At 53.2% G+C, this 56,902-nt stretch carries 53 protein-coding genes (1 of these 53 cut by a window edge); 29 read left to right on the forward strand and 24 right to left on the reverse strand.

Features of this window, described 5'->3' with window-relative positions; genetic code table 11:
• Positions 1-130: 130 nt before the first annotated feature.
• On the reverse strand, positions 131-706 hold the full coding sequence (gene mobA, locus BTJ39_RS20985; protein WP_078004676.1) for a molybdenum cofactor guanylyltransferase MobA: 576 nt from the start codon (positions 704-706) through the stop codon (positions 131-133).
• A 59-nt stretch (positions 707-765) separates the two neighbouring features.
• Here mobA and BTJ39_RS20990 point away from each other — a divergent pair, with 59 nt between their 5' ends.
• From BTJ39_RS20990 to spfP, 5 genes are all read left to right on the forward strand, one after another.
• A complete protein-coding gene (locus BTJ39_RS20990; protein ID WP_078004677.1) occupies positions 766-1,035 on the forward strand; it encodes a YihD family protein in 270 nt (89 codons plus the stop codon).
• A 70-nt stretch (positions 1,036-1,105) separates the two neighbouring features.
• On the forward strand, positions 1,106-2,092 hold the full coding sequence (locus BTJ39_RS20995) for a serine/threonine protein kinase (RefSeq protein ID WP_078004678.1): 987 nt from the start codon (positions 1,106-1,108) through the stop codon (positions 2,090-2,092).
• A gap of 50 nt (positions 2,093-2,142) precedes the next feature.
• Positions 2,143-2,772: a thiol:disulfide interchange protein DsbA gene (gene dsbA, locus BTJ39_RS21000; protein ID WP_078004679.1), complete on the forward strand. Its 630-nt coding sequence runs from the start codon at positions 2,143-2,145 to the stop codon at positions 2,770-2,772.
• A 457-nt stretch (positions 2,773-3,229) separates the two neighbouring features.
• Positions 3,230-6,022, forward strand: coding sequence for a DNA polymerase I (polA, locus tag BTJ39_RS21005; RefSeq protein ID WP_078004680.1), 2,793 nt, complete (start codon positions 3,230-3,232; stop codon positions 6,020-6,022).
• 237 nt (positions 6,023-6,259) lie between these two features.
• Positions 6,260-6,307 carry a small protein SpfP gene (gene spfP / locus BTJ39_RS25545; RefSeq protein ID WP_071892919.1) on the forward strand — a complete coding sequence of 16 codons (48 nt, stop codon included), beginning with the start codon at positions 6,260-6,262 and terminating at the stop codon, positions 6,305-6,307.
• Positions 6,308-6,402: 95 nt separating this feature from the next.
• On the opposite strand, the gene yihA is transcribed toward spfP, so the two are convergent.
• On the reverse strand, positions 6,403-7,029 hold the full coding sequence (yihA, locus tag BTJ39_RS21010) for a ribosome biogenesis GTP-binding protein YihA/YsxC (RefSeq protein ID WP_078004681.1): 627 nt from the start codon (positions 7,027-7,029) through the stop codon (positions 6,403-6,405).
• 540 nt (positions 7,030-7,569) lie between these two features.
• Between yihA and yihI the strand changes: the two genes are divergently transcribed.
• Both yihI and hemN read left to right on the forward strand, forming a co-directional pair.
• The gene (gene yihI / locus BTJ39_RS21015; RefSeq protein WP_078004682.1) at positions 7,570-8,091 is read left to right on the forward strand and encodes a Der GTPase-activating protein YihI; all 522 of its coding nucleotides are present in this window, start codon (positions 7,570-7,572) and stop codon (positions 8,089-8,091) included.
• 237 nt (positions 8,092-8,328) lie between these two features.
• A complete protein-coding gene (gene hemN, locus BTJ39_RS21025) occupies positions 8,329-9,702 on the forward strand; it encodes an oxygen-independent coproporphyrinogen III oxidase (protein ID WP_078004684.1) in 1,374 nt (457 codons plus the stop codon).
• A 60-nt stretch (positions 9,703-9,762) separates the two neighbouring features.
• On the opposite strand, the gene BTJ39_RS24385 is transcribed toward hemN, so the two are convergent.
• The 4 genes from BTJ39_RS24385 to glnA form a co-directional block, all read right to left on the reverse strand.
• Positions 9,763-9,873: a YshB family small membrane protein gene (locus BTJ39_RS24385; protein ID WP_096777768.1), complete on the reverse strand. Its 111-nt coding sequence runs from the start codon at positions 9,871-9,873 to the stop codon at positions 9,763-9,765.
• Positions 9,874-9,983: 110 nt separating this feature from the next.
• Positions 9,984-11,393 carry a nitrogen regulation protein NR(I) gene (gene glnG, locus BTJ39_RS21030; protein WP_078004685.1) on the reverse strand — a complete coding sequence of 470 codons (1,410 nt, stop codon included), beginning with the start codon at positions 11,391-11,393 and terminating at the stop codon, positions 9,984-9,986.
• Positions 11,394-11,401: 8 nt separating this feature from the next.
• A complete protein-coding gene (gene glnL, locus BTJ39_RS21035; protein ID WP_078004686.1) occupies positions 11,402-12,451 on the reverse strand; it encodes a nitrogen regulation protein NR(II) in 1,050 nt (349 codons plus the stop codon).
• Positions 12,452-12,689: 238 nt separating this feature from the next.
• On the reverse strand, positions 12,690-14,099 hold the full coding sequence (gene glnA / locus BTJ39_RS21040; RefSeq protein ID WP_078004687.1) for a glutamate--ammonia ligase: 1,410 nt from the start codon (positions 14,097-14,099) through the stop codon (positions 12,690-12,692).
• Positions 14,100-14,534: 435 nt separating this feature from the next.
• On the opposite strand from glnA, the gene typA reads away from it, so the two are divergent.
• The 4 genes from typA (at position 14,535) to fabY (ending at position 18,798) form a co-directional block, all read left to right on the forward strand.
• On the forward strand, positions 14,535-16,358 hold the full coding sequence (gene typA, locus BTJ39_RS21045; RefSeq protein WP_078004688.1) for a ribosome-dependent GTPase TypA: 1,824 nt from the start codon (positions 14,535-14,537) through the stop codon (positions 16,356-16,358).
• 135 nt (positions 16,359-16,493) lie between these two features.
• A complete protein-coding gene (gene yihX / locus BTJ39_RS21050; RefSeq protein ID WP_078004728.1) occupies positions 16,494-17,090 on the forward strand; it encodes a glucose-1-phosphatase in 597 nt (198 codons plus the stop codon).
• A gap of 278 nt (positions 17,091-17,368) precedes the next feature.
• Positions 17,369-17,806 (forward strand): D-aminoacyl-tRNA deacylase, encoded by a 438-nt coding sequence (gene dtd, locus BTJ39_RS21055; RefSeq protein ID WP_078004689.1) that lies wholly within the window; start codon positions 17,369-17,371, stop codon positions 17,804-17,806.
• A gap of 59 nt (positions 17,807-17,865) precedes the next feature.
• The gene (fabY, locus tag BTJ39_RS21060; protein WP_078004690.1) at positions 17,866-18,798 is read left to right on the forward strand and encodes a fatty acid biosynthesis protein FabY; all 933 of its coding nucleotides are present in this window, start codon (positions 17,866-17,868) and stop codon (positions 18,796-18,798) included.
• Between the two features lie 107 nt (positions 18,799-18,905).
• Here fabY and BTJ39_RS21065 read toward each other — a convergent pair whose 3' ends face one another.
• A complete protein-coding gene (locus tag BTJ39_RS21065; protein ID WP_078004691.1) occupies positions 18,906-20,585 on the reverse strand; it encodes an AsmA family protein in 1,680 nt (559 codons plus the stop codon).
• Positions 20,586-20,810: 225 nt separating this feature from the next.
• Here BTJ39_RS21065 and BTJ39_RS21070 point away from each other — a divergent pair, with 225 nt between their 5' ends.
• Positions 20,811-21,590, forward strand: coding sequence for a LuxR family transcriptional regulator (locus BTJ39_RS21070; RefSeq protein WP_078004692.1), 780 nt, complete (start codon positions 20,811-20,813; stop codon positions 21,588-21,590).
• 90 nt (positions 21,591-21,680) lie between these two features.
• Here BTJ39_RS21070 and BTJ39_RS21075 read toward each other — a convergent pair whose 3' ends face one another.
• From BTJ39_RS21075 to BTJ39_RS21085, 3 genes are all read right to left on the reverse strand, one after another.
• Complete coding sequence (locus BTJ39_RS21075) at positions 21,681-22,310, reverse strand: acyl-homoserine-lactone synthase (RefSeq protein WP_078004693.1); 630 nt, start codon at positions 22,308-22,310, stop codon at positions 21,681-21,683.
• 477 nt (positions 22,311-22,787) lie between these two features.
• The gene (locus BTJ39_RS21080) at positions 22,788-24,173 is read right to left on the reverse strand and encodes a nucleobase:cation symporter-2 family protein (RefSeq protein ID WP_078004694.1); all 1,386 of its coding nucleotides are present in this window, start codon (positions 24,171-24,173) and stop codon (positions 22,788-22,790) included.
• Positions 24,174-24,262: 89 nt separating this feature from the next.
• Positions 24,263-25,198 (reverse strand): quinone oxidoreductase family protein, encoded by a 936-nt coding sequence (locus BTJ39_RS21085; protein WP_078004695.1) that lies wholly within the window; start codon positions 25,196-25,198, stop codon positions 24,263-24,265.
• Positions 25,199-25,276: 78 nt separating this feature from the next.
• Between BTJ39_RS21085 and BTJ39_RS21090 the strand changes: the two genes are divergently transcribed.
• Positions 25,277-25,741, forward strand: a complete 465-nt coding sequence (locus BTJ39_RS21090; RefSeq protein ID WP_078004696.1) for a MarR family winged helix-turn-helix transcriptional regulator — start codon at positions 25,277-25,279, stop codon at positions 25,739-25,741.
• Here BTJ39_RS21090 and recG read toward each other — a convergent pair.
• From recG to gmk, 5 genes are read right to left on the reverse strand one after another with little or no spacing between them, the layout of a single operon-like run.
• Positions 25,738-27,819, reverse strand: coding sequence for an ATP-dependent DNA helicase RecG (gene recG / locus BTJ39_RS21095; RefSeq protein WP_078004697.1), 2,082 nt, complete (start codon positions 27,817-27,819; stop codon positions 25,738-25,740). The genes BTJ39_RS21090 and recG overlap by 4 nt on opposite strands.
• On the reverse strand, positions 27,816-28,511 hold the full coding sequence (gene trmH, locus BTJ39_RS21100; RefSeq protein ID WP_078004698.1) for a tRNA (guanosine(18)-2'-O)-methyltransferase TrmH: 696 nt from the start codon (positions 28,509-28,511) through the stop codon (positions 27,816-27,818). The genes recG and trmH overlap by 4 nt, the downstream gene beginning before the upstream one ends.
• A gap of 1 nt (position 28,512) precedes the next feature.
• Positions 28,513-30,624 (reverse strand): bifunctional GTP diphosphokinase/guanosine-3',5'-bis pyrophosphate 3'-pyrophosphohydrolase, encoded by a 2,112-nt coding sequence (gene spoT / locus BTJ39_RS21105; protein WP_078004699.1) that lies wholly within the window; start codon positions 30,622-30,624, stop codon positions 28,513-28,515.
• Between the two features lie 18 nt (positions 30,625-30,642).
• On the reverse strand, positions 30,643-30,918 hold the full coding sequence (gene rpoZ, locus BTJ39_RS21110) for a DNA-directed RNA polymerase subunit omega (protein ID WP_078004700.1): 276 nt from the start codon (positions 30,916-30,918) through the stop codon (positions 30,643-30,645).
• Between the two features lie 53 nt (positions 30,919-30,971).
• A complete protein-coding gene (gene gmk, locus BTJ39_RS21115; RefSeq protein ID WP_078004729.1) occupies positions 30,972-31,595 on the reverse strand; it encodes a guanylate kinase in 624 nt (207 codons plus the stop codon).
• A gap of 278 nt (positions 31,596-31,873) precedes the next feature.
• Between gmk and ligB the strand changes: the two genes are divergently transcribed.
• Positions 31,874-33,571, forward strand: coding sequence for an NAD-dependent DNA ligase LigB (gene ligB, locus BTJ39_RS21120; protein WP_338418166.1), 1,698 nt, complete (start codon positions 31,874-31,876; stop codon positions 33,569-33,571).
• Here ligB and BTJ39_RS21125 read toward each other — a convergent pair.
• Complete coding sequence (locus BTJ39_RS21125; protein WP_078004702.1) at positions 33,546-34,163, reverse strand: trimeric intracellular cation channel family protein; 618 nt, start codon at positions 34,161-34,163, stop codon at positions 33,546-33,548. The two genes, ligB and BTJ39_RS21125, sit on opposite strands and share 26 nt — an antisense overlap.
• A gap of 279 nt (positions 34,164-34,442) precedes the next feature.
• Between BTJ39_RS21125 and BTJ39_RS21135 the strand changes: the two genes are divergently transcribed.
• Complete coding sequence (locus tag BTJ39_RS21135) at positions 34,443-35,243, forward strand: substrate-binding domain-containing protein (RefSeq protein ID WP_078004704.1); 801 nt, start codon at positions 34,443-34,445, stop codon at positions 35,241-35,243.
• Between the two features lie 47 nt (positions 35,244-35,290).
• Positions 35,291-35,974 carry a DJ-1/PfpI family protein gene (locus BTJ39_RS21140; protein WP_078004705.1) on the forward strand — a complete coding sequence of 228 codons (684 nt, stop codon included), beginning with the start codon at positions 35,291-35,293 and terminating at the stop codon, positions 35,972-35,974.
• A gap of 29 nt (positions 35,975-36,003) precedes the next feature.
• Here BTJ39_RS21140 and BTJ39_RS21145 read toward each other — a convergent pair whose 3' ends face one another.
• Positions 36,004-37,614, reverse strand: a complete 1,611-nt coding sequence (locus tag BTJ39_RS21145; protein WP_078004706.1) for a cyclic peptide export ABC transporter — start codon at positions 37,612-37,614, stop codon at positions 36,004-36,006.
• Positions 37,615-37,920: 306 nt separating this feature from the next.
• Here BTJ39_RS21145 and BTJ39_RS21150 point away from each other — a divergent pair, with 306 nt between their 5' ends.
• Entirely contained in the window at positions 37,921-38,664 is a 744-nt protein-coding gene (locus BTJ39_RS21150) for an AraC family transcriptional regulator (protein WP_078004730.1), read from the forward strand.
• Here the strand turns inward: BTJ39_RS21150 and BTJ39_RS21155 are convergent.
• Positions 38,646-39,932 (reverse strand): HAAAP family serine/threonine permease, encoded by a 1,287-nt coding sequence (locus tag BTJ39_RS21155; RefSeq protein ID WP_078004707.1) that lies wholly within the window; start codon positions 39,930-39,932, stop codon positions 38,646-38,648. The genes BTJ39_RS21150 and BTJ39_RS21155 overlap by 19 nt on opposite strands.
• A 466-nt stretch (positions 39,933-40,398) precedes the next feature.
• Here BTJ39_RS21155 and BTJ39_RS21160 point away from each other — a divergent pair, with 466 nt between their 5' ends.
• The 7 genes from BTJ39_RS21160 to BTJ39_RS21190 all read left to right on the forward strand — a co-directional run bounded on the left by BTJ39_RS21160 (position 40,399) and on the right by BTJ39_RS21190 (position 46,103).
• Positions 40,399-41,148, forward strand: a complete 750-nt coding sequence (locus tag BTJ39_RS21160) for a GntR family transcriptional regulator (protein ID WP_078004731.1) — start codon at positions 40,399-40,401, stop codon at positions 41,146-41,148.
• 12 nt (positions 41,149-41,160) lie between these two features.
• On the forward strand, positions 41,161-41,634 hold the full coding sequence (locus BTJ39_RS21165) for a PTS sugar transporter subunit IIA (RefSeq protein WP_078004732.1): 474 nt from the start codon (positions 41,161-41,163) through the stop codon (positions 41,632-41,634).
• Positions 41,631-41,915 carry a PTS sugar transporter subunit IIB gene (locus BTJ39_RS21170; protein ID WP_078004708.1) on the forward strand — a complete coding sequence of 95 codons (285 nt, stop codon included), beginning with the start codon at positions 41,631-41,633 and terminating at the stop codon, positions 41,913-41,915. The genes BTJ39_RS21165 and BTJ39_RS21170 overlap by 4 nt, the downstream gene beginning before the upstream one ends.
• A 77-nt stretch (positions 41,916-41,992) precedes the next feature.
• The gene (locus BTJ39_RS21175; RefSeq protein ID WP_078004709.1) at positions 41,993-43,351 is read left to right on the forward strand and encodes a PTS galactitol transporter subunit IIC; all 1,359 of its coding nucleotides are present in this window, start codon (positions 41,993-41,995) and stop codon (positions 43,349-43,351) included.
• Positions 43,344-44,834 (forward strand): FGGY-family carbohydrate kinase, encoded by a 1,491-nt coding sequence (locus tag BTJ39_RS21180; protein ID WP_078004710.1) that lies wholly within the window; start codon positions 43,344-43,346, stop codon positions 44,832-44,834. The genes BTJ39_RS21175 and BTJ39_RS21180 overlap by 8 nt, the downstream gene beginning before the upstream one ends.
• Positions 44,835-44,937: 103 nt before the next feature.
• On the forward strand, positions 44,938-45,798 hold the full coding sequence (locus BTJ39_RS21185) for a class II aldolase (RefSeq protein WP_078004711.1): 861 nt from the start codon (positions 44,938-44,940) through the stop codon (positions 45,796-45,798).
• Between the two features lie 20 nt (positions 45,799-45,818).
• On the forward strand, positions 45,819-46,103 hold the full coding sequence (locus BTJ39_RS21190; protein WP_078004712.1) for an HPr family phosphocarrier protein: 285 nt from the start codon (positions 45,819-45,821) through the stop codon (positions 46,101-46,103).
• 58 nt (positions 46,104-46,161) lie between these two features.
• On the opposite strand, the gene BTJ39_RS21195 is transcribed toward BTJ39_RS21190, so the two are convergent.
• The 3 genes from BTJ39_RS21195 to BTJ39_RS21205 form a co-directional block, all read right to left on the reverse strand.
• Complete coding sequence (locus tag BTJ39_RS21195) at positions 46,162-46,854, reverse strand: GntR family transcriptional regulator (RefSeq protein ID WP_078004713.1); 693 nt, start codon at positions 46,852-46,854, stop codon at positions 46,162-46,164.
• A gap of 161 nt (positions 46,855-47,015) precedes the next feature.
• On the reverse strand, positions 47,016-48,215 hold the full coding sequence (locus tag BTJ39_RS21200) for an enolase C-terminal domain-like protein (RefSeq protein WP_078004714.1): 1,200 nt from the start codon (positions 48,213-48,215) through the stop codon (positions 47,016-47,018).
• Complete coding sequence (locus BTJ39_RS21205; RefSeq protein WP_078004715.1) at positions 48,212-49,540, reverse strand: MFS transporter; 1,329 nt, start codon at positions 49,538-49,540, stop codon at positions 48,212-48,214. Before BTJ39_RS21205 ends, BTJ39_RS21200 begins: the two co-directional genes overlap by 4 nt.
• A gap of 442 nt (positions 49,541-49,982) precedes the next feature.
• Between BTJ39_RS21205 and BTJ39_RS21210 the strand changes: the two genes are divergently transcribed.
• From BTJ39_RS21210 to BTJ39_RS21230, 5 genes are all read left to right on the forward strand, one after another.
• Positions 49,983-51,314 carry an MFS transporter gene (locus BTJ39_RS21210; RefSeq protein WP_078004733.1) on the forward strand — a complete coding sequence of 444 codons (1,332 nt, stop codon included), beginning with the start codon at positions 49,983-49,985 and terminating at the stop codon, positions 51,312-51,314.
• Between the two features lies 1 nt (position 51,315).
• Complete coding sequence (locus BTJ39_RS21215; protein WP_078004716.1) at positions 51,316-52,284, forward strand: aminoimidazole riboside kinase; 969 nt, start codon at positions 51,316-51,318, stop codon at positions 52,282-52,284.
• The gene (locus BTJ39_RS21220) at positions 52,285-53,322 is read left to right on the forward strand and encodes an ADP-ribosylglycohydrolase family protein (RefSeq protein WP_078004717.1); all 1,038 of its coding nucleotides are present in this window, start codon (positions 52,285-52,287) and stop codon (positions 53,320-53,322) included. It begins immediately after the preceding gene.
• Between the two features lie 56 nt (positions 53,323-53,378).
• Entirely contained in the window at positions 53,379-54,113 is a 735-nt protein-coding gene (locus BTJ39_RS21225; RefSeq protein ID WP_078004718.1) for a GntR family transcriptional regulator, read from the forward strand.
• A gap of 187 nt (positions 54,114-54,300) precedes the next feature.
• Positions 54,301-54,945, forward strand: coding sequence for a helix-turn-helix transcriptional regulator (locus BTJ39_RS21230; RefSeq protein WP_078004719.1), 645 nt, complete (start codon positions 54,301-54,303; stop codon positions 54,943-54,945).
• A gap of 129 nt (positions 54,946-55,074) precedes the next feature.
• On the opposite strand, the gene BTJ39_RS21235 is transcribed toward BTJ39_RS21230, so the two are convergent.
• The 3 genes in view from BTJ39_RS21235 to BTJ39_RS21245 are tightly spaced (each overlapping or abutting the next) and all read right to left on the reverse strand, a layout consistent with a single transcriptional unit that may run on beyond the window.
• Positions 55,075-55,458: a Rid family detoxifying hydrolase gene (locus BTJ39_RS21235; RefSeq protein WP_078004720.1), complete on the reverse strand. Its 384-nt coding sequence runs from the start codon at positions 55,456-55,458 to the stop codon at positions 55,075-55,077.
• A complete protein-coding gene (locus BTJ39_RS21240; protein WP_078004721.1) occupies positions 55,455-56,570 on the reverse strand; it encodes an aminotransferase class V-fold PLP-dependent enzyme in 1,116 nt (371 codons plus the stop codon). The genes BTJ39_RS21235 and BTJ39_RS21240 overlap by 4 nt, the downstream gene beginning before the upstream one ends.
• Positions 56,560-56,902, reverse strand: partial view of an amino acid ABC transporter ATP-binding protein gene (locus BTJ39_RS21245; protein WP_078004722.1) — the 3' portion only. The gene runs 461 nt beyond the window's last position; the window shows 343 of its 804 coding nt (coding positions 462-804); its start codon lies beyond the right edge, outside the window; it ends in the stop codon at positions 56,560-56,562. The genes BTJ39_RS21240 and BTJ39_RS21245 overlap by 11 nt, the downstream gene beginning before the upstream one ends.

A 56,902-nucleotide genomic window follows, 5' to 3' on the forward strand; every position in this document is an offset into this window, starting at 1 on the left:
CGTAGCGCCGATGGTAGTGTGGGGTCTCCCCATGCGAGAGTAGGGAACTGCCAGGCATCATATAAAGAAGAAGCCCCGTGCGAAAGCGCGGGGCTTTTTTGCGTCTGCGGCGGAGCCTCCCCGGCGCGTATTACCCTTCGGGCAAATCCGCCGGGGTATTTATGTTGGCAAAACAGCGCTCTTCATCTTCCAGTAATACCCCATGGCCGCCGGCCTCCGTCAGAAACTGCATTAAACGACGTTTGCCGCCGGCAAGATAGACTTGTAAATCCGGACATAAAGCCGTGCTTAATATCGCCAGCGCCGGATGGTCGCGCTCACGGCTCTTTACCCAGACGGCTGGCGCAGCGCCTTTTTGCCGCCAGAGCCTGCCAGCCCAATCTATTGGTAACCAGGGCGTGTCACAGGGGGCGAATGCTACCCAGGGGGTGGTCACTACGCTGAGCACTGCCAGCATGCCTGCCAGAGGACCAGGGAAGCCATGTAAGCTATCAGTAATAACCGGCAGCCCGCTTTCGGCATAGCGATCAATATTTCGATTTGCATTTATCACTACACTGTCGAACTGAGGCTGCAAATTGCGCAGAACATGCTGATAAAGAGGGATATCTTGTAATAACAGTAAGCCTTTATCTTTCCCTCCCATACGGCTGCCCTGGCCTCCAGCCAAAAGTGCGCCGGTAATGGGCAAAATGTCGCTACGCATATATCCTCTTACCGGGCTGACTGCCCGCATTGTCTAACATCATGTCCCAGGAAAGTATCATGAAAAATCATCGACTCAATGAACTGATTGAACTTCTTCAGCCAGCCTGGCAAAGCGAGCCGGATCTTAATCTGATGCAATTTTTACAGAAACTGGCGCAGGAAGCAGGCTTTAATGCACCATTAGCAGAGCTGAGTGATGACGTATTGATTTACCATTTGAAAATGCGTAACTCCAGCAAAGACAGCATGATCCCAGGCTTACAAAAAGATTATGAAGACGATTTTAAAACGGCCCTGTTACGAGCTCGCGGCATTATCAAAGAGTAGCGCGGCCACATTAACGCCGCTTTAATGCTATGCTGTGCATCGATAATTTTCTCAAAGCTGGACATGCAGGATGACTGAACCCGCTTTTAATTTCTCCACGTTGGAGCCTGACGCCATTCTCGATGCACTGTGGAACAGCGGTATTCGCGTTGAGTCGGGACTGACGGCGCTGAACAGCTATGAAAACCGCGTTTATCAGTTCAGCGATGAAGATAAGCAGCGCTTTGTCGTTAAATTCTATCGCCCGCAGCGTTGGAGCGCGGCACAAATTCTTGAGGAACATCGGTTTGCCTGCGATTTGCAAAACGATGAGGTGCCGGTTGCCGCTCCGATCACGTTAAACAACAGCACGTTATTAACTCAAAATGGCTTTATGTTTGCGGTTTTCCCCAGTATGGGGGGCCGGCAGTATGAAACCGATAATCTTGATCAGCTGGAATGGGTCGGGCGCTATTTAGGGCGACTGCACCAGAGCGCAGGAAAGGCTGCCTTTCAGGTTCGCCCGCAAATTGATCTGCAGGAGTATATTTATGAGCCCCAGCAGCATCTTACGCAGTGTGAACTGATTCCTAAGGGGCTGAGAATTTCTTTTTCTGCGGCTCTGGAGCGGCTGATCGTAACTTTACAAAAGTGCTGGCATACTCAGTGGCGGCCGTTACGCCTCCACGGTGATTGTCATCCGGGCAATATTCTTTGGCGGGATGGGCCGCTATTTGTCGATCTGGATGATGCCCGTACGGGGCCGGCGATTCAGGATCTCTGGATGCTAATCAACGGCGATAAGCAGGAACAGCGTCTCCAGTGGGAGGTACTGCTTGAAGCCTATCAGGAGTTTAGTGAGTTCGACGTTAACGAATTAACACTGGTTGAACCTTTACGCGCCATGCGTATGGTTTATTATCTGGCGTGGGTTGCACGCCGTTGGCAGGATCCTGCTTTTCCCGGGAGCTTTCCCTGGATGACGGAAGAGGATTTCTGGCGCCGACAAATTGCACTATTTACTGAACAGGAAAGGCTGCTACGGGAACCACCTGTACGGCTGATACCGGATTTTTAGCAGGTAATATCTGTTAACCGATCGGGATAATATGAGGAGAGCATTTTTCCATGAAAAAGATTTTGTTTGCGCTGGCGGGCCTGGTCCTGGCTTTTAGCGTATCTGCAGCACCCTATAGCGAAGGCAAGCAATATGTCATGCTGGATAAGCCCGTTGCTGGTGAGCCCCACGTACTGGAGTTTTTCTCCTTCTTCTGCCCGCATTGCTATCAGTTTGAACGCATATGGCACGTAAATGAAGCGGTAGCAAAAAGCCTTCCCGCAGACGTCAAGCTGACCAGATACCACGTTGATTTCCTCGGCGGTGATTTAGGTCCGGTCGTAACCCATGCATGGGCTGTTGCTATGGCTTTAGGCGTGGAAGATAAGGTTACCGCGCCTCTGTTTGATGGCATTCAGAAAGATCAAACCATCACCGATGCTGCCAGCCTGAAAGCGGCCTTTATCAAAGCCGCGGGCATTACCTCGGAAGATTATGATGCCGCCTGGAATAGCTTTGCAGTCAAAGCGCTGGTTGCTCAGCAGCAAAAAGCGGCAGCTGACCTGAACCTGCGCGGCGTGCCGGCTATATTTGTTAACGGCAAATATATGGTCAACAACGGCGGGCTGGATACATCCTCTCAGGAAAATTACGTACAGGACTATGCTAATTTGATTAACTTCTTGTTAAAGAAACAGTAATCCAGGCATAAAATCTGTAGGTATGATCAACTGTGTCCCCACATGCCAGGCTTCTGGCAATTGGGGGCGCAGTTTTTTTATTTTAGGGGTAAACGAAGCCGGATTACTGCTGAAAATTCCGAAGATCATTCAATATTCAGGGAAATCTGTGGGGGTAGAAGGCTAAGAAAATAATTTATATCCACACTGGCATCATGCTCTTAACGTCGATAAACCAATTGCCGTATCACTTCAATTTATTGATTTATAACAATTTATGCATATTTATCTAATAAATATCTCTCAGATTTAAATAGCTTAGCAATTTTACGCACAAAGTTATCCACAGGACGATCTTACGTGATCCGCCGCAAATGCATTATTAGTTCAGGGTTAATTAAGCGGGTTACGTCGTCTTTAGCGGCGAGCTGTGGCATCCTTAGTGGTAAATTAGACAACGACTGAAGATGCTATAACAATGGCTAAAATCGCAGAAAATCCGCTTATTCTGGTCGACGGTTCATCCTACCTGTACCGTGCCTTTCATGCTTTTCCACCGTTAACCAACAGCGCAGGCGAGCCGACCGGCGCGATGTACGGCGTACTCAATATGCTGCGCAGTCTGCTTCAGCAGTATCAGCCTTCGCATGTGGCCGTGGTCTTTGACGCCAAAGGAAAAACCTTCCGCGATGAACTGTTTGAGCATTACAAATCTCATCGCCCGCCGATGCCTGACGATCTACGAGCGCAGATAGCGCCTTTGCATGACATGGTCAGAGCGATGGGGTTGCCCTTGTTGGCAGTCAGTGGCGTTGAGGCGGATGATGTAATCGGCACCCTGGCGCAGCAGGCGGAAAAGCAGGGGCGCCCGGTGTTAATCAGCACAGGCGATAAAGATATGGCGCAGTTGGTAACGCCGCATATCACGCTGATTAATACCATGAACAACGCCATTCTCGGCCCGGAGGAAGTGGTTGAAAAATACGGTATTCCACCTGAGCTGATCATTGATTTTCTGGCTCTGATGGGCGATTCCTCTGACAATATTCCCGGCGTCCCGGGGGTTGGGGAAAAGACCGCTCAGGCATTGCTTAACGGGCTTGGCGGTCTCGAGGCGCTGTATGCCGCTCTGGATAAAGTCGCCGATCTTGGCTTTCGCGGCGCTAAAACGATGGGCGCAAAGCTTGAACAAAATAAAGACGTCGCGTTCCTTTCTTATCAGCTGGCTACGATTAAAACTGACGTTGAGCTTGAGCTGACGCCGGATGAACTTACGGTCAATCCACCCGATGTGGAAGCGCTGGTGAAACTGTTTGGCCACTATGAGTTTAAGCGCTGGCTGAGCGATATTCAGGAAGGTGTATGGCTCCAGGGCAGGAAAAGCAATACGGCGAAACAAAAAGAGATTGCCGGGCAGCAGCAGGCTGCAGAGCCTGCAGAAGAGGCTGCCAGCGTGCTCTCATCCGATGGTTACGTCACTATTCTGGATGAAGAAACCTTTGCTGTCTGGCTGAAGAAATTAAGCAGCTGCGAGGTTTTTTCTTTCGATCTGGAAACTGACTCGCTGGATACGCTAAGCGCCAAAATCGTTGGTTTATCTTTTGCCGTTGCGCCAGGGGAAGCGGCTTATCTTCCCGTTGCTCATGACTACCTTGATGCGCCGCCGCAGCTGGACCGCGATGACGTGTTGGCGAAGCTAAAGCCGCTGCTGGAAGGGAAAAAGCCGGGAAAAATCGGGCAGAACCTGAAATACGATCGCGGCGTGCTGGAGAATTATGGCATTCAGCTATCCGGCATTGAATACGATACCATGCTGGAGTCTTATATGCTCAACAGCGTAGGCGGCAGGCATGATATGGACAGCCTGGCGCTACGCTGGTTGAATCATAAAACCGTCAGCTTTGAAGACATTGCCGGGAAAGGTAAAAACCAGCTGACCTTTAACCAGATAGCGCTCGAACAAGCAGCGCATTATGCCGCGGAAGATGCCGACGTAACCTTGCAACTGCATCTGAAGATGTGGCCTGCGCTGAAAGAAGAGAGCGGGCCAAAAAATGTTTTTGAAACTATCGAAATGCCGCTGCTTAACGTGCTTTCGCGCATTGAGCGAAACGGCGTGCTTATCGATCAGAAGATATTGTCTGAGCATTCAAAAGAGCTAACCAGCCGACTGGCAGAGCTTGAACAGCAGGCCCATGAGCTGGCCGGCGAACCTTTTAACCTGTCATCGCCTAAGCAGCTGCAAGCGATTTTGTTTGAAAAGCAGGGCATTAAACCCACTAAAAAAACGCCGGGCGGCGCGCCTTCGACCAGTGAAGAAGTGCTGGCGGAGCTGGCTCTTAACCATCCACTGCCGAAAGTTATTCTGGAGCATCGTGGTCTGTCAAAGCTGAAATCCACCTATACTGACAAACTTCCACTGATGATTAATCCGCAGTCCGGCCGTGTTCATACCTCGTATCATCAGGCGGTTACCGCGACCGGAAGACTCTCCTCGACCGATCCTAATCTGCAAAATATTCCGGTGCGTAACGATGAAGGTCGTCGCATCCGTCAGGCCTTTATCGCACCGCAGGGACATCGCATCCTCGCGGCAGACTATTCGCAGATAGAACTGCGGATAATGGCCCATCTGTCCCAGGATAAGGGGTTACTCAGCGCGTTTGCCGAGGGACAGGATATTCACAGAGCAACCGCCTCGGAGGTGTTTGGCGTTGCGCTGGATAAGGTGAGCGGGGAGCAGCGTCGCAGCGCTAAGGCGATTAACTTTGGTTTGATTTACGGAATGAGCGCCTTTGGTCTCTCCCGGCAGCTGAACATTGGCGCCGGGGAAGCGAAAAAGTATATGGACCTTTATTTTGACCGCTATCCCGGCGTGCTGAACTATATGGAAAGCACGCGTGCGTTGGCGGCGGAGAAAGGCTATGTGGAAACCCTTGAAGGGCGGCGTCTCTACCTGCCGGATATCACATCAGGCAACGCAATACGTCGCAAGGCTGCCGAGCGCGCGGCCATTAACGCTCCAATGCAGGGTACTGCTGCCGACATTATTAAACGCGCAATGATTGCCGTTGACGACTGGCTGTTGCAGGAAAAGCCAGCGGTGAAGATGATCATGCAGGTACACGATGAGCTGGTGTTTGAAGTTCAACAGGGCGAAATTGAAGCATCTTCAGTGCAGATTCGCCGCCTGATGGAGTCAAGTATGAAGCTTGATGTGCCGCTGCAGGTGGATATCGGCACGGGAGAGAACTGGGATAAAGCCCACTGAGCAACTGAGCAGAGCCTGGCGGCAATGCCTCAGCTGGTGCCCATCAGTGGGCCGCGAAGTCGGGTTAACTAACTGGTTAATGAAACAGCAGTTTTTTGGTAATTTAGCTACAACTACGGCGTCATATTGTGAGTTGGGTCTGGTAATTAGCCGTAATTGATGAAAATAAACTACAAAAAATGCTTTGTCGGTCAGAAAAAATCGGGTAAAGTTAATCGCGTAGGGTACAGAGGTAAGATGTTCTATCTTTCAGACCTTTTACTTCACGTAATCGGATTTGGCTGAATATTAGCCGCCCCAGTTGCTTAGGTAACTGGGGCGTTTTTTATTGGCTGGAAAGCCATGCTCGCTGATATTTTTGAGCATGGTTACAGGAAGGGTTACTCTGCGGCAGGGCGATCGTCATCTGCGGCGGCAAACCAGCTATCAAGCTTGAGACGCAGCTTATCTACCCCGATTTTCTTCAGTGACGAAAACATCTCAATCTGCACATCGCCCATAAAAGCCAGCGCCGCTTCTCTTACCATATTCAGCTGGTTTTTACGCGCCCCTGACGCCAGCTTATCCGCTTTGGTCAGCAGCACCAGCACCGGTATTTCGCTATCTACGGCCCATTCAATCATCTGCTGATCCAGATCTTTCATTGGATGACGAATGTCCATCAATACGACCAGGCCCCGCAGGCAGGCCCGTTTTTCCAGGTATTCACCCAGCGCGCGCTGCCATTTGAGCTTCATCTCTTCAGGCACTTCCGCATAGCCGTACCCTGGCAAGTCGACCAGCCGTTTACCTTCGGTAACTTCAAACAGGTTGATAAGCTGCGTGCGCCCCGGTGTTTTACTGGTGCGGGCAAGGCTTTTTTGATTGGTCAGAGTATTTAGTGCGCTTGATTTGCCGGCGTTAGATCGCCCGGCAAAGGCCACTTCTGTTCCGGTATCGGAAGGAAGATGGCGAATATCCGGCGCGCTGGTGACAAATCGGGTAACGTGATAATTCCAGGCTGACACAATTGATACTCCAGATTAGACTTTGCGGGAATTATACCGGGAAAGCTTGAGAAGTTCTTCTTAACTCACGTTGACAGTTTCTTGTGAGATATTTGCCATAAAATATGCAAGCTTAAACTGTATTTTTATCCTGGGCAGACTATAAAAAATTTTAAAAAACAATCAAGTATAACATTTATGCATAATTGAATAAAAATTTCGCAAGTTACTATCTTGAGACTTTGACTGGTTAGTCTACATTTAATCTCGTGCTCTGGAAGAACACCATCAGGAGGATGCGCTCAGGGAGCTTCAGGATGATGAAGAGCAGGGAAGGGACAAGTTTCCGGAGGAAACATAAGGAAAGGACGCAGCTCAGGAGAGCGACAGGCAAACGGATAAACCGGGACGTTGTATGCTAACATGGATGCTGACAAGGTCAGCCCTTCTGCGGAAGGTGCGAAAAAAGGCGACAGGGTGACCTGCCGCCTTTTTTCTTTATGCACTTTCTGCTAGATTCCGCGGCAATCCCTTGAGGAAACTATCGCTGAGACAAATATCATGAAGCAACCCGCACGCACTTCTTCAGGCAATAAAACCAAACGTAAGACGCGTGAAACGCTGAACCAGGAAGCGCGCGATCGTAAGCGCGACAAGAAGCATCGCGGTAACGCTGCGGGTAGCCGCGGCAATCCGGATGTGCAGTCACAAAAAGGGACAAGCGGCGCTAAGCCAAAAGATCCGCGCATCGGCAGTAAAACGCCGGTTCCGCTCGGATCTGGCGCTCAGGCTACCAGGAGCAATCCAGCGGGTAAATCGGTGCTGCCGGAGGCGCCGCCAAAAGCCACGATGCCACCGCAAGAAGAGCTGGCAATGCTGGAAAATGACGAGCGCCTGGATACGCTGCTCGATCGGCTGGAGAATGGCGACTCGCTCAGCGGTGAAGATCAGGTCTGGCTGGACCAGACGTTAGATCGCATCGACACCCTGATGGAGCAGCTGGGCATTGCTCTGGATGACGGCGATCAAGATGAGAGCGCGGAAGAAGATATGTACCGGTTACTGAAAGGCGGACACTCCTGATGGCTTAAGCGTGATCCAGCGCAAGATAGCTGCGGCGTGCTTTACGGTGATATCTGATGATTTTTTGGCCTGGATCAATAATCGGTATAATTCTGGCGTGTTACCTCGGCTGGCTATTAGTTAAACTTTTCCGACTGATGCGCCTGAAAACACGCCTGCGTCTTCGCACCTCATCGCAGCATCTCAAACGAGGGTCAGGCTTGCATCTTCGTGAACCACGCCAGAGGGAGAAACGCCATGAGCACGCCGGAGATTGAATGGGATCAGGCGCTGATCGAAAAATATAACGCCTCAGGGCCGCGCTATACATCCTATCCGACGGCGCTGGATTTTAATGACAGCTGGCAAGAGCCCGCTTTTCGCGTGGCGGCAAATCGCTATCCTGCGCGGCCGCTGTCCCTCTATTTGCATATCCCGTTTTGTCACCGGCTTTGCTATTTTTGCGGCTGTAATAAGCAGATTACTCGCCAGCAGCACAAAGCTGAGGCTTATCTACAAACGTTATTCAAAGAAATTAAAGCGCGCGCAGCGTTGTTCCGTCAGCGTAAGGTTACCCAGATGCACTGGGGCGGCGGTACGCCAACCTTTTTAACCGCCGACCAGATACAGCGCCTGATGTCGCTGCTGCGCGCTGAGTTTGATTTTGCCAGCGACGCGGAGATCTCCATTGAAATCGACCCCCGCGAAATCCCGCTGGAGATGATTGACCATCTGCGCGAGCAGGGTTTTAACCGCCTTAGCATGGGCGTTCAGGATTTTAATAAGACGGTGCAGGAACGGGTAAACCGGGTGCAGGATGAAGCGTTTATCTTCTCTTTAGTCGAGCGCGCCCGACTTACGGGGTTCAGCTCGACCAGCATTGACTTAATTTACGGGCTGCCGATGCAAACGCCGGAGAGCTTTGCTTTTACCCTGCAACGCGTGCTGGCGCTCCATCCGGATCGGCTGAGCGTATTTAATTATGCTCACCTGCCGTCACTATTTGCCGCCCAGCGTAAGATTCGTGAGGCGGAGCTACCATCCGCCGGCGATAAGCTGGCGATTTTACAGCAAACGATTAAGACGCTCTGCGGGGCGGGCTACCAGTTTATCGGTATGGACCACTTTGCGTTGCCTGGCGATGAGCTGGCGCAGGCGCAGCGCCGCGGTGAGCTGCATCGTAACTTTCAGGGATATACGACTCAGGGTGACTGCGATCTGCTGGGGATGGGGGTTTCCGCCATTAGTATGATTGGCGACAGCTACGGTCAGAATGATAAAGAGCTGCGCCAGTGGGCGGCGCTGGTCGAGACGCAAGGCAGCGCCATCTGCCGTGGTCTGGATCTTAACGACGACGATCGCCTGCGTCGCGAGGTGATCAAATCGCTGATTTGTAACTTCTCTCTCGATTTTAGCCAGCTTAACCAGCTCTGGGGCATTGATGCGGAAAGCTACTTTGCCGAGGAACTGGCAAGGCTGGCGCCAATGGTCGCTGATGGTCTGGTTGAGCGTTCGGTGCTGGGGCTGACGGTAACGGCGAAAGGGCGATTGCTGATCCGCAATATCTGTATGTGCTTCGATCGCTGGCTACAGCGTAAGCTGCAGCAGCGCCAGTATTCGCGGGTAATCTGACGTCTGATAACGTTAAAAGTAAACGAAGCGCCCGGCGTATTTAACCGGGCGTTTTGCATTTCAGCTAAAAAAGCTGAACATCGCCGCGCACAGGATCGCGACAAAAGCAGTCTGCGGCGTATGGGTATGCTGCGATGCCTGTGACAGAAGATGAAAAATAGTTTCAAACATAGTTATTCCCCCGAAAGCCGTCGGGAATGATACTCAACGTTGCCGCTATGTAAAGCGCGAAATAATTGCAATTTGATGAAAACATCCTTGTGCAATTGAGGTATATGCCCCTATTCCATACCAAGTTCTTTCAGCTTACGGGTTAAGGTATTTCTCCCCCAGCCAAGCAGCCTTGCGGCTTCCTGCTTATGACCCTGGGTATGGCGCAGCGCGGTGGTTAGCAGCGTGCGCTCCATCTCCGGCTGCGCTTCAGATAGCAGGTTTTGATGACCGGAACGCAATGCCCGATCGGCCCACTGGGCCAGCAGTGTCGCCCAGCTATCCGGTAGCGATTGCACCGGACTGTCCGGCGTGGCGCTTTCAAACAGCTCGCCGGGCAGATCCTGAATCAGCACCTCCTGGCCGGCGGCCATTACCGTCAGCCAGCGACAGGTATTTTCCAGCTGGCGCACGTTACCGGACCAGTGCAGTCGTGTCAGAGCGACCTCGGTTTCCGGATGGAGGATTTTGGCCTCTACCCCTAATTCCTGAGCGGCAATCTGGAGAAAATAGCGCGCCAGGCGGGGAATATCTTCACGGCGCTCACGCAGTGGCGGCAAATGGATACGGATTACGTTTAAGCGGTGAAAGAGATCCTCGCGAAACTTCCCTTCCTGAACGCGCAATTCCAGGTTCTGGTGGGTTGCGGCAATGATACGCACGTCTACTTTTACCGGCGCGTAGCCGCCGACGCGATAAAACTGGCCGTCAGCCAGCACCCGCAGCAGGCGGGTCTGCACGTCGAGCGGCATGTCACCGATTTCATCAAGAAACAGCGTGCCGCCATCAGCCTGCTCAAAACGGCCCTGACGGATTTGGTTGGCGCCGGTAAAAGCCCCTTTCTCGTGGCCAAACAGTTCGGACTCAATAAGATCTTTGGGGATGGCCGCCATATTCAGGGCGATAAACGGCGACTTCGCGCGCGGGCTGTGGCGGTGCAGCGCGTGCGCCACCAGCTCCTTACCGGTGCCGGACTCGCCGTTAATTAGTACGCTAATTGAAGAGCGCGATAGCCGTCCAATAATACGGAACACATCCTGCATCGCCGGCGCTTCGCCGATGATATCGGCCGTCGGGCCGTTTACCGGCTGGTTACGCGGCTGCTGCTGTTCCTGATAATGGCTGATAGCGCGCTCGACCAGCGCCACGGCCTCGTCAATATCAAAGGGTTTTGGCAGGTAATCAAATGCCCCTTGCTGATAGGCGCTCACTGCCGCATCAAGGTCGGAATGGGCGGTCATAATGATGACCGGCAGCATCGGATGACGCTGTTTTATTTGCTTCAGCAACGCCAGGCCGTCCATACCCGGCATGCGAATATCCGACAGTAAAACGTCCGGGGTCTTGCTTGCCAGCGCATCCAGCACTTCATTTGCGCTTTCATAGGTCGCGCAGTTTAAACCGGCTCCGGTGAGCGCACGCTCAAGCACCCAGCGGATGGAGCTATCGTCATCGACGATCCAGACTATCCCTCGTTGCATAGAGACCTCTATTTACGAATCGGCAGATAAATGGAGAATTCGGTATTGCCAGGCCAGCTGTTAAATTCAATTTTTCCTGAATGCTGATCGATAAGGCTACGGGCAATAGACAGGCCAAGTCCGGTCCCGCCTTCGCGGCCGCTGACCATCGGATAAAACAACGTATCCTGTAGCTGCGCTGGAATGCCCGGCCCATCATCAACAACATCAATCCGTGCCACCAGACGATAGCGCACGCCGTGCAGCGTTAGCTGGAATGCGGTACGGGTACGCAGCGTGATGGTGCCACCGGCTTCACCCAGCGCTTGCATGGCGTTACGCACAATATTTAAAACGACCTGCTCAATCTGGTCCGGATCGTGGGGCAGCTCCGGCAGGCTGGGATCGTAATCGCGTACCAGGGTGATATTGTCAGGCAATTCCATCGAGACCAGATTAACTACCCGCTCTGCAACCTGATGGATGCTCTGGGTTACGTGCATTCCCGGCTGCTGCGGTCCAAGCAATCGGTCAACCAGGTTTCTCAGCCGGTCCGCCTGTTCAATAATGACCTGGGTATATTCAGTTAGCGCTCGATCCGGCAACGCCTTTGCCAGTAGCTGCGCCGCGCCGCGCAGCCCACCAAGCGGATTTTTAATTTCATGGGCCAGCCCGCGCACCAGATCGCGGGCGGCAACCTGCTGGGCGTGTTGTATCTGTTCCTGACTCAGGCGCCGTTGGTTATCCATCGGCGCCATTTCCAGCAGGATCAGGCCATCGGGCAGGCGCTGGGCGGTTAACGACATAATGTGCGCGCGGCTGTCGACCACCAGCGTTACTTCGCTATCGGTAAAGCCCTGACCGGCGGCCAGGCTTTCTCGCATCACGTCGATATTCAGGGATAAATAACCCGTTAGCTCCGGCAGCGGGGTGCCAAAGAGCTTGCGCGAGCTTTGCGCCAGCAATTGCTGTGCAGCCGGATTGGCGTAGTGAATCACCAGATCGTCGTCGAGCAGCAAAATGCTGTTAATAAGAGAGTTGAGAATCTGCCCAGCATCGGGCTGCGTGCCAGTTGCCATTCAGTCTTTCCCTGCACTGTTTTAGTGCATTATAGTGGTTTTACCCAAATATCATCATCTCTGATGATGAATTCGCGGAGAAAAAAGCCCATCCGAAGATGGGCTGAAAGTTTCCACGGCAACAAAAAATCTTCCACGCCTTTTGCATCACAACCTCGCTGGCGGTCTTCTTGCTAATCTGACGACCAGCGGGTCGATTGAAGATCGCAACGCTTGTGGAATCTAAAAACTTACTCAATCAGACGCTGTAGTACAGTTCAAACTCAACCGGGTGCGGCGTCATGCGAACGCGATCAATGTCCGTTTTGCGCAGTTCGATATAAGCATCAATGGTGTCGTCGGTGAACACGCCGCCGCGGGTCAGGAATTCGCGGTCTTCGTTCAGGCAGTTCAGCGCCTCTTCCAGCGAGCCGGCCACTTTTGGAATTTCGGCCTCTTCTTCCGGCGGCAGATCGTAAAGGTTTTTGTCCATCGCATCGCCAGGATGGATTTTATTGATGATGCCGTCGAGGCCAGCCATCAACAGCGCGGCAAATGCCAGGTACGGGTTAGCTGCCGGATCCGGGAAGCGCGCTTCAATACGGCGAGCTTTCGGGCTGGCAACGACGGGAATACGGATAGAAGCCGAGCGGTTACGGGCTGAATAAGCCAGCATTACCGGCGCTTCATAGCCAGGCACCAGACGCTTGTAAGAGTTGGTGGTCGGGTTGGTCAGCGCGTTAATGGCTTTCGCATGTTTAATGATGCCGCCGATATAGAACAGCGCAGTTTCTGACAGGCCGCCGTATTTATCGCCGGAGAACAGGTTGTTGCCATCTTTTGCCAGCGACATATGGCAGTGCATGCCGGAACCGTTATCGCCGAACATCGGCTTAGGCATAAAGGTTGCGGTTTTACCGTAGGCGTGGGCAACGTTATGCACTACGTATTTGTAGATCTGAATTTCGTCCGCTTTTTTCACCATGGTGTTAAAGCGAGTGGCCACTTCGTTCTGGCCGGCTGTCGCCACTTCATGGTGATGCGCTTCAACCACCAGGCCCATCTGCTCCATAGTCAGAGACATGGCTGAGCGTATATCCTGTGCTGAGTCAACCGGGGGAACCGGGAAGTAACCGCCTTTAAGCGACGGGCGGTGGCCTTTGTTGCCGCCTTCATATTCTTTACCGGTGTTCCAGGCGGCTTCGATATCATCAATGGTAACGTGAGAGCCAGCGGTGCTGCTGCCGAAACGCACATCATCAAAAATAAAGAATTCAGGCTCAGGTCCGAAAAGCACGGTATCGGCAATGCCAGAAGAGCGCAGAAAATCTTCAGCGCGCTTAGCGATGGAGCGTGGGTCGCGGTCGTAGCCCTGCATGGTGCCTGGCTCAAGAATGTCACAGCGGATAATTAAGGTTGAATCTTCAAAGAAAGGATCCAGGACCGCAGTCGTTGCGTCAGGCATCAGAACCATATCGGACTCATTAATGCCTTTCCAGCCGCCGATGGACGAACCGTCAAACATTTTGCCTTCTTCGAAGAAGTCGGCATTCACCTGGTGAGCAGGAATGGTTACGTGCTGCTCTTTACCTTTGGTATCGGTAAAACGCAGGTCGACAAACTTGACTTCGTGCTCGTTCATCATCGACAGAACGTTTTCAGCGGACATACTTATAATCTCCTGGATTTTTCATTGTCGTAGTAAGAGAGCCTTTTATACTTTGCACATAGCGATTCTGTGCCCAATAAAGATAGTAAGGATCTCTGACAAGCTATCAACCGTTGTGGAAACAGATGTTTTTTGCTTAAACAGGTTAAAGCGAAATCTATGCCAACTTTTTTATTTGGTGCAAAAAGCGCTATGATGCGCGCTCCCGTGAGTCGCCGACTGCACCAGGATTGAACTGTAGCACTAAAATAGTGCGTCTGGTGCGGGGTGTGCACTACGTTGGTGCAAAAAGAAGTATGGAGTATCGATTTCAGCAGGTTCCATGGCGCGTCATGGGGCAGGCAGGAATTGTTAGATGAATTTTGTGATCTCCGTTCAGTATTCCGCTTAATCCGTGTACAATAACGCGCTATTTCTAATGCCTGAGGCAAAGTTGTGATCGAAAAATTGCGTAACATCGCCATTATTGCGCACGTTGACCATGGAAAAACCACTCTGGTCGATAAGTTGCTGCAGCAGTCCGGTACTTTTGATGCCCGTACTGAAGCAACCGAACGCGTAATGGACTCCAACGATTTGGAGAAAGAGCGTGGTATTACCATTCTCGCTAAAAATACTGCCATCAAGTGGAATGACTACCGCATCAACATCGTTGATACCCCCGGGCACGCCGACTTTGGCGGCGAGGTTGAGCGCGTAATGTCGATGGTTGACTCCGTTTTGCTGGTTGTTGACGCAATGGACGGTCCAATGCCGCAGACCCGTTTCGTCACCAAAAAGGCATTTGCCTACGGCCTCAAGCCGATCGTCGTGGTCAACAAAGTTGACCGTCCCGGCGCGCGTCCTGACTGGGTTGTCGATCAGGTTTTCGATCTGTTCGTTAATCTGGATGCCACCGACGAGCAGCTGGACTTCCCGATTATTTATGCCTCTGCTCTGCAAGGCATTGCCGGTACCGATCATACCGATATGGGCAGCGATATGACCGCGCTCTATCAGGCGATTGTTGACCATGTTCCGGCACCGGATGTCGATCTGGATGGGTCGCTGCAAATGCAGATCTCCCAGCTGGACTATAACAATTATCTGGGCGTTATCGGTATCGGGCGTATCAAACGCGGTAAAGTTAAGCCTAACCAACAGGTTACGGTTATCGACCGCGAAGGTAAAACCCGTAATGGCAAGGTCGGTAAAGTGCTGGGCCATCTGGGTCTTGAGCGTATTGACACCGATCTGGCTGAGGCGGGCGATATTGTCGCTATTACCGGTTTGGGCGAGCTGAATATCTCCGACACCATCTGCGATCCGCAGAATGTTGAAGCGCTGACCGCGCTGAGCGTCGATGAGCCGACCGTTTCCATGTACTTCTGCGTTAATACCTCACCGTTCTGCGGTAAAGAAGGTAAATATGTTACCTCGCGTCAGATCCTTGAGCGTCTGAATAAAGAGCTGGTACATAACGTGGCGCTGCGCGTGGAAGAAACTGACGATGCAGATGCATTCCGCGTTTCTGGTCGCGGCGAGCTGCACCTTTCGGTGTTGATCGAAAACATGCGTCGTGAAGGCTTCGAGCTGGCGGTATCCCGTCCGAAGGTTATCTTCCGCGAAATTGACGGCCGCAAGCAGGAGCCGTTTGAAAACGTCACGCTGGACGTTGAAGAGCAGCACCAGGGCTCGGTAATGCAGGCGCTGGGCGAGCGTAAAGGCGACCTGAAGAACATGAACCCGGACGGCAAAGGCCGCGTTCGCCTGGACTACGTTATTCCCAGCCGTGGCTTAATCGGCTTCCGTAATGAGTTCATGACTATGACCTCTGGTACCGGTTTGCTGTACTCCACCTTTAGCCACTACGACGACATACGTGCCGGTGAAGTTGGCCAGCGTCTTAACGGCGTGCTGATCTCCAACGGTCAGGGTAAAGCGGTGGCATTTGCGCTGTTCAGCCTGCAGGATCGCGGCAAGCTGTTCCTTGGTCACGGTGCGGAAGTTTATGAAGGCCAGATTATTGGTATTCACAGCCGTTCTAACGATTTGACCGTTAACTGCCTGACCGGTAAAAAACTGACTAACATGCGTGCTTCTGGTACGGATGAAGCGGTTATTCTGGTTCCGCCGGTAAGAATGAGCCTTGAGCAGGCGCTGGAATTTATTGATGACGACGAGCTGGTGGAAGTTACCCCTGCCTCAATTCGCATCCGTAAGCGCCATCTGACCGAAAACGATCGTAAGCGCGCCATGCGCGGCAGCAAAGAAGCCTGATTTGTTGTCAATCACGCACAGGGGGCCGGTTTTTACCGGCCCTTTTTACATGCGTCATATTTAACTTTGCGCTCTGTTCAGCCCTTCATTTTACCGCTAGAGTGAATAGTCACAGGAACGCAAAAGGGTATGACTATGCTGTATATCTTTGATTTAGGTAATGTCATTGTTGATATTGACTTCAACCGCGTGCTGGGAGTCTGGAGTGACCTTGGCCGGGTGCCGCTGGCTTTGCTGCAAAAGCGTTTCTCAATGGAGGAGAGTTTTCATCAGCACGAGCGGGGAGAGATTAGCGATGAACAGTTTGCCGCCGAGCTTGGCCAGCAGCTGGGACTGGCGCTAAGTTTTGAGCAGTTTACCGCAGGCTGGCAGGCCATTTTTGTTGGGGTGCGTCCTGAGGTTATCTCGCTAATGAATCAGCTGCGTCAGCGCGGTGAGCGAGTGGTGGTGCTGTCGAATACTAACCAGCTACACTGCGGTTTCTGGCCCACTGAGTATCCGGAAGTGCAGCAGGCGGCAGATAAAATTTATCTTTCGCAGGAAATGGGGATGCGTAAACCGGAAGCGCGTATCTATCAGCAAGTGCTGGATGAAGAAGGCTTTACGCCCGACCAGACGATCTTTTTTGATGACAATGCTGACAATATTGAAGGCGCGCGCAAGCTCGGTATCAACGTTGTGCATGTCACCGATGCCAGCGTTATACCCGATTATTTAGCCAGTCGCCTGTAAACATCTCTGCTGCGGCGCGCGACAGCAGCGCGCCGCAGCAGACAACCGCGCGATGATTTTTATGTCCTTTAACTTATGGCGTTCCAATAATAACTTCCCCCGCCATTTCGCGTGAACTTAGCGCTCCGGGGTTTTATCGCCTTGCGTTGGGCATTTTCACCGGGAAATTATCAGCCGGCTGAAGCGCCACGCAGTACGTGGGGATTTGAGCACTGTTCAGGGCCAAAATGGCAAATAAAATAGCCTGATGGGACAGGCACTAAGCAGGGAAAATAATTATGATTGCATTAATTCAGCGCACGCGTAGCGCGAGCGTGACGGTCGACGGAGAGACCCTTGGCAAAATAGCATCCGGCTTGCTGATCCTGCTCGGCGTTGAGAAGGGCGATAGCGAACAGAAGGCTGAGCGTTTGTGTGAGCGAGTCCTGGGCTATCGTATCTTTAGCGATGAAAACGAAAAAATGAATCTTAACGTGCAGCAGGCCGGCGGTTCGGTGCTGGTTGTATCTCAGTTCACGTTAGCTGCCGATACCCAAAAAGGTATGCGCCCGAGTTTTTCCGGCGGTGCTGAACCGACCGAAGCGGAGCGACTGTATAACTATTTTGTCGCCTGCTGCCGTCAGCGTGGAATCGGCACTGAAACCGGGCGTTTCGCCGCTGATATGCAGGTTGCGTTGGTTAATGATGGGCCGGTTACCTTCTGGTTGCAGGTGTGAGGCAGTTAGCCGCAGGGCAGGTAAAAAACCTGGCAGGCTCAGACAGAGAGAAACATTTTATGTACCATCTTCGTGTGCCCGAAACGGCGGAAGAACTGGAGGCTTATTATCAGTTCCGCTGGGAAATGTTACGCAAGCCGCTACGCCAGCCAAGAGGCTCCGAACGGGAGGCCTGGGATGCGCTGGCGCATCATCAGATGGTGGTCGATGAGCATAATGAGCCGGTTGCGATTGGCCGCCTGTATATTAATGGCGATAATGAAGCCTCAATTCGCTTTCTGGCGGTTCATCCATCGGTGCAGGGTAAGGGGCTTGGTACCCTGGTTGCCATGACCCTGGAGTCGGTTGCCCGCCAGGAAGGCGTCAAGCGAGTAACCTGCAGCGCACGTGAAGATGCCGTCGAGTTTTTTGCCAAGCTGGGTTATATCAACGAAGGTGAAATTACCGCGCCGCAGACCACGCCGGTGCGCCATTTTTTGATGGTGAAACCGGTGGTGACGCTGGATGATATCCTGCATCGCGGCGACTGGTGCGGACAGCTGCAGCAAGCCTGGTACGACCATATTCCTCTGAGTGAAAAAATGGGCGTACGTATTCTGCAGTACACCGGGCAGAAGTTTGTTACCACCATGCCTGAAACCGGCAACCAGAATCCTCATCATACGCTTTTTGCCGGCAGCCAGTTTTCGCTGGCGACGTTGACCGGCTGGGGATTGATTTGGTTACTGCTGCGCGAGCGACATCTTGGGGGAACCATTATTCTGGCTGATGCGCATATCCGCTACAGTAAGCCCATTAGCGGGCGCCCTGGCGCAATAGCCGACCTCGGCTCGTTAAGTGGCGATCTTGACCGACTGGCACGCGGACGTAAAGCCAGGGTTCAGCTGGAAGTGGAGCTGTACGGCAACGATGAATGTGGTGCCGTGTTCGAAGGCGTTTATCTGGTTCTGCCAGCCGACCCTGACGATCCGCTGGAGCCGCCGATCCAGTAATCGCCGTCACGGCTGGCGATTAGCCGGTCAATCTGCGGATGCGGTGATTTCACCGCATCCGCGCGCGTAGCAACGCCAGACTCCGGCCTTTAACTCCTCATATAGATCTACTGGGCGCGTACCACGCCTTTGCTCATGGTCTGGTTGATGGTTTTATCATCCTGGCTGGCTGACAAGGTGCCGCTGGCGCTTTGCGAAAGTGGCTCACCTGCTGCCAGGCTGGCGCTCAAATCGAGGCTCAGGTTGCCATCACCCCGCAGAGGAAGCGCTGGCCAGCCCCAGTTAACCAGTTCATCCAGCGGTACGCCGCGACCGCTAAGGCGTAGTGACAGCTGGCGCTGCGGCGTCTGGGTCAGAATAGCTTTCGCTTCCAGCAAGCCCTTCTGCGCAAAGGCGCTCATTTCAGTTACGTTAATCTGACTGTCGTTAGCCGTTAGCGCGATGGAAGGGTGGCGAATATCAACCCGGTTAAAGGTGGCCTCTGCCGCGTTGAAGCTGAGCGTGCCGCCCCAGATCCCCCACTGACGATCTTTCGCCAGCAGCAGGCTATTGCCATTGCCTTCCAGCGCGGTCATCTGGAATGGGAAGTCCGGATTGATATCAATAATCAGGTTGTTGTTGGCGCTGAAATGGCTGATTTCAACGCTTTCCAGCCATGAAGGTAGCGGTTTCATCCAGATTTCCCGCCAATCAACCGGCAGGGTGTATTCCAGTCCGGCAAAAGCTAAATCATTCAGCGTCAGCTTCTTATCACTGCGGCTCCAGCTGCCTGCTGCGCGAATCAGGCCGTTCACCCAGCGCGAGCTAAACTGCGTCAGGTTAATGCCCTGCGGTGAAAAGGTCATATTGATGATCGGATCGTTAAGTAACAATCCTCCTTTCACAAAGCTACTGGCATTAAGCGACAGCGAGCCATCATCGCTCTGCCAGTCACCGTTATGTAGCGTCAGGTCTTTAAGCGAAAAATTAAGGTCGCTGGCCGCCCAGTTCGGCCCCTGCAAGCGGGCGCCGGTGACGTCAAGACGGTCGATATGTAATGAAGGCAGCGCAAAAATCGGCGCGAAAAATGCGCTCAGGCTGCGGGTCGTCTGGAAACGCAGGCTGCTTAGCTGCAGGCGGGAAACGTTCCAGTTGCCCTCCGCATCGCGCTCGGCGCTGCCGGTGAGGCTGCCGCGAGCAACGTCGGCACCGACATTGCTGAGTATCAAGCGGTTGTTTGCCAGCTTGCCCTGCACCAGCAGGTTAGTGCCATCAATGCCCGCCAGATTCAGAGAGCCGGCGCTGAACTGAAAGTTGGCATCGTCGCCGATAAAGTTGCCCGCCCTGGGGTGCCACGGTGAAACCGCGCCTGTTACTTTTTCAGCCTTGAGTGGTAAAACAAACTGTGGGCTGTTTACCGCCATCTGCGTCAGCTGAAGCTGTTCGGCGCTGAGTGGCAAAGTGGCGCTTTTTTCGCTGATATTCAGTGAGCCCTGATCGAGACGAATTGCCGCGAAGTGCAAAGGATTGCTGAACTGAATCAAGCCAAGCCCGAGATCAACCTGTTTCGCTACCAGCGTCGGCGTTTGTCCTTTGCGCCCGAAGGTCACATCGTCGAGCAGCAGATGGGAAGGCGAGGAAAAGTTATGCTCCATCTTACTCAAACTTAGCTGGTAACTGGTGTTGTTGCTAATGGTACGGCCGATCCAACTTGCGCCCCAGCGGGTTTGCAGCAGGATATACAGCGCCAGCAGCACCAGCAAAAACAGTATCAGCAGCGTCAGTAACGCTTTTCCAAAGAATTTCATGTGTCCTTCCCTTCGAAACTCAGACAAGGCTCTGTTATGCCTGATTTTTTATTGATGCTCAATGGCAGTAAGCTGAAATCAGGCGTAGAGAAAGCACCCAGGCTTCAGCATACCTGAACGTCAGGGTGACACAACCCTGATTGTGGCAGCATGGTGGCGGTGCGACGGGTGATAATGACAGCGTCTGCTAACGGATAATATTTGACACGATGCGTGATTAAACTCATGCTTGAAATAAGCCTAATATGGGATGTTTATAGCGTAGAGATTATTCAGGGAGATAAAGAGGTGGCCGACAATTTTTTTAAGAATGAAGAGATTAATAAAAATATTAAAAATTTCCTTGAAAAAGAATTATTAGAAACTCAATATCTTAGGTTTGGATATTTTATAATAAATAAAAAGAATTTAAATGATATTTCCATCATAAATAATCATCCTGAATGGTTTAAACTGTATACAAAGTTTAACCATCAAATGGTTGATCCCGTTGTAATAAAGTCATTAACTAGAGTTGAAGATTTTTCTTGGGATGAGGAAATTGTTATTTTATCAAAGCTTGCCTTGCCAAGAGTTATGCTACATGCAAAAAAGTATGATATTAACAGTGGTCATACATTTATTTTGCATGACCATAAAAATAATCTTGTTTTGCTATCTGTTTTTGATGCCTCAGGATACCAAAAAGAAATAACAGCTGATAAAGATAGAGAGAAGATGAGTTTGCTTTTGATAAGAGCGCATCAAAAAATGCTTAATCTTTACAATACATTTGAGGGCGATGTTAAAACTAGTATTTCAATAACAAGTAAAGAAAATAGAGTTCTGTATTGGGCAAGCAAAGGGAAAACTTACAAGGAGATCGCTTTAATAGTTGGAGTTCAAGAAAGAACAGTCAAGTTTCACATGGGTAATATTGTAAGGAAACTTGAAGCTGTAAATGCTAAGCATGCTATTAGATTGGCTTCAGAGCTTAAGTTGGTCAGGGTTCCAGATTGCTTATGATTTTTACTGACGCGCTAAGGTGTGAAAATCCAGGAGACCATAGCACTTAATTAGTAATTTTAATTTTTCATGTGAAATGCATGTGAGATCTTATCTATTGCTGACTTTATATTCAAGTTTATAATTAATTGCTGTTGTTTCCTTTTTTAACTCATGCTCCAAACTAGATAAGTTACACGCTAGCGTTGGCATTATTATCAGATAGATATACTCATTTTTTTCAGATTTCCCTCTTTTTTGGATTTTTATATCCCAGCCGGATGTTATAAGGCAATTTAAGAGTTGCTCAGAGGCAACAGCATAAATACCTTCATACCCTAACTTACTGGAAAATTTTAAAATCTCAATGAATAGTATCAGGTTAATAATGGTTTTTTTTAATCCAAAATTTTTTATTTTTTCTTTATCAGTAAATAATCGGGTTAATTCAATGTAGTTTCCTTCTTTAATAACTATGCTATCAAAATACTTATAAAACACATCAGTGCACATGTTACGTTTTTTCATATCTATGAATCTACAGCCGCAAACTACTTCATTTTTGAATTCTCCAATCAAATAAAATGCATTATTATTATCAAAATCATCAAATTCCATGCCTTTTTTACATTTTACCAGCCAATTTAGTTCATCTTTGAAAATTTTTTTCCTTATTCTAAAAAACTTCTTTAGCTCATCGTCGTTGAATTTTATATAATTACCTATGATAATATCTAGCATAAATTATTACTTGCTTTTAAGTTGGTGAAGTTAAAATATATATTTTGCATTTTTACTTTTGTAATGGTAAGGCATTTAAAGATTTGCAGCATATATTACCTCATTATCTTACTAAATGCATCCAGTAAATATATTATAGGAATTAAATGTTTGCTATTATTTCATGATGTATCTCCATGTAATTTATATTAATGGATTTAAAATTTCAACATCTGCGATGTGGTTTTTATCCTGCAATTGGATGTAATTAATATTTCGCGAGTGAAGGGTGAATTTTATATGGTTAGTTAATTGATGTTTTAATGTGATATTTTTGTATTATTATGTTATTTAATCTTTATGACTGATTTCCACTAAAGAGCATAATAGGGTTTATTAAACTATTTTTACGGTACGATTTGTAGTGAGCAATTTTTAGAGAGGGTTTAGCTAAAGGGAATTCAAGCCAGGCTTGGGCCTGGCCAGCAAGAAGGCGGCTTACTTCTCCTGCGGAAACAGTAAATTCAGCACGATGGCGGTAATGCCTCCGGCAGCGATGCCCGATGACAGCAGCGTTTTCAGCCAGTCGGGGGCAAATTGCAGGATCAGCGGCTGTTGTGATACGCCCATGCCCACCGCCATGGAAAGCGCGATGATCATAATGGCCCGGCGGTTGAGCGGCTCGCGTGAAACAATGCGTACGCCGGAAGCAGCAATGGTGCCAAACATCACAATGGTGGCGCCGCCCAGTACCGGCTCCGGAATATGCTGCACAAAACCCGCTACCGCCGGAAACAGTCCGAGAACAATCAGCATCAGGGCTACGACAAATCCGACGTAGCGGCTGGCTACGCCTGTAAGTTGAATAACGCCATTATTCTGACCGAAGCAGGAGTTAGGGAAGGTGTTGAACAGCGCCGAGACAAACGAATTAAGGCCGTTTGCCAGCACGCCGCCTTTCAGGCGCTTCATATAAAGCGGCCCGCTGACCGGCTGCTCAGAAACATCGCTGGTGGCGGTAATGTCACCGATGGTTTCCAGCGAGGTCACCATAAACACCAGCATTAATGGGATTAGCAGATTCCAGTCAATGCTCAGGCCATAATAAAAAGGGCGCGGTATAGCAATCAGCGTGTGGTCGACTGGTGCGCTCTGCGGCAACATATCCATTGCCCAGGCAAGCAGATAGCCTACCGCCATCGCAATCACCAGCGAAGCAACGCGCAGGTAGGGATTGCGCTGGCGGTTAAGCAAAATGATAACCACCAGCACCGCGCCGGCCAGCAGCAGGTTTTTAGGGGCGCCAAAGCTGTGATCGCCCATTGCGGCAAAGCCTCCGCCAATCGATGTCAGACCCACCTGAATCAGCGACAGGCCGATAATCATTACTACGATGCCGGATACCAGTGGCGTAATGATACGGCGCGCCAGATGCAGCACGCGCGACAGCAGCATTTCGGTACAGGAGGCCAGCATCAGAGTGCCAAATAGCGCCGCCATCATAGCGGGGACGTCTGCGCCGCCGTTTTTCAATGCCGTACCGCCCATAATCAACGGCGTGACAAAGTTGAAGCTGGTACCCTGGATTGATAGCAGCCCGGAGCCAACCGGACCCCAGGTCTTGATCTGCAAAATGGACGCGACCCCGGAAGCAAATAGCGACATGCTGATAATATGGCGGGTATCCGCCGCCGGCAGGCCCAGCGCCTGGCAAATCAGCAGGGCGGGCGTAATCACGGCCACAAACATTGCCAGTAAATGCTGCAGCGCGGCAAACAGGGTTTGCGGCAGCGGTGGACGATCCTCAAGGCGATAAATCAGTTCGCTGCGCGACGGCGTTGACGCTTCCTGCGGCAGGCTATCCTCGGTGGTATTGGCGGACATAAAGAGACTTCCCATAACAACAAAGTGGCGATTTTAAACCTATGTCGGTTAAAAGCAATCGTTTGCTATGGGTCGTCCGGGCTTTTTATTCAGAGCGTAAATACCGTACGGCAGCGGCTGTCATCGCTTAGCCAGGCGCTGGTAACTTCCTGTAGCGGACGCGGCTGACAGGGGACGCTGAAACCGGCCTGCGGCATGGCGTTTAGCAGTTCGCCGACGCTGGCCGTCAGCTGCTCAACGGACAGGCTACCAATGCCGCTGCCCATCAACTTCAGCGCCGAGGAGCGCAGCAGATGGCTGTGTAGCGGGATCTGCTGACCGCTCAGCGAGCCGATTTGCACAAAGCGCACCGGTTTACTGCCGCCGGCGACAGCGGCGTTGAGAATGCCAAGCGCGCTATCGCCCCAGAGATAATCCAGTACGACGTCGACGCCCTGCTTAAACAGTGGCGGCAGCGCCGTAGCCAGATCGTTAAGCTCAATGGCAATATCAGCGCCTTGAGTCAGCAGCGTCGCCAGCGCCTGCTGATTACGTCCGGTGACGATAATTTTTCCGGCGCCGAGATGGCGGGCGATAGCAACCGCCAGCGTGCCGGAGGTACCGGTCGCGCCATTAATTAACACGGTCTCACCGGCGTTCAGCTGCGCGCGGCGGGTCAGCGCTGCCCAGGAGGACATACCCGGATTAGCGCTGGCCGCTGCGTTGACGGCATCCAGCGTATCGGGAATCGTTACGCAGTGTTCGGTAGAAACCAGAGTTAGCTCTGCCATTCCGCCCCACGGGGCATCCGGCAGGACGAAGTATACGCGCTCACCGTTGCTTAAGCGTCCAATGCCATCAATGCCGGCAACATAGGGAAAAGTGGATGAGGCGCTGTAATGTTTTCCCGCAACCCGGCCTTTTACTACCTGGCTGATGGCAGAAGCTTCAACCTGAATAATCTGTTGCCCGGGCTTTGCCTGCGGTACCTGGAAGTCACCGTAAACCGGTGGCTGGCCAGCGGTGGTTACAATAGCTGCTTTCATAAAAGAGACCTTCTCAATTTGTTATTTGTGTGTACAATGCACACATTATTCTTGTGTTTATCGGCAGTCAATATAAATATGCAAAATACACCTAATTCCGGCGAATTCGATGCGCTGCATAACGCCTTACTGAACATTGTCGGCGCGTTTAATCGTCCGCAGCGCGATGAAGTATTGATAAAACAGGCAGGTATCCCGCTGGACAGGGCACTCTTTCCGCTGTTAGTGAGTATCGATCGCTTTGGTCCGGTGGGCGTGGTTGAGCTGGCCGATCGGGTTGGCCGTGACTACACCACCGTCAGTCGGCAGGTCGCTAAGCTGGTGGAATTAGGGCTGGCAGTACGGCAGAAGGGGCAAAAGGATAAGCGCGTCCATGAGGCGGTTATCAGCCCGCAGGGTAAAAAGATGACCGATCGCGTTGATGCCGCGCGCAATCGGCTCTATCAGCAAGTTTTTAGTGACTGGCAAGCTGCGGATCGAGCTGAACTCACCCGGCTGGTGGAAAGGTTCGCCCAGGCCTTCAGCGGACGGGAAGAGGATTAGGCATTGGTATAACGCACGGTTTCCGGCAGCCAGCGTTCGATCAGCGCCTGGGCCTGTTGCGGGTAGCGTTGGTGGATATGGCGGGCGATACGCTGAACTTCGGGGATGATCGCCTGGTCGCGCAGCAGGTCGGCTACCCGAAACTCTGCGTTGCCGGTCTGACGGGTGCCAAGAAGCTCACCGGGACCGCGAATTTCCAGATCGCGCTGGGCGATAACGAAGCCGTCATTGCTGTCACGCAGTACCTGCAGGCGTTTTTGCGCGGTTTTGCTGAGCGGTGCTTTATAAAGCAGTACGCAGTGTGAAGCAACCGCGCCACGGCCGACGCGCCCGCGCAGCTGGTGCAGCTGCGCCAGTCCGAGGCGCTCCGGGTTTTCAATGATCATCAGGCTGGCGTTAGGCACATCGACGCCCACTTCGATAACCGTGGTTGCGACCAGCAGCTGCAATTCTCCCTGCTTGAATGCCTGCATTATCGCCTGCTTTTCCTGGGGTTTCATGCGGCCGTGTACCAGTCCGATGGCGAGCTCCGGTAGCGCCAGCTGCAGTTCCTGCCAGGTGGCCTCCGCCGCCTGGGCCTCCAGTAGATCTGACTCTTCAATCAGCGTACAGACCCAGTAAGCCTGGCGGCCCTCCTGCTGGCAGGCTTTTTGTACGCGGTCGATGATATCCCCGCGTCGGGTATCCGGGATTGCAACGGTGGTGACCGGTGTTCTGCCAGGCGGCAGCTCATCAATCACTGAGGTATCGAGATCGGCGTAGGCGGTCATTGCCAGGGTGCGAGGTATCGGCGTTGCGGTCATGATCAGCTGATGCGGATGAAAGCCTTGCTCTTCGCCCTTTTCCCAGAGCGCCAGTCGCTGATGCACGCCAAACCGGTGCTGCTCATCGATAATCACCAGCGCCAGGCCGCTAAACTGCACCTGCTCCTGGAAAAGGGCGTGGGTTCCTACCACCATCGCCACCTGGCCGCTGGCAATCGCTTCCTGCTGGGCGGTGCGCGCTTTCCCTTTCTGTTTGCCGGCCAGCCAGCCCACCTCAATCCCCAGCGGAGCAAACCACTGGCGAAAATTGTTAGCGTGCTGCTCTGCCAGCAGCTCCGTCGGCGCCATCAGTGCAACCTGTTTACCGTGAGCAATCACCGCCAGCGCTGCCAGCGCTGCTACCAGGGTTTTCCCTGAGCCGACATCGCCCTGTACCAGGCGCATCATCGGATAGTCATGGGCAAGGTCAATATCAATTTCATCCACCACGCGATCCTGCGCCGCGGTGGGTTTAAACGGTAACGCCGCCAGTAGCTGCTCGCGCAGTGCAGGCAGCAGGGTCAACGCTAAAGCGCGGTGACGCTGAGCGCCGGCGCGTACCGCCAGCATACTGAGGTTGTGCGCCAACAGCTCTTCCATTATCAGGCGGCGCTGCGCGGGGTGGTTGCCACTATCAAGATCGGCCAGCGCCATATCCGGCGGCGGCCGATGCAGCATGCGCAGTGCGTCGGACAGGCTTATCATGCCGTGGCTCAGCTCGGGCGGCAGCAGTTCAGCAACAGGGCAGGTGTCCAACAGCTTCAGCGCCTGATCGGTAAGATTACGCAGCGTTGCCTGACGTACGCCTTCGGTGGTGGAATAAACCGGCGTCAGGGTTTCCTGTAGTACGGTAGCGCTGTGCTCACCCTGCACCTTGTATTCCGGATGAATAATTTCTGCGCCGCGCTGACCGCGGCGTATTTCACCGTAAGCGGTGACCCGACTGCCGGTCGCCAGGCTGTTTTTCATACCGGCATTAAAATTGAAAAAGCGCAGCGTCAGCACGCCGCTGCCGTCGCTAATCTGGCAGGTCAGCATCCGACGGCGTCCGAAGGTGACATCGGTGCGCAGCACCTCGCCTTCTACCGTGGCATATACGCCGGGCAGCAGGTCATTAATGGCATACAGATGGGTGCGATCTTCATAGCGCAGCGGCAGATGCAGCAACAGATCCTGCACGTTATGCAGGCCGAGTTTGGTCAGCTTTCCGGCCTGGCTGGCACCGACCCCGGAAAGCGTGCTTAGCGGTATGGCATCCAGCAGGCGGCCTTTCATCGCGGCACCGACGACTGCATTGTGGCCCACCACTCAGGGTCGGCAATGACTTCGCCTTCCTCGCCGATAACCGGCCTGGGCAATCCCTTCTGTCGTGCCACCCGCGCCAGTACCGGATAGCCGCCTTCAAACATCAGGCGCTGCTGCTCGCTGACGTCAAGGGTGCTTTGCTGGCGCTGATACATACCGGCAATCTGGCGCTGGCGCTGCGCTTCATACAGGATCAGCGCGCTGGCGACCGAAACGTTGAGCGACTGCACCATGCCAACCATGGGAATAATAATCTGCCGGTCGGCCAGTGCCAGCGCCGTTTCGGTAATACCGGTTTTCTCCTGCCCCATCAGAATACAGGTTGGCAGGGTATAGTCGATTTCGCGAAAATCGACCGCCTCGTCAGACAGATGAGTGGCGAGAATCTGCATCCGGCGGCCTTTGAGGTGCGCCACCGCATCGGTAATAGTGCGATGGGTTTTTACCTGAACCCAGCTATTGCTGCCTGCGGCAGTGGACACCATAGTTCGCATACGATGGCCGGGCCAGACGGCGTGAACTTCATGAACGCCGACGGCGTCAGCGGTACGGATCACCGCCGAAACGTTGTGGGGCTTATGGACCTGCTCCATGCAGACCGTCAAATCGTGCTGACGGCTGGCGAGCATGGCGCGGATACGGGCGTGGCGTTGGCTGTTCATGCTAATTACGGTTGCGATGGACCTTGATCACATCTGGCATAACGCGAATTTTGCGCATGATGTTAGCCAGATGGATGCGATCGCGTGCGGTCAGGCGAATATAAGCGCTGTAAACGCGGCCATCTTTTTCTTCGGTATTCAGGCTCTGAATGTTCGAACCGGCAGTATTAATCGCCGCAGTCAGGTTAGCCAGTGCTCCCTGATGATTGAACATATCCACTTTAATTTCCGCCACGAATTCCTGGTCGGTCACCGTATCCCATTCGACCGCCATAAATTTTTCCGGCTCTTTTTGATAGCCGCGGATATTCCGGCAGGATTCGTGGTGTACCACCAGTCCTTTGCCGGGGCTAACATGCGCCACGATAGGATCGCCGGGGATAGGACGGCAGCATTTAGCGAAGGTGATCAGCACGCCGTCTGCGCCTTTAATCGGTAGCTTGCTGCGCGCGGCGGTATTCGGCGCAGGGATAGTAGGCTCTCCCTGCTGCAGATTCTTCGCCACCACCACGCTCATGGCGTTGCCGAGGCCAATTTCCGCCAGCAGATCGTCGAGGCTGGTCAGGCGCATGCGCTCCAGCTCTTTCTGAATATGTTCTGGTGGAATTTCAGCAAGCTTACGACTGCCGCCGAGGGCGTGATTAAGCAAGCGACGGCCAAGGTTAACGGAGTCTTCGCGCTTGAGGTTTTTCAGCATCTGGCGAATTTTTGAACGCGCACGCGAGCTGACCACGAAATTCAGCCAGGCGGCGTTAGGACGCGCGCCCGGGGCGGTGATTATTTCGATGGTTTGTCCGCTGGTCAGCGGCTGAGAAAGCGGATAGGGCTGGCGATCGACGCGAGCGCCAACGCAGGCGTGACCAATGTCGGTATGCACCGCGTAGGCAAAATCGACCGGCGTGGCATCGGCCGGCAGTTCAACGATGCGTCCTTCCGGGGTGAAAACGTAAATCTCATCGGGAAACAGATCGGATTTTACGCTCTCAATAAATTCAAATGAACTCCCGGCGCTCTGCTGGAGCTCAAGCAGGCTCTGCATCCAGCGCTGCGCGCGGATCTGCGCCGTAGTGCTGGTTTCGCCCTGCTCTTTATAGGCCCAGTGCGCGGCAACCCCCATTTCAGCCATCTGATCCATATCTTCGGTGCGAATCTGCACCTCAACCGGCACGCCATGGGGGCCGATCATCGAGGTATGCAGTGACTGATATCCGTTAGCTTTGGGAATGGCAATATAGTCTTTAACCCGACCGGGGCGCGGTTTATACAGGCTGTGCATCTGGCCCATCACGCGGTAGCAGGTATCAACATCACGTACGATGACGCGAAAAGCGTAAATATCCATGATGGAATGAAAACGCTGCTCTTTGAGGTGCATTTTGCAGTAAATCGAGTAGAGGTGTTTTTCTCGTCCCGAAACGCGGCAGGCAATACCCGCTTCCTGCAAGCGACCATCGATTTCCGAAAGGATTTTCTGAATCATCTCTTTACGGTTGCCGCGGGCGGCTTTCACCACCTCTTTAATCACCCGGTAACGGTTGGGATGGAGCGCTTCAAAACCCAGCTCTTCCAGCTCGGTTTTCAGGTGATGAATACCCAGTCTATGGGCCAGCGGGCTGTAAATTTCCAGCGTTTCGCGAGCGATGCGGCGGCGTTTATCCGGACGTAGCGCACCCAGCGTGCGCATATTATGCGTTCTGTCGGCGAGCTTGATCAAAATGACGCGGATATCCTGCACCATTGCCATGATCATTTTACGGAAGTTTTCCGCCTGGGCTTCTTTCTTATCGCGGAAATTAAGCTTATCGAGTTTAGAAACGCCTTCTACCAGCTCAGCAACGCTTTTACCAAAAAGCTGTTCGAGATCCTGATAGGTTGCCGGCGTGTCTTCGATAACATCGTGCAGCAGCGCGGCGATCAGCGTTTCGTGATCGAGCTTCATCTCGGCCAGAATGCAGGCAACGGCGACAGGATGGGTGATATAGGGCTCACCGCTGGTACGTGTCTGACCCTCGTGGGCATCACGTGCAACAAGATAAGCCTGCTTGAGGCGCTTGATTTGCTCCTCAGGCAGGTATTTTTCAATCAGCTGATTGAGACTTTCAAACAGATACAAGGGCGACCTGCGAAATAATTAACGACGGCCTTCTGCAATCGCGGTAACAGCCTGCAGTTCTGCGGCTTCTTGCTCTTGCTGTTCCTGACGCTCACGCACGTCGAGAATACGACTGGTGATCAGACCCTCTTCAATTTCGCGCAGGGCAATGACGGTTGGCTTATCGTTTTCTTCCGGAACCAGCGGGTCTTTGCCATACGTCTGCATCTGGCGTGCGCGACGAGCCGCGACCAGAACCAGGTCAAAGCGGTTACCAATTTTTTCTACTGCGTCCTGTACGGTTACGCGTGCCATATGTGTGCTACTCCACGGGTGACGAAAAGACTGGGCATCATACTGAAGTGGCTTCAGTCTGCCAATAGTTTGCTGATTAATCCATCATGGCGGGCTTTCTGACGCCCCATCCGCAGACGTTCTGCGCGGATGATGGTTTTCAGATCGGATAACGCCAGATCAAAATCATCGTTAACAATTAAATAATCATACTCAGCGTAGTGGTTCATTTCGGCAACGGCTTGCGCCATACGCTTAGCGATAACCTCTTCGCTGTCCTGACCACGGCCTCGCAGGCGACGGTCCAGCTCTTCGCGTGACGGCGGCAAAACAAAGATGCTGCGCGCGCCGGGCATTTTCCGGCGAATTTGCTGGGCGCCCTGCCAGTCGATATCAAGGAAAATATCGACTCCGGTAGCTAATACCTGCTCAATCGCCTCGCGCGAAGTGCCGTAATAGTTACCAAAAACTTCCGCATGCTCAAGGAAAGCGTCCCGCTCGATCATGGCACGAAATTCATCATGGGAAACGAAAAAATAATGCTCGCCATGCTGTTCGCCCGGACGCATACCCCGGGTGGTATGAGAAACAGAAACCTGGGTATCGTACAGCGGCTGCGTTTTCAACAGTGCCTGAATCAGGCTGGATTTTCCTGCCCCGCTGGGAGCGGAAACGATATAAAGCGTGCCTTGGGCCATGTGCGTTAGTGATATGCCAATTAGCGAAGTCTGGTTCGTGCTCAGTATACACGGCTGACGCCCGCGATGCAGCGTTTCCCAGCGGCAGGACGCGATTTTCTTTGGCGGCGGAAGGTCTGCCGCAAAATGAAGGACAATTTTAATGGGTTGCAGCATCAGCGTGCGGCCCGGCGCGCAGGGTGACTATCCGGCTGTCGCCGCCCAATGAATGACGGGCTAAAGTCGCCAGAGATTCGGCAGGGAGGCGCGTAGTAATGCAACGGAGAGCGGCAGCAATAATGGCACTGATTTTCAGTGGGACGGTCGCAGCGCAGTGCCCGGTCTGGTCCAGCGGTCGGGCAGAAAAGGAAATTGACGCGCTGAATCGCCAACTAAGCATCTGGGATCGCGCGTATTATCGCGACGGCAAAAGCCCGGTAGAAGATTACGAATACGATGCGCTCCGCGAGCGGCTGGCACGTTGGCGCCACTGTTTTCAGTCGCATCACCGATCGCCTGCTGCGATCGGCGTCGCCCGTGGCCGAATGGCGCATCCCGTTGCGCATGTCGGCGTGCGTAAACTGCCGGGAGAAGCGGAGCTGGCGCGCTGGATGCAACAATCGTCCGGCCCCTACTGGGTACAGCCAAAAGTGGACGGTATTGCGGTGACGCTGGTTTATCGCCGGGGAATGCTACAGCAGTTGATTAGCCGCGGAGATGGCGTTCAGGGAGAGGATTGGACGGCGCGAGCCAGCGCCATTCCTGCCATTCCCGCCTCACTGCCGGAACCGCTTAGCCTGGTGCTCCAGGGCGAGCTATTTTTGCGTATGAAAAATCACCGGCAGGCTGTACAGGGTAGCGTAAACGCCCGGGCGCAGGTCGCCGGTGCGTTAAGGCGCAAGCATCCCGGTCCGCTGCTGTCTCATATCGGGCTGTTCGTCTGGGCCTGGCCGGATGGGCCGCTGACCATGCCGGCGCGGCAGAAGCGGCTTGCAGCGTTGGGATTTCCGCTGTCATCACAGTGGACGCAGGCTGTTTCTGGCGTCGCGGAGGTTGCCGCCTGGCGTCAGCGCTGGTATCGCGCGCCGCTGCCTTTTGCCAGCGATGGCATTGTTGTTCATCGCGAACCGACGCTGGCAGGGGCTGACTGGCGGCCAGGTCGCGGCGACTGGGCAGTGGCATGGAAATATCAGCCGCCGCAAACCGTCGCGGAAGTCGAAGCCGTCGAGTTCAGTCTTGGGCGAACCGGCAGAATTGCCGTCGTGCTGCGGCTTCGGCCGCAAAACCTGGATGATAAGCAGCTGCGCCACGTCAGCCTGGGAACGCTCGCGCGCTGGCGTAAAGCCGATATCGTCGCAGGCGATCAGGTCAGCGTCTCGCTGGCCGGACTGGGGATCCCGCGCTTCGACCGCGTCGTCTGGCGTACTCAGGCGCGAGTTTACCCAACGCCGCCGGATGAAAGCCGGTTTAATGCGCGCAGCTGCCTGATGCTGACCGCCGGCTGTGAGGCGCAGCTGCTGGCGCGCCTCGACTGGCTGGGTAGCCGCGGCGTGCTTGATATTAATGGGTTAAGCCAGCGCTACTGGCAGCAGCTGATTCAGTCAGGTGGCGTTACGCATCTGTTCAGCTGGCTGGGGCTCAGTGAAGCGCAAATTGCTATGCTGCCTGGTATCTCGCCATTCCGGGCGTCCTGGCTTTGGCATCGCTTTAATCTGACACGCCGGCAGCCGCTGCAGCGCTGGATTAAGGCTCTGGGGATACCGCTGCCGCAGCGGGCACTGAAGGCATTGCATGAAAGTAGCTGGTCGGCGCTGATGGCAAAGACGCCAGCAGAGTGGCGAACGTTGCCCGGTGTCGGTCCGGTATTGGCCCGGCGCATCAGCAACTGGTTTGCCGATGAAACCGTCCGACAGCTGATTACATTTTTACTGGCGCAAGGCGTACCGGCGCCGACCAGCCCCGAGCGGTGGATCAATGGTCGGGGTGCGGATAGTTGAAGACCGGCAGGCCAAGGCGAAAGCGCAGGGCGATCAGACGGGCCAGAAAGCCTGCCAGCAAGGTAATAACCACTACCCATTCATTTGGCAGCGGGGTTTTCAGCAGCAGGATATAAAGCCAGCCGGCGGCGAAGGCGATGCCGGCATACAGTTCTTTTTGAAACACCAGCGGGATTCGGTTGCAGAACATGTCACGCAGTACGCCGCCAAACACCCCGGTAATGACCGCGCTGATCGCCGCAATCAGCGCCGCATGACCCATATCCAGCGCTACCTGAGCGCCGATAATGGAAAATACCACCAGGCCAAGCGCATCCAGCACTAAAAATACTTTGCGCAGATGGGGCATCAGCGGCGCCGCCAGAGTGGTAATTACCGCTGCGGCAGCAACGATCAGAATATATTGCGGGTGCTTTACCCAACTGAGTGGGTAGTGACCCAGCAGGATATCGCGCACCGAACCGCCGCCGATGGCGGTGACTGAGGCAATGATAATGACGCCGAACATATCCATTTTACGGCGTCCGGCCGCCAGCGCGCCGGTCATGGCTTCAGCGGTTATTCCAATAATATATAAAACGGTCAGTAACATAATGACTCCTGCGAACCGGCGTGCAGCGTACTGATTTCGCCTGAATCAGGCGACTGATATTTTTTAATTTGTAGCCACTCAGATAACTTTTGCTTATTACAGAATAGCGATTTTAGCCTTTGGTATGGTTTTTCAGACATAAGAATAAATAAAAAAACCGTTCTGCCTGTCGGAAAAACTGGCGCTCCTGGCATAATTTTTATTTGCCGCTGCGCGTTCAGGCTAAGCTGATTGACGCGCAAGAATAAAATTTTTCTGTCCCTACAAGAGTAAACATCGATGAAAAAACAGCTTAGCGAACGCCGGTTTAAATACGCATTAACGTTAGTACTAATGCTCTTTTCCTCCCTGTCAGCAGCGCGGGAAACCACGCTGACCGTCTTCTGTTCCGGCGGGTTAATGGGCGTACTGCAGCAGCTGGCGCCCGCCTGGCAGCAGCGTAGTGGGGTGCGCTTACAGATAGAGTCTGCTCCCTCAATGGGCAGTACGCCGCAGAGTATTCCTCAGCGCCTTGCCCATCACCAGCAGGCTGACGTGCTGGTGATGGTTGACGACGGTATTAAGCCGCTGGTCGAGCATAAATGGGTCAGCCTCAACAATCGCGTTCCGTTGGCGAATTCATACGTTGCGCTGGCAATACCAGCCGGAAAGAAAAAGCCTGATATCTCTACGCCAGATAAGCTAAAAGCGGTGCTCTTAAAGGCGCATCATGTTGCTTATTCCGATAGCGCCAGTGGTCGCTACGTTTCTGAAAGTCTGTATAAAAAGCTTGGCATTGAACGGCAAATGGCGGCTAAATCGGAAATGATACCGGCAACGCCGGTAGGGAAAATTGTTGCCAGCGGTAAAGCAGACGTCGGTTTCCAACAGCTTTCGGAGCTGCAGGTGGTGAAGGGGATTACGGTGGTTGGTTTGATTCCCGACTCGCTGCAAAAAACGACGCTGTATTCGGCTATTCCGCTGGATAACAGCGCACATCCTTCACAGGCGCGCGACTTTATTCATTACCTTTCTTCTGCGCATGTTGCCAGTATTATCCGGCAGAAGGGGATGTCTCCTTTAAATCAGCAGACCAACTAATCCGCGGCAAACTTTTGCGGCATATTTACCGGCCGCCAGGAGAGAGTATGAAGATTGTGATCCCGATTTATCCGGGTGTTACTCAGCTTGATTTTACCGGCCCCCACCAGTTTTTCAGCCGCCTGCCTGATGCCGAGGTAATTGTCGCCTCTGAGGGAGGCGCGTCGATTGAGGCCAGCGGCATGGTATTTAGCGGATTACATGATCTGAGCGCTGTTAACGATTGTGATTTACTGTGCGTTCCTGGCGGGAACGGCTGCCTGCTGGCCATTGCCAGTGAGGTTTTTATGGCGCAGCTTATCCGGCTGAGCAAAAGTGCGCGCTATATCACTTCCGTTTGTACCGGCTCGCTGATCCTCGCAGCGGCAGGGCTGCTGGAAAATAAGCGTGCCACCAGTCACTGGGCATGGCGTGAAAGACTGGCTTGTTTTGGCGCAATCCCGGACGCCGGACGCGTTGTGAAAGATGGCAATATCATTACCGGCGCGGGCGTAACAGCGGGTATCGATTTTGCGCTGGTGGTGATTGCTGAAATCTATGGCGAAGAGATGGCTCAGCGCATTCAGCTGGGGTTAGAGTACTCGCCCGCGCCGCCATTTGCCGCAGGCGAACCAGATACTGCGCCCGCTGATGTTGCCGAGCACATGCGGGCGCAAATGGTTGCCAGCAGCGCAGAGCGCTGTAGCGATCCACGTTTACCGCTGGCGTTGCGTCAGAAGCTGCTGATTTAGCCTGCTGATTTTTAGCGGCCAGTCTCTCGCTATTGCCTGCTCGGTAGCGGTACCCACTGGCCCATTTCAAGCTTCAACAGCCGGTCGGCCAGCTGAAAGTAGCGGTCGTCATGGGTTATTACCACCACCGTTTTTCCTTCCGCTTTCAGCATCGGCAACAGCGTCGTATAGAAGAATGCCTTAAATTCAGGGTCCTGATCGGCGGCCCACTCATCAAACAGGCAAAACGGCCGCGACTCCAGCCATACCAGCAGTAATGCCAGTCTTTTACGCTGCCCCTGCGAGAGGGCGATGGTGGAAAAGCGCCCGTCGCGCAGGCTGACTTTTTGATCCAGACGCAGGCGTTGAAGCAGACTGTCGGCTTTCTTAATGACGGCTTCGCTGGGGTCCTCGATTTCATCAAACAGGAAGAAATCGTTGAAAATCGCGGAGAAGTGCTGGCGATAAACTTCCCAGTCCTGTGGCGCTATTTTGCTGCCATTAAGTATGATCTCACCGGCGTCCGGCGGATATAGCCCAACGAGCAGATGGGCGAAGGTGGTTTTTCCGCTGCCGTTGCCTCCGGTGATGAACACTAACTCTCCGGGCTGAAAACTCACGTTCAGCGGCCCGAGAACAAAGGGTTTATCATCTTCACCGCGATAGTGATAGAGGACGTTGCACAGCTCGAGGCTTTCCAGCGCCGGCGGTGCCGTCAGGCTGCGCAAAGCTTCCGGGGTCAGCGACCGGCGGATCTCCTCAATGCGCTGTAGGGCTATGCGCGCGCTGCCGATGGTTGGCAATGCGCCAAGAAGGCCCTCTACCGGCACGATCATGTAGAGGAACACCAGCGTATAACCTGTCAGCACTGCCGGGTCGAGGCTGATATAACCACGCAGCAGAAAAAGTACGCTGCCGATGAAGAGAAAGAACAGCAAGCTGCCCCAGACCGCCGCCCATGCAAACAGCACATAACCGCGAGTGCGTTCAACGCGCACCTGTTCGATATTTTCGGCGAGCGCTCCCTGTACAAAGCGCCGGCGGCGGTGTGGATTAAGTTTGTATTCCCGTCCGCCATCAAATAAATTTTTAATCTGCTCAATCAGCGTTGCTTCGCGGTTACGCGAACTGTGCAGCAGGGCAATCGCCTGGCGGTGGGTAAAATGGTAGCCCAGTCCGCCCAGTAGCATGGCGACAATCGCCATCGCCAGCACCGGCAAGGAAAGAAAACCCAGGTAGATGAGGCTGCCGCCGATTACCGCGCTGTAAATGAGCAGATTAGGCAGGTTAACAAACAGAACCACCAACGTATCCAGATCCTGCGTCACCACCGCCAGCACGCGTGATACCCCGGTTTTCTCCATATCCCGCCACGCCGCCTCGCTGCTGTTATGGGTAACTTGACTGCGCAACGTAGCTTTGAGCCGCTGACCGAGATACATAAAGGTGGTCTGGGAAATCAGGCGGCCAGATAGCATTGCCAGCATGAGTAAAAGAAACTGACCGCCGGGGCGCAGCAGATCCGCATCGTCGGGCAGATGGATGCTGCTGTTGATTAATGCCAGCAGCGATGCATTACTCAATCCGCTTATCAGCCCCGCACACACTGCCAGTAATAACCAGCCGTAGATCCCTTTTGCCAGCGTAAACAATAACTTCATAATTTAACCTTTTTATTGTGTTTAATCCGTCGGCCTGTACGGCGGCCACGCATCAACGGGGGAGGCAGCAGTGGTACGGCGATCCCATTTTTTTATTATTCAAACAATGGGATAAAAATGATAATCATTGCTCTTTTTGAGGAAAGCGGTTCTGTGTCAGAATGACGATATTTGATGGTATTTTGTCTCTATTCGGAGGCAGATTGGCCGTCAGCGAAATAAATGGCGTAAATGGCTGGCATCGGACGGGCGGGCGACAAGCCGAACAGTATCTGCAACACCTTACCGACAGCGGGAACGCAAACCATGATTGATGCTATTCGAACTCTGCGTTATTCGCAGGAGGGCCAGGAACCCATGCATGCTCACCAGCAGGGACAGCTGATCATACTCGCATGCGGCGTTGCCCGGGTGCGTGCGGCGCATCAGCTTTGGGCGCTGGTACCGGGCCAGGCGCTGTGGATTCCCGGTGGGGCGGTGCATGAGCTGCAGGCAATCGTACCGCTGATGACGCACAATATTTACCTTACCGCCGAGGCGTCCCGGCGCTTTGGCAGCGAATTTAAGGGGCTGCAAGCTACGCCGTTGCTCAATGAGCTGGTTGAGGCCCGGCTGGGTGGCGGAAATGATCCGCAGCGCCACGAGCTGCTATCGAAGCTGATCCTCAGCGAGCTACAGCGCCTGCCTGCTTTAACGCTCTGCCATCTGACGCTGCCGCAGGATCGCCGTACGCGCCTGTTGTGCGACGCCCTTTGTGCATCGCCCGCGCACGGTGAAACCCTGGCGTGGTGGAGTAAAACGGTAGGGGCCAGCGAGCGAACGCTGGCACGATTATTTCGTGAAGAGACCCGGATGAGCTTCTCAGAATGGCGTCAGCAGCTGCGGCTGGTTGAAGCTATTTTTCATTTGGCGCGCGGGGCGACTATTGCCTCGCTGGCGCTGGAAATGGGTTATAAAACTCCCAGCGCGTTTATCGCTATGTTCAAAAAGCGGCTGGGGGTGTCTCCCCAGCGCTATCTGCGTCCGACCACTCAGATAAACAGCGAATAGGAAATCGCGGAAATTGCGATCAGGCCTATCAGCACCACGAAGGCGTTGCTGATGTGGCCGCTGTATTTACGCATCGCGGGCACTTTCGCAATGGCGTACATCGGCATCAAAAACAGGATCATCGCAATCACCGGTCCGCCCAGCGTTTCAATGATAGTCAGTACGTTAGGATTCAACGTCGCCACCAGCCAGGTGGTGAGCAGCATGAATAAAGCCGTCAGGCGATTCAGCTTGCTGTGCTCAATGTGTTTCCCCCGGCTGTGCAGCATTTTATTCACTACGCCGTTAAAACCTTCCCGCGCCCCAAGGTAGTGGCCAAGAAATGATTTTGAGATAGCTATCATCGCGATAAACGGCGCGACCCAGGCGATGAAAGGCGCATGGAAGTGATTAGCCAGGTAGGAAAGGATGGTAATATTCTGCGCTTTAGCCTGCGCCAGATCGGCGGGCGACAGGCAAAATACGCAGCTAAAAACAAACAGCATAACGGTGAAGACCATCATGATGTGGGCAAACATCAGGATGCGGCTGCATTTCTGCTCCGCTTGCTCGCCGTATTCATTGCGTTTAGCGACCGAAAAGGAAGAGATGATCGGTGAATGGTTAAATGAGAACACCATTACCGGAATGGTCAGCCACAGCGTTTTCCACAGACCGCCGCCCGCCTGTGGCGTGCTAAACGATACCGTTTGCAGCGCGCTTAAGTTCCAGTGGGGGATCAAATAGAGCGCCAGCAGCGTCAGCGCTATCACGAACGGAAAGACCAGCAAACTCATTGCCTTAACTATCATCTGTTCGCCAAGGCGCACGATGGTCATCAGGCCGACAATCAGAATCAGCGCCAGCAGGGCGCGCGGCGGTGCCGGCATATGCATCTGATGGGTGATAAAGCTTTCAACGGTGTTGGTAATCGCCACGCTGTAGGTCAACAAAATCGGGTAAATGGCAAAGAAGTAAAGCAGCGTGATGACCTTACCCATGCCGCTGCCAAAGTGCTCTTCAACGACTTCAGTAATATCGTCCCCGGAATTTTTACCTGAAAGGACGAAGCGGGTCAGTCCACGATGAGAATAATAGGTCATCGGAAAGGCGATGATCGCCATGACAATCAGTGGAATCATACCGCCCAGGCCCGCTTGAATCGGCAGAAACAGCACGCCTGCTCCGATTGCCGTTCCATACAGACCTAGCATCCAGATGGTGTCGGTTCTGCGCCATGTTCCCCGGCGTGTGCTGACCTCAATCGGATGCGTTTGCGTAGTATCCATACGTTTCTCCTGAAATCTCTGCTATCCATCATATCTGGATATAAATAATGTTAAGTGTTGTTAGGGAAAAATAATATTTTATTAATTTCTAATTATTTGATTTTTAATCCCGTAAAAGCGCATGAAAGATATCCTGAAGCACGTCGATTGAAAGTGATCGGGATCCCATTTCTTTTTTTAGAATCAGTCTATTGCAGATTAAATTGAGACTTATTGCGCAAGATCAGCTCCTGCCGTAGCAGAGAGGAGGGGGAGCCAGCTTGCGCTGTGGGTTGACCGGGGATGACGTTACGTAACAGCCAGGGTGATTAAATATTTTTTGCGAGATTAATCACGTTATTTTGATCCGGATTCGATACCGCAAAATGTGAGCGCTCTCGATCACCTTCACGGCGGATTTGCCTAGTATAACGATTAGGTTGTACATAGTTGTCTATAGACGACTCAGGATGTTCAGGTGCGCACTTTGAAACCATTAATGAAAAGCTCGCAGATTCCGCTGTATCAGCAGGTGGCGGAATGGATCCGAGAAAGTATTTATACCGGGGAGTTGGTAGAGGACGACCGCATCCCTTCAGAATTTCAGATCATGGATATGCTGGAGGTGAGTCGCGGCACGGTTAAGAAAGCCGTGGCGCAGCTGGTTAAAGAGGGCATGCTGGTTCAGGTGCAGGGAAAAGGCACGTTCGTGAAGAAAGAAAACGTTGCCTATCCGCTGGGAGAAGGATTGCTTTCCTTTGCCGAGTCGCTTGAGAGTCAGAAGATACCTTTTACCACCCGCGTTATTACTTCAAGGATCGAAGCCGCCAATCGCTTTGTGGCGGAAAAATTACAGATAAAACCGGGGCAGGATATTCTCTATCTTGAGCGTCTGCGTTTTATTGACGATGAAAAAGTTATGCTGATCGAGCACCGTATTAATATTGAACTTTGCCCGGGTATTACAGAGATCGACTTTAATCAGGAAAACCTTTTTCCTACGATCGAGCGATTATCTGAAAAGAAAATTAGATTTTCAGAAAGTCGTTATGCCGCACGTTTAATTGGTAATGAGCGTGGGCACTTTCTCGATATCAGCGAAGATGCACCTGTTTTGCATCTTGAGCAGCTGGTTTTTTTCTCGCGTGATATGCCGGTTGAGTTTGGCAATGTCTGGCTTAAAGGGAATAAGTATTATCTCGGCACTATTTTACAGCGCAGAGAATCGGGCGAATAAACGAGGTCTATGATGCAGGATATAGAGTTTAAAAAAGAATATATTCAGCGCTTGCCAGCAGGGTCAGATTCAGAGTCATTAATTCATCGACTGGCAGCGCCGCTTATTGCTAATGGCTGCGTGGTAGACGATTTTGCCAGCCATGTTCTGGCGCGCGAGAAAACGTTTCCGACGGGCCTGCCTACCAGGCCGGTCGGGGTGGCAATCCCACATACCGACCATCGGCATGTACATCGAAACGCTTTCGCGCTGGGCATTCTGCCTGAGCCGGTAGTTTTTGCTGATATGGGCGGCGAGCCGGAGCCGGTTGCGGTACGTATTATCTTCCTGCTGGCGCTGGGGGAAAGTAATAAGCAGCTTAACGTACTGGGCTGGATTATGGAGATGATTCAGGATGGCGATTATTTGCAGTCGCTGCTGACAATGGACGAAAAGACGATTTATCAGTCTATATCTGAAAAAATGAACGAGCGAGGTGAGTTATGAGTCAGACTATATTGTTCGTGTGTGCTACCGGAATCGCCACCTCAACGGCGGTGACTGAAAAGGTAATGGAGTATTGTAAGGAACAGGGGCTGAACGTTAATTACTCCCAAACTAATGTTGCTTCTTTGCCCGGAAATACTGACGGTATAGCGCTGGTGGTTTCAACGACCAAAGTTCCTTATGAACTTGACGTGCCGGTTGTAAACGGTTTGCCAATTATTACCGGGGTGGGTGAAGAGCAGGTTCTGGAAAATATCGTTTCTATTCTTAAAAGAAAATAAAAATAAATTAACCTTTTCCGATTAATAATTTCGGGCGCTGACGCCAGGATTCGTTACGTCTGAACAAGGGGTTTGCCATGAATGAGATAGCTCATACCCTCTATACCGTAGTGCAATATATTTTAGGCTTTGGCCCGACGGTATTATTACCGCTGGTGCTGTTTATTCTGGCGCTGTGTTTTAAGGTTAAGCCGGCCAAAGCGCTGCGTTCATCGTTGACCGTCGGTATCGGATTTGTCGGTATATACGCCATTTTCGATATTTTGACCAGCAACGTCGGGCCGGCAGCGCAGGCAATGGTTGAACGAACCGGTATCAACCTGCCGGTGGTTGATCTTGGCTGGCCGCCGCTGTCAGCCATCACCTGGGGGTCGCCGATCGCGCCCTTTGTCATTCCACTTACCATTCTTATTAACGTGGCGCTGCTGGCGTTTAATAAAACCCGCACCGTTGATGTTGATATGTGGAATTACTGGCATTTTGCCCTGGCGGGAACGCTGGTTTATTACAGCACCGGCAGCTTTATTTTTGGTCTGCTGGCTGCGGCGGTTGCCGCTATCGTGGTGCTGAAACTGGCCGACTGGTCTGCGCCGCTGGTGCAAAAATATTTTGGCCTGGAGGGAATTTCTCTGCCCACGCTTTCCTCGGTGGTGTTCTTCCCGTTTGGTTTGCTGGTGGACAAGATTATCGAACATATCCCCGGTCTGAACCGCATTAACATCAACCCGGAAACCGTTCAGAAGAAACTGGGCATTTTTGGCGAGCCGATGATGGTAGGGACCATTCTTGGCGTATTGCTGGGGTTAATTGCCGGCTATGACTTCAAGCATATACTGCTGCTGGGCATCAGCATAGGTGGGGTGATGTTTATTCTGCCGCGTATGGTTCGCATTCTGATGGAAGGGCTGCTGCCGCTGTCAGAGGCCATTAAGAAATACCTTAACGCCAAATATCCGGGACGCGATGATCTCTACATTGGTCTGGATATTGCCGTCGCGGTGGGCAACCCGGCCATTATCTCTACGGCGCTGCTGCTGACGCCGATATCGGTGTTCATTGCCTTCGTTCTGCCCGGGAATCAGGTATTGCCGCTGGGCGATCTGGCGAACCTTGCGGTGATGGCTTCAATGATTACGCTGGCCAGCCGCGGCAATATTTTCCGGACGGTCATCGCCGCCATTCCGGTGATCGTCGCCGATCTGTGGATTGCCACCAGAATCGCGCCTTTTATTACCAATATGGCGAAAGACGTTAACTTCAAGTTTGCCGAAGGCTCCAGCGGACAGGTCTCCAGCTTCCTCGACGGTGGCAATCCTTTCCGGTTCTGGCTGCTGGAAATTTTTAACGGCAACCTGATTGCCATCGGTCTGATACCGGTCATCGGTCTGGTTTTATATGGCATCTTCCGCCTGACCAGGAGAACGCTGTATGCCTGATTCCAGTGCGGCTATCGTCATTGATATGGGCACCACTAACTGCAAAGTGAGCTGCTTTTCCTGCCAGGATGCAACCCGGTTAGGCAGCATTAAGTTTGCTACGCCAAAGTGCTTTCCAACGCCAGGCGCAGTTGATTTTGATATTGAGCAGCTGTGGCAGGAGGTGATGGCGGCGATAGCCCGGCTGGCAGCGTCTTCTCCGCTGCCGGTGTCTTGTATCAGCATTGCCAGCTTCGGCGAGTCAGGCGTCTTTATTGATGATAACGATAAGATCCTAACGCCGATGCTGGCCTGGTATGACCGCCGTGGCGAAGAGTATCTGCCCGCCTTCAACGACGCGGAACGTGCGCGGCTGTATGCCATCAGCGGGCTGCCTTTGCACAGCAATTATTCAGCGTTCAAGATGCGCTGGCTGTTAGATAACTTTGCGCTGCGCGATCGTGATGATATTCGCTGGCTGCACGCGCCGGAGGTGTTGCTGTGGCGCCTGACCGGCGAGAAAAAAACCGAGATGACGCTCGCCAGCCGCACGCTTTGTCTGGACTTACGTCAGGGGTGTTGGTCGCGCGAGGCGGCCGGGCTGTTCAACATTCCGATTGACGTTTTTGCACCGCTGCTGGCGCCGGGTGAGATTGCCGGCTGGCTGACGGATCAGATGCGCCGTCAGCTCGGCTTCGCGCATCCGGTTAGCGTCACGCTGGCCGGACACGATCACATGGTTGGCGCCCGCGCGCTGCGAATGAATCCCGGTGAAGTGATCAACTCGACCGGCACCAGCGAAGGCATATTGTTACTCAACGACCAGCCGCTGCTCAGCCCCCAGGCGCAAAAGGATAAGCTGGCAAACGGCCGCTATTCACAGCCCGACCGCTATACCCTGTTCGCTTCGCTGCCGGTCAGCGGCTTTGCGCTGGAGTGGATGAAAGGAACCTTTCGCTTTAGTGCAAAGGAAATTGCTGATGCGCTGGAGGAGAGCTACCAGCACTACCTTAGCGGCAGCTGGCAGATGGAGGAGATCCCGCTATTTATTCCCCATCTGCGCGGCTCCGGCTCGCCCTATAAAAGTCGCCATACCCGGGGCTTATTGTACGGATTGGCCGACACGCTGCCGGCAACGCAGCTGGTTGCCAGCGTGTCGCTGGGGCTGGCACTGGAGTTCGCCCACTGCTTCGCCTGCTTTAGCGTTGCCAACCAGCAGCCGGTAAAAGTTATCGGCCCTGCCTGCGAGAACCCGCTGTGGTTACAGCTTAAAGCCGACCTGCTGGCGCGGCCGTTTGAGGCTATTGCCCTTGAGGAGGCCGTCTCAGTTGGCGCGCTGCTAACCGCCTGCCCTGAACTGACTCTGCCGACGGCGGCGGCCGCACGCTATCAGCCTGACGAGAAGCGCAGCGCAGCGCTGCGTCGTTATCAGCAGCGCTGGCTGGCCTTTTATCGTTTCAAACTGCAGCAGGAAGGCGTGCTAGCCGAAGGGGCGCCGCCCTGATAACGCACCTGAATCTGCTGCGAATACGGTTGGCTATTTTCCGCATGGCTGGCCGCCATGCTACTTCACGCAGTTAACTGCAACTGACACAGAGGAAAAGTCCATGCCCTTAGTTAATGGCAAAATCCTGCTCGATCGCATTCAGCATAAGCGCGTGCTGGCAGGTGCATTCAACACCACTAATCTGGAAACGACACTGTCGATCCTCAACGCGATTGAACGTTCAGGGTTACCCAATTTTATCCAGATTGCGCCGACCAATGCTCAGCTCTCCGGCTATGACTATATCTATGAAATGGTAAAACGCCATGCCGCGAAAATGGACGTTCCGGTCAGTTTGCATCTTGATCACGGTAAATCGCTGGATGACGTTAAGCAGGCGGTACGCGCCGGCTTCACTTCGGTCATGATCGACGGCGCGGCGTTCTCCTATGAAGAGAACATTGCATTTACTCAGGAAGCGGTCGATTTTTGTAAATCCTTCGGGATTCCGGTTGAGGCGGAGCTGGGCGCTATTCTCGGCAAAGAGGACGATCACGTTAGCGAAGCCGATTGCAAAACCGAACCGGAGAAAGTGCGGGCTTTTGTTGAACAAACCGGCTGCGACATGCTGGCGGTTTCCGTCGGCAACGTTCACGGGCTGGAGGATAAGCCACGCATTGATATTCCGCTGCTGCAGCGTATCGCGGAGGTTTCTCCGGTGCCGCTGGTTATCCACGGCGGTTCCGGCATCGACGAAGCGACTCTGCGCAGCTTTGTGAACTACAGGGTGGTTAAAGTGAACATCGCCAGCGACCTGCGCAAAGCCTTTATTACCTCGGTCGGTCAGGCCTGGGAGAACAATCGTAACGAAGCCAACCTCGCGCGCGTCATGAATAATGCCAAACGCGCGGTGGAGGACGATGTTTACAGTAAAATTCTGATGATGAATAAGGACCATCATCATCTTCGCCAGGTATCCTGAGTAACGGCAGGCGCTGAATTATGATTAGAGAAAAGGTTAGGGTGGTAAATAGCACCGGACTGCATGCCAGGCCGGCGGCGTCGCTGGCGAAGATCGTCAAGCAATATCAGTCGTCGCTGACGCTGGTTAATAATGACCGGACCATTCCCATCAAAGGTATGATGAGCATTCTGGGCGCGGGGGTGAAAGGCCATAGCGAAATTGAGTTAATTTGCGAAGGTCCGGATGAAGCTGATTTCATCAAGGCGCTACGGACGGCCTTCGCCGATGGCTTTGGCGAGCGTGACCATGCGGGTCAGGAGTGAAAAGAGGGTTGTAACCCGGAATGCTGGCGCCTGAGATTCCGGGTTATGTGTCCGACGGCTACGGCTGGCGGGCACCCTCTTTATTCTGATACATGCGCAGCAGGCCGTTCACGTGCCAGCCAAGCATGGCTTTCGCCTCGCTATCTTCGCCATTTCGAATCAGTTCAACCAGCTTCATATGATCCTGATGAGAACCTGACAGCTCGGCGGGCGTGCGGGCTAAGCGGTTAAGTAGCGAGCGAATGCGGTTAATAATATTGTGATAGGCGTCGATAAGATCCTGATTTTTACTGGTTTCAACCAGCGTGGTATGAAAAGCTGCATCGGCCTCATGGAAGGCGCGCGAATCGCTCTTCAGCGCCGCTTCCCCTTGCTCCAGCTTGCCGTCTAAGGCGACAAGCAGGCCGCGTCGATCTTTTTGCAGGCAGATGCTTAATGCTCCGACCTCCAGTATTTCGCGCATTTTGCAGGTTTGTTCTAACTCCTGCTCGTTGAACTGGAAAACAAAGGTGCCGCGCTGAGGGATAATTTGCACCAGGCGTTCAATCTCCAGCTTTTGCAGCGCCTCGCGAACCGGTGTGCGGCTGACATTGAGTTTATTGGCGACATCGTTTTCTGAAATCAGCGCGCCCAGCTCAATGACGCCGCTGACAATCAGTTCACGTATCTGTTCTGCTACCAGCAAATTCAGCGATTTCGGCCGTGAAATCTGCTTCATAGACCAGCCATCCGTGTGGCTTGCTTTTGCCATAGCTTACTCCGTGCGCGGGATGAAAAAGTGTGGGGCGTGGACTCCCTTATCAGGAAAAATACTTACATCCTTGCTTCTTACATTCAAGTTCTTTTGTACCCGGTCGCTGGCGCTGCCGGGTACAAAGCGAACCCCTTACTGAATTCTATCCAACCAAATCCCTAGCTGTCGGCAGCAAACAGCTCTCTCTGGTGGGCGATGCGATCTGTCGCTAACGCCATTCCCATGCCCGGCTGGTTGCTTAAATGAATCACGCCGTTTTGCACGTCAACCGGCTGCTGAAGGAAATACTGATGGATGCTGTTCCATTTAACTAAATATTCCTGATAGGGGGTGTGAATGGGCGACTGAGTGGCGGAGAAATGCGCCGTTGCCGCGCTTGAATGGCCGTGCGGAATGATTTGTAAGTCATGGGCGCTGGCATAAGCCGCTATTTTGAGCGTTTCTGACAGGCCGCCGCACCAGTAGATATCCGGCTGCACGACGTCCAGAACCTGGGCATCAAAAAAGCGCCTGAATCCCCAGCGGGTGTATTCATGTTCGCCGCCGGCAAGGGGAATGGTGATCTTTTGTTTAATGCGCCCGTGGCTTTCAATACGATCGGCCATTACGCACTCTTCCAGCCAGCGCGGGCGGAAATCTTTTATTCTGTCGGCCAGCTCCAGGGTATAGGTGACGTCCATTGACTGCCAGCAGTCAAACATCAGATCGTAATCTTCGCCGACGGCGTTGCGCAGCGTTTCCACCAGGCGAATATTTTCACGCAGCCCTTCGCGGCCGTTCATCGCGCCATGGCGGAAAAACCATTTCTGCCCCTGGTAGCCCAGCGCTTTATACTGCTGAGCGCGTTCATGTACCAAACCGTAATCGCGAACCGAAAAGCCCAGCATTGAAGCATAAGCCGGGATTTCATCGCGCGTCGGGCCGCCGAGCAGCCGATAGACCGGCTGGCTCATCCATTTGCCGCGCAGATCCCACAGCGCGCAGTCCACTGCGCTGATTGCCAGCATGGCATCGCCCTGACGGCCGTGAACCAGGGCGCGGTGCATCTGATCCCACAGTTTTTCGCTGGCCAGCGGATCGCGGCCAATCAGCAGCCGACGCAGGCTTGAGGCGACAATTGAAGCGACGGCAACCGGTATCGGACCGGCCAGGCCGCTGATGCCCTCATCGCTGTCGATTTCTAAAAACACGGTCGAGATTTCAAAGCCGTCGGCATGTTGCGTTCCACCTTCAAAATCATCCATCCAGCGATATTCAGGGTAGATATCCAGTGGCCTTGCCAGCCGGTCTTCCCAGATGGCGCTCAGGGTTGGCATGACGCCCTGAACCTGGCGTAAACGTACTGCGGTGATCTTCATGGTTGTAATTCTCCTGACTGGTCCAGCTGCATCTGCTGTTTTTTCTGCGGCCAGAGGCGGTAAATCAGCGTAAGGATAAGGATGGAGAGCAGCGCCATTGCTGACAGCCAGTAAAGCCCGCCGTTGAAGCTGCCCGTTGTATCGTGAATTCTTCCGATAACGTAGGGATTAACAATGCTGGAAAGGTTGCCGAGCGCGTTGATCAGTGCAATCCCCCCCGCCGCCGCGGTGCCGGTGAGGAACTGCGTAGGCAAGCCCCAGAAAACCGGCATAGCGCCAAAAACGCCGATGGCGCTGCCGCAGAGAAAAAGCATTTTAATCAGCGGGTCGTTGAAAAAGGCGACGCCGATTAGCCCCACCATGGAAATAGTCAGCGCCAGATAATTGGTTGCCAGGCGACCTTTTTGGCTATCTGCCCGTCGGCCGAGATAGATCATGCCGATAAGGCCAAACAGGTAGGGGATCATGGCAACAAAGCCGGTTTGCAGGTTGCTCAGGCCGGTCTCGCGCAGTAGTAACGGCAGGAAGGTGCTGATTGCACCGTTGAGGTTCGTCAGGCCATAGTAGGCCAGGGCAAACAGCAAAACCTGCGGGTTTAAAAGCGCTTTTAACAGGCCATTTTTCCCGGAGGCTGGCGCGATTTGACGTTTCTCATCCTCAAGTTTATTGACTAGCCAGCGTTTTTCTTCCGCATTCAGGAACCTGGCTTGCTGTGGCGAACTGGGTAAAAGGAACGGAATGAGCAGCGCCAACACCAACGCGGGTATCGCCTCAATGATGTACATTAGCTGCCAGCCGCGCATGCCCAGCCAGCCATCCAGTTCCAGTAACAGCGTGGAGAGCGGGGTGCCGACAACCAGAGCAATAGGAATGCCGGCCATAAACATGGAGATAACGCGTCCACGCCATGCCGCCGGGAACCAGAGCGTCAGATAAAATACGACGCCCGGGAAAAAGCCGGCTTCGGCGGCGCCAAGCAGTGCGCGCGCCACGTACAGGCTTTCTGCATTCCAGACCAGGGCATGGGCCCCAGAGATCAGGCCCCAGGTGAACATAATTCGCGCTATCCATAAGCGGGCGCCAAACCGGGCCAGCGCCAGGTTTGAAGGTAATTCCAGCAGGACATAAGGCGCAAAAAATAGCCCCGCCGCCAGGCCGAAGGCGCTCAAGCTTAGCCCTAAATCCTGGTTCATTGTCAGTGCCGCCACGCCCATGTTGGAACGATCGATAACCGCGACGAAGTAGCAAAATATCAGCAGGGGTATCAGGCGCAGCGTGAGCTTGCGTATGACCTGTTTTTCAATGGAGCTATCAAGGGATTGCATAGTGTGATTCCTGTAGCCAGGTGATTTTTAGTGGTTGCTAACTTGAATGCAAGCTTCTTGTATGCAAGTTGACTATCATCGCATCACCAGGCTGCGTCAATCTGCGCTTTTACAAAATGAGAGCCAGATTCACTTTTAACCGTTGGTCTGGTGCCTTGTTATCATCGCCATCAGAAAATTTCGTCAAATATAATCATTAAAAACAATAAGATAATGACATTCCCTCGAGAAAGGGCGCAGAGATTGTCAGACGAGGTGCTCTGGCACGCGGGCGTTATTCTGTGATAGCGATCAAAAAGTATAATGATATACCTTTATATTTTTATCGCGCGTTCTATAGTTTGCAGGTACCGGGATTTCAGGGAAACTCGCCGACTTGTATCAGGGTCAGATTGTTAAAAGCGGCAATACCAAAATGATTCCACTTATAAAAGGTATGCGCATGAAATTATCAGCTATCGAAAAAATAGGCTTCGGTGCGGGTGATATGGCAGTGAATATAATTATAATTGCCATGCAGCTTATCCTCGCCTGGTTCTATACGGATATTTATGGTTTACATGCATCTGATGTCGGCATTTTATTTGTCGTCGTCCGCACGCTCGATGCGATCATCGATCCGCTAATGGGGATTTATACCGAGAAGGTGAATACCCGCTGGGGACGCTATCGTCCATGGTTATTATGGTTTGCTATTCCCTTCGGTTTTGCCGTTTATTTGATGTTTATTACGCCCGATACGACTTATCTGCTTAAGCTTGGCTGGGCCTATTTCACCTATATTCTTATGACGGTGATTTATACCGCAATTACCATCCCCTATATTTCACTTATCGGCGTGATTACCGACGATCCGCAGGAGCGTCTGAGTGCCAACGGCTACCGCTTTGTGATGACCAAAATCGCGGCGTTCCTGGTAACCATCGTGGTGCCGATGATGGCGGTATGGCTGGGTAATGGCAATAAAGCCTGGGGCTATCAGCTGTCGATGGGGGTGATGGGCGCAATGGGCGCGCTGCTGTTTATTTTCTGTTTTTTCACTACCCGTGAACGCAGCAGGCCGGAGCTTTCTACCTTACGTTTGCGCGAGCAATTTAAGCTATTGATGCGTAACGATCAGTGGTTGCTACTGGGGATAACGATTATGCTACTGATGTGTGGCTATGTTATTCGCGGTTCTGTATCAGCCTATTATGCTAAGTATTATCTTAACGGTGGTGATGCGCTGATTTCACCCTTTCTTACCACCGGCGTCGTCGCCTCTATTCTGGCGATGATCTCAACAACCTTCATTACGCGCTATTTCGATAAGATAAAACTATTTCGCTACAGCCAGCTGATTACCTTTGTATTAAGTATCCTGATGTACTTTATGGTTGGTCAGGATAACGTCTGGATGGCGTTTATATTCTATTTCCTGATTAATTACTTTTGCGATATGCAGATGCCGATATTCTGGTCCTCGATCGCTGAAGCCGTTGATTATGGCGAAAATAAAACCGGCAAGCGCGTTTCGGGCCTGGCCTTTGGCGGCATCTTATTTTTCCAGAAATTCGGCATGGGCATTGCCGGCGGGCTGTTAGGTTTCCTGCTGAGTCGCTTTGGCTATCAGCCGGACGTGCAGCAAACGGCAACGGCGTTAAGTGGTATTGCGCTGATGATGACCATCATCCCGGCGCTGTTCCACCTGATTATCGGCCTGCTGATGAAACGCTACGTGATTAACAACCACTATTATGCGCAGCTCAGGGCCGCATTGGTACAGAGAGGTTGAGATGAACGGCAACAAAATATGGGTGATAGGCGATGCCTCCGTCGACCTGGTACCGGATGAGGCGGGTCGTTACCTGAAATGTCCGGGCGGCGCCTCGGCGAACGTTGCCGTCAGTCTGGCGCGGCTTGATGCCCGCTGCGCGTTTATCGGCCGGCTGGGATTGGATCCCGTTGGCCACTTTCTGGCGCAGATTCTGCGGCGCGAAGGGGTGGATATTGCGCAGCTTAAACTCGATCCGCAGCTGAAAACGGCGGTGCTGATGGTCGAACTGGCGGACGATGGTGAACGCACGTTCAGTTACCTGGTGACGCCCGGCGCAGACAGCTTTGTTTGTTGCGATGATTTACCGGCTTTCAGCGCCGGCGAATGGTTTTACTTCAATTCAATTGGCCTGACGCGCGAGCCTTCACGTACTGCCTGCCTGACCGGTGCCGGGCGTATTCGCAGCGCCGGCGGCTTTGTGCTCTTCGACGTTAACCTGCGCGAGGCGATGTGGCCGGACAGGTCCGAAATAAAGCCGCAGATCGAGCAGGCAATCGCGCTGGCAGATATCTGCAAAATCTCCGCCGATGAGCTTTGTCAGCTGACGGCAACCTCTGACTGGCGCGATGCCCGCAGCTATGTGCGCGATCTGGGCTGTCCGGTTAGCGTTATCTCACTGGGCGCGCAGGGCGCTTATCTGATTAATCAGGGCGTTGAACAGCACTTTCCTGCGGTTAGCGCCCGCGTTGTTGATACCACGGGTGCGGGCGATGCTTTCGTTGGCGGCCTGCTTAGCGAACTGGCGCGGCTGCAGGCGTGGCGGAGCAGCCCACTTGATCGGGCAATCAATAGCGCCAACTATTGCGGCGCGGCGGCGGTAACCCGCCGTGGCGCAATGACGGCGCTACCTGATGCGCAAGCGCTGGCCGCTTTTCATGCAGCGCAGACCGCCGCGTCTGGCGCTGAAACCATAACAGGGAGACACTAAATGACTCATTACGATAAAACTCTGGGCTGTTTGATTGGCGCCGCCGCAGGCGACGCAATGGGCGCGGCGACGGAAGTGCGTACCCAGCGGCAAATTCAGGCGCTGTTTGGTGGCTGGGTGACCACGTTTCAAAAGCCGCCCGCGGACACGTTTGGCCGCTGCAACGAGGCGGGGATGTGTACCGATGATTTCATCCAGGCCAGATACATCATGGAGGCGATGCTGGCTCACGGCGGGCAGGCGACGCCTGCGGCAATGAAGCAGGCCTTTCAGCGCTGGCTGGAGTATCCGTTTTATGCCAACTTTACCGGCCCGACAACGCGGGCGGCGATGAAAGCCATTTTTAATGATACCCGAGAGTCGCTGCAAGGTGAGCTGGAGGGCGACAAGCAGTCGGTGCAGATTATTAACGGCGGCAACGCCGCGGCAACTAACGGCTCAGCAATGAAAATATGGCCGGCAGCGTTGCTCCATCCCGATAACCTCGACGACGCAATCCAGTGCGCGCTGGATATTGCCCGCTTTACCCATAATAATTTACTGGCCATGTCGGGCTCGGCGGCGGTGGCTGCCGCAGTCAGCGAAGCTTTCAGTCAATCCGCCAGCACCGAGTCGATTATTGCTGCGGGGATTTACGGCGCGGATAAAGGCCTCGCGCTGGCCGACGCCCAGGGCGCGCAAGAAATTGCCGGTCCATCGGTCGGGCGGCGCATTGAGCTGGCTGTTGCAATCGGTAAGCGCCATCGCAGTTGGCAAACGGCGATAGTTGAATTAAGCGACCTGATCGGGACGGGGCTGCACGTCAGCGAAGCGGTTCCCGCCGCCTTTGGTTTGTTTGCCTGCTGCGCTGACAGCCCGGTTGATGCTATTATTTCTGCCGTTAATATCGGTAATGACACCGATACCATTGCGGCAATGGCGGGCGCTATTGCGGGCGCCAGGCACGGCGCGGCGGCGTTCCCGGCGGATTATCTCGCCACGCTGAACCGCATGAATAATTTCTCGCTGGAAGCGCTGGCGAGTCAGATAGTGACGTGAGCCGGGCGGCGGCGGGAGTCGCTTTCCCGCCGTCGGTTTGTTTGAGAGGTGCAACGTTGGTAGTCGACAAGGCGAGCTATACGCCGCTCTACAGGCAGCTTTATATGCTTATTTGCCAAAAGATTCTGAACGGCAGCTGGCGCGTTGGCGATCGTCTTCCGACGCAAAAGCAGATTGCCCATGAGTTTGACGTTTCATTAATTGTGGTCAAACAGGCCTGGAATGAGCTGGTTGAAAGCGGCATTATCGCCTCGCAGCGCGGCACGGGTTCGGTGGTTAATGCGCTGCCGGAAGGGGTGAACTTTGGCCATACTTTTCGCGGTATTACCTCCGATCTCAGCCATTCGCAAATTCAGGTAGAAAACCACATTCTGGAAATTACCGCGCGCGGCGCGCGCGATGCGCTGCTCGACGGATTAAATCTGCCGGCAAAAAACAAATATCTGTTTATTTCCCGCGTGCGCAGCGCCAAGGGCAAGCCGTTCAACCATGAAAAAATCTACATCAACCTTTCCTGCTTTCCCGGACTGACGCTGCAAGAGCAGGATCTGGAAAATAAATCCCTTTATGAGCTGCTAAGAACCCGCTATCAGGTGGCGATAGGCTCGGCGGTTGAGAAGATCGATGCCATTTTGCCGTCCCCGGAGCTGTGCGATCTGCTGCACATCTCTGCTGCCACGCCGCTGCTGTCGGTTGCCAGGCAGACCTTCCTTAGCGACGGGCGTGAACCGTTTGAATACTGCCGTTACTGCGTGCTGTCGGACTACTTTGGCGAAATTCGCTATCAGTAATCCGCGCGCCATTGCGCCGATCGCCGGTCCGGCCGATTAGCTGCGCTGCGTTATTTAGCGGTTGAAATTTCAATTATTAATAAGCAAATGATATCGTTGGCGTTTTAAACACGGCTATCTTGCTAACTTATCGGCGATGTGGTGTCATACCTGAACTTGTATTTATTGCTAAAAGGTCGGGAACGCTGTGGCAAGAAAAATAACACACCCAGCTTTAATACCCTATATTCCTATTGTTGACTTTCTGGGGGCGCTGCTGGGTGCAGATTCAGAGGTGGTACTACATGATATTGCCGACCTCAATCATTCTATCGTGGCGATTGCGAACGCGAATATTAGCGGCAGAAAAGTCGGCGGTCCGGCCACGGATTTAGTGCTGCGGATTATGCAGAACCCGGAATATCAAAAAATGCCCTGGCTGTGTAATTATCACACCCTCTCCCGCCAGGGAAGAGCGCAAAAGTCTTCAACCTTTTTTATCCGCGATGAAAAGAACAATATTGCCGGCCTGCTTTGTATCAATATTGATAATGAACTGCTTATTCAGGCAAGGGATTTGTTACAGACGTTAACCGAAACGCAGCCGCTGATGGAGAACCTTAATCTTTCCGAGCGGTTTGTTGCCAGCAGCGATGAACTGTCGCTGGAGGTGATTAAAGATCATCTGCCGCAATCGCCTGAGCGCATGACGTATCAGGAAAAGCTGGCGGTGGTTGCCAGGCTGAATGATACCGGCCTTTTCCGTCTGAAGGGGGCTGTGCCGAAAGCCGCCGAGGCGCTGGCATGCGCAGAATCCACCATCTATCGTTATCTGAGTCAGTTAAAGCCATAATAAAAAACCGATGTCCTGATGACATCGGTTTTTTAACCAATCAACAGACAAACCCGTAGTATAAAGTTCAGGTTTTTTATTATTAAATAATAGTTATAAGTTTAATTTCCCTGGCGTGGCTAAAAGTTGCTACCTCGCAGCAATACACTCAATTTCAATTAAGGCTTGTTTCGGTAACGCGGCGACCTGGACCAGACTTCGCGCAGGCGAAATATCTGAACCAAAGGTTTCAGCATATATGGCATTTACCTTTTCAAAGTCATTAATGTTTTGTAAAAAAACCGTTGTTTTAATTACGTTGCGCGCGGTTAATTTTTGCGACTTCAATATGGCCAGACAATTCTTTATAGACTGGCGGGTTTGCGATTCAATATCCTGAGCCACGATGCTCCCCTGCTGGGGATCAATTGGCAGCTGGCCCGAAACAAAGATTAGCCCGTTAATTTCAATTCCCTGTGAATAGGGTCCGATTGCCGCCGGTGCTTCCGGGGTACTGATTTTTTCTGCTGTCACATCCGTTCTCCTAAAAGTGCCGCCAGTTGCGACAGTGATTCCGCCCGCGTGGTGGCATGAATTGAAACTCTGATACGCCCGCCCTGATGCAAGGTAACCGTAAAACCATGCTGGCTAAGCCGGGCCTGCAGGGCGGCGGTATCATAGCCGGCACCATCGACCACCACGATGCCAGCATGTTTGCCGGGCCTGACGTCAGAGAGCAGGTTTAAATTGTGCTCTTGCGCGTCGCGAACAAAGCCGGCAACTTTTTGCTGAATCCGCTGCTCAATATTCGCGACGCCGGCCTGTTCTACCAGCGCGAGGCCGGCAGCGAAGCCGCCCAGAGCAACCGGCGATAGATTGGTAATGCCGAATGCTTCCGCTCCGGGGAGGGAGGGGTGCTCAAGGCCATCATAATCGTAGGGATCGATAACGCCCGCCCAGTTGCTGATCACAGGCGCGATCCGTTCTAATCCCCGACTGGAAAGCGCGATAAAGCCGGTGTTCCAGCCGCAGCGCAGCCATTTTTGCCCGCCAACGACCAGGGCGTCGGCCTGGGTCCAGTCCATGGTGGTAATGCCGAACCCCTGGATGCCGTCAACAATCAGCAGGCGATCGCCAATCACCTCGCGGATAGCAGACAGATCGACGCGATAGCCGGTACGGAAGTCGACGGCGCTGACTGCCACCGCCGAAACCTGCGGCGTCAGATGCGCCGCGATGAGTTGCGGCGTAACCGCCACGCCGGGCTCGCCAATTTCACGGCAGCGCAAGCGCTGCAGGGCGGCTGCCCGTCGCCACGGATAGAGGTTGGCGGGAAATTCACCTCTGCTGACCAGCAGTTCGCCGCCGCGCAGCCCTAATGCGACCTGCAACAGGCCGCCAGAGGTATTGTTTACCAGCGAGATGGCGCTCTGATCAAAGCCGCTCAGATTGGCGAGGCTTTTCAGTACCGCAGGTTTACTTTTATTCAGCTCATCCTGCGCGCCCGGCATGCCCATTGCGGCGAGGCTTTCCAGGCGATTTTTTTCTTCCATAACCCGTGATGATACCGGGCCAAAGCTGGCGAAATTCAGGTAACCCTGTGCTTCGACAAAGGTATTGAGGTAGCTATCCATATCAGTGGCCATTTTTCAGTACGCGCTGCAAGAACTGCTGCGTCCTCTGCTGGGTTGGTCGGGTAAAAATGGCCTCCGGCGTGCCGGTTTCCACAATGCCGCCATCCGCCATAAATACCACCTGATCGGCAACTTCACGGGCAAAGGTCATTTCGTGGGTGACGACCAGCATCGTCATGCCTTCGCGGGCAAGATCGGCCATCACGCTGAGCACTTCCCCTACCAGCTCCGGGTCGAGCGCGGAGGTTGGCTCGTCGAAAAGTACAAACAGGGGGTTCATCGCCACCGCGCGGGCGATAGCAACGCGCTGTCGCTGACCGCCGGACAGCTGACTGGGATACTGA

The organism is Izhakiella australiensis, assembly GCF_002006995.1.
Lineage (GTDB): Bacteria > Pseudomonadota > Gammaproteobacteria > Enterobacterales > Enterobacteriaceae > Izhakiella > Izhakiella australiensis.

What these genes read in the sequence shown, in the direction of transcription:
- BTJ39_RS21165 (WP_078004732.1), top strand. Translation starts at nt 41,161, where the DNA reads ATGCAGGATATAGAGTTTAAAAAAGAATATATTCAGCGCTTGCCAGCA.
- BTJ39_RS21085 (WP_078004695.1), bottom strand. Translation starts at nt 25,198, where the DNA reads ATGAAAGCAGCTATTGTAACCACCGCTGGCCAGCCACCGGTTTACGGT.
- BTJ39_RS21155 (WP_078004707.1), bottom strand. Translation starts at nt 39,932, where the DNA reads ATGGATACTACGCAAACGCATCCGATTGAGGTCAGCACACGCCGGGGA.
- BTJ39_RS21240 (WP_078004721.1), bottom strand. Translation starts at nt 56,570, where the DNA reads ATGGCCACTGATATGGATAGCTACCTCAATACCTTTGTCGAAGCACAG.
- BTJ39_RS21205 (WP_078004715.1), bottom strand. Translation starts at nt 49,540, where the DNA reads ATGCAATCCCTTGATAGCTCCATTGAAAAACAGGTCATACGCAAGCTC.
- hemN (WP_078004684.1), top strand. Translation starts at nt 8,329, where the DNA reads ATGAGCACGCCGGAGATTGAATGGGATCAGGCGCTGATCGAAAAATAT.
- dsbA (WP_078004679.1), top strand. Translation starts at nt 2,143, where the DNA reads ATGAAAAAGATTTTGTTTGCGCTGGCGGGCCTGGTCCTGGCTTTTAGC.
- BTJ39_RS21080 (WP_078004694.1), bottom strand. Translation starts at nt 24,173, where the DNA reads ATGTCCGCCAATACCACCGAGGATAGCCTGCCGCAGGAAGCGTCAACG.
- BTJ39_RS24385 (WP_096777768.1), bottom strand. Translation starts at nt 9,873, where the DNA reads ATGTTTGAAACTATTTTTCATCTTCTGTCACAGGCATCGCAGCATACC.
- BTJ39_RS21175 (WP_078004709.1), top strand. Translation starts at nt 41,993, where the DNA reads ATGAATGAGATAGCTCATACCCTCTATACCGTAGTGCAATATATTTTA.
- yihI (WP_078004682.1), top strand. Translation starts at nt 7,570, where the DNA reads ATGAAGCAACCCGCACGCACTTCTTCAGGCAATAAAACCAAACGTAAG.
- BTJ39_RS21190 (WP_078004712.1), top strand. Translation starts at nt 45,819, where the DNA reads ATGATTAGAGAAAAGGTTAGGGTGGTAAATAGCACCGGACTGCATGCC.
- glnL (WP_078004686.1), bottom strand. Translation starts at nt 12,451, where the DNA reads ATGGCAACTGGCACGCAGCCCGATGCTGGGCAGATTCTCAACTCTCTT.
- BTJ39_RS20995 (WP_078004678.1), top strand. Translation starts at nt 1,106, where the DNA reads ATGACTGAACCCGCTTTTAATTTCTCCACGTTGGAGCCTGACGCCATT.
- polA (WP_078004680.1), top strand. Translation starts at nt 3,230, where the DNA reads ATGGCTAAAATCGCAGAAAATCCGCTTATTCTGGTCGACGGTTCATCC.
- BTJ39_RS21185 (WP_078004711.1), top strand. Translation starts at nt 44,938, where the DNA reads ATGCCCTTAGTTAATGGCAAAATCCTGCTCGATCGCATTCAGCATAAG.
- glnA (WP_078004687.1), bottom strand. Translation starts at nt 14,099, where the DNA reads ATGTCCGCTGAAAACGTTCTGTCGATGATGAACGAGCACGAAGTCAAG.
- BTJ39_RS21065 (WP_078004691.1), bottom strand. Translation starts at nt 20,585, where the DNA reads ATGAAATTCTTTGGAAAAGCGTTACTGACGCTGCTGATACTGTTTTTG.
- BTJ39_RS21200 (WP_078004714.1), bottom strand. Translation starts at nt 48,215, where the DNA reads ATGAAGATCACCGCAGTACGTTTACGCCAGGTTCAGGGCGTCATGCCA.
- glnG (WP_078004685.1), bottom strand. Translation starts at nt 11,393, where the DNA reads ATGCAACGAGGGATAGTCTGGATCGTCGATGACGATAGCTCCATCCGC.
- BTJ39_RS21075 (WP_078004693.1), bottom strand. Translation starts at nt 22,310, where the DNA reads ATGCTAGATATTATCATAGGTAATTATATAAAATTCAACGACGATGAG.
- BTJ39_RS21135 (WP_078004704.1), top strand. Translation starts at nt 34,443, where the DNA reads ATGAAAAAACAGCTTAGCGAACGCCGGTTTAAATACGCATTAACGTTA.
- BTJ39_RS21220 (WP_078004717.1), top strand. Translation starts at nt 52,285, where the DNA reads ATGACTCATTACGATAAAACTCTGGGCTGTTTGATTGGCGCCGCCGCA.
- BTJ39_RS21150 (WP_078004730.1), top strand. Translation starts at nt 37,921, where the DNA reads ATGATTGATGCTATTCGAACTCTGCGTTATTCGCAGGAGGGCCAGGAA.
- rpoZ (WP_078004700.1), bottom strand. Translation starts at nt 30,918, where the DNA reads ATGGCACGCGTAACCGTACAGGACGCAGTAGAAAAAATTGGTAACCGC.
- BTJ39_RS21195 (WP_078004713.1), bottom strand. Translation starts at nt 46,854, where the DNA reads ATGGCAAAAGCAAGCCACACGGATGGCTGGTCTATGAAGCAGATTTCA.
- fabY (WP_078004690.1), top strand. Translation starts at nt 17,866, where the DNA reads ATGTACCATCTTCGTGTGCCCGAAACGGCGGAAGAACTGGAGGCTTAT.
- mobA (WP_078004676.1), bottom strand. Translation starts at nt 706, where the DNA reads ATGCGTAGCGACATTTTGCCCATTACCGGCGCACTTTTGGCTGGAGGC.
- BTJ39_RS21070 (WP_078004692.1), top strand. Translation starts at nt 20,811, where the DNA reads ATGCTTGAAATAAGCCTAATATGGGATGTTTATAGCGTAGAGATTATT.
- trmH (WP_078004698.1), bottom strand. Translation starts at nt 28,511, where the DNA reads ATGAACAGCCAACGCCACGCCCGTATCCGCGCCATGCTCGCCAGCCGT.
- BTJ39_RS21210 (WP_078004733.1), top strand. Translation starts at nt 49,983, where the DNA reads ATGAAATTATCAGCTATCGAAAAAATAGGCTTCGGTGCGGGTGATATG.
- dtd (WP_078004689.1), top strand. Translation starts at nt 17,369, where the DNA reads ATGATTGCATTAATTCAGCGCACGCGTAGCGCGAGCGTGACGGTCGAC.
- ligB (WP_338418166.1), top strand. Translation starts at nt 31,874, where the DNA reads ATGGCACTGATTTTCAGTGGGACGGTCGCAGCGCAGTGCCCGGTCTGG.
- BTJ39_RS21170 (WP_078004708.1), top strand. Translation starts at nt 41,631, where the DNA reads ATGAGTCAGACTATATTGTTCGTGTGTGCTACCGGAATCGCCACCTCA.
- BTJ39_RS21125 (WP_078004702.1), bottom strand. Translation starts at nt 34,163, where the DNA reads ATGTTACTGACCGTTTTATATATTATTGGAATAACCGCTGAAGCCATG.
- BTJ39_RS21215 (WP_078004716.1), top strand. Translation starts at nt 51,316, where the DNA reads ATGAACGGCAACAAAATATGGGTGATAGGCGATGCCTCCGTCGACCTG.
- BTJ39_RS21180 (WP_078004710.1), top strand. Translation starts at nt 43,344, where the DNA reads ATGCCTGATTCCAGTGCGGCTATCGTCATTGATATGGGCACCACTAAC.
- BTJ39_RS20990 (WP_078004677.1), top strand. Translation starts at nt 766, where the DNA reads ATGAAAAATCATCGACTCAATGAACTGATTGAACTTCTTCAGCCAGCC.
- BTJ39_RS21090 (WP_078004696.1), top strand. Translation starts at nt 25,277, where the DNA reads ATGCAAAATACACCTAATTCCGGCGAATTCGATGCGCTGCATAACGCC.
- yihX (WP_078004728.1), top strand. Translation starts at nt 16,494, where the DNA reads ATGCTGTATATCTTTGATTTAGGTAATGTCATTGTTGATATTGACTTC.
- gmk (WP_078004729.1), bottom strand. Translation starts at nt 31,595, where the DNA reads ATGGCCCAAGGCACGCTTTATATCGTTTCCGCTCCCAGCGGGGCAGGA.
- recG (WP_078004697.1), bottom strand. Translation starts at nt 27,819, where the DNA reads ATGAAAGGCCGCCTGCTGGATGCCATACCGCTAAGCACGCTTTCCGGG.
- BTJ39_RS21140 (WP_078004705.1), top strand. Translation starts at nt 35,291, where the DNA reads ATGAAGATTGTGATCCCGATTTATCCGGGTGTTACTCAGCTTGATTTT.
- BTJ39_RS21145 (WP_078004706.1), bottom strand. Translation starts at nt 37,614, where the DNA reads ATGAAGTTATTGTTTACGCTGGCAAAAGGGATCTACGGCTGGTTATTA.